Source organism: Calditrichota bacterium (assembly GCA_013152715.1).
Classification (GTDB): Bacteria; Zhuqueibacterota; Zhuqueibacteria; order Thermofontimicrobiales; family Thermofontimicrobiaceae; genus 4484-87.
Map to the genome: position 1 here is coordinate 1 of JAADFU010000163.1, position 52,040 is coordinate 52,040.

The 52,040-nt window shown below is 43.4% G+C and carries 29 protein-coding genes; 23 read left to right on the forward strand and 6 right to left on the reverse strand.

Annotation, left to right across the window (positions count from 1 at the left end):
* Positions 1 to 263 precede the first annotated feature (263 nt).
* The 11 genes from GXO74_12280 (at position 264) to GXO74_12330 (ending at position 24,573) form a co-directional block, all read left to right on the forward strand.
* The gene (locus GXO74_12280; GenBank protein NOZ62445.1) at positions 264 to 3,677 is read left to right on the forward strand and encodes a T9SS type A sorting domain-containing protein; all 3,414 of its coding nucleotides are present in this window, start codon (positions 264 to 266) and stop codon (positions 3,675 to 3,677) included.
* 248 nt (positions 3,678 to 3,925) lie between these two features.
* Entirely contained in the window at positions 3,926 to 10,663 is a 6,738-nt protein-coding gene (locus GXO74_12285; GenBank protein NOZ62446.1) for a hypothetical protein, read from the forward strand.
* 1,706 nt (positions 10,664 to 12,369) lie between these two features.
* Positions 12,370 to 13,719, forward strand: coding sequence for a UDP-glucose/GDP-mannose dehydrogenase family protein (locus tag GXO74_12290; protein NOZ62447.1), 1,350 nt, complete (start codon positions 12,370 to 12,372; stop codon positions 13,717 to 13,719).
* 255 nt (positions 13,720 to 13,974) lie between these two features.
* Complete coding sequence (locus GXO74_12295; protein NOZ62448.1) at positions 13,975 to 14,610, forward strand: carboxypeptidase regulatory-like domain-containing protein; 636 nt, start codon at positions 13,975 to 13,977, stop codon at positions 14,608 to 14,610.
* 28 nt (positions 14,611 to 14,638) lie between these two features.
* Positions 14,639 to 17,251, forward strand: coding sequence for a hypothetical protein (locus tag GXO74_12300; GenBank protein NOZ62449.1), 2,613 nt, complete (start codon positions 14,639 to 14,641; stop codon positions 17,249 to 17,251).
* Between the two features lie 231 nt (positions 17,252 to 17,482).
* The gene (locus tag GXO74_12305) at positions 17,483 to 18,823 is read left to right on the forward strand and encodes a glutamine synthetase (GenBank protein ID NOZ62450.1); all 1,341 of its coding nucleotides are present in this window, start codon (positions 17,483 to 17,485) and stop codon (positions 18,821 to 18,823) included.
* Between the two features lie 240 nt (positions 18,824 to 19,063).
* The gene (locus tag GXO74_12310; protein ID NOZ62451.1) at positions 19,064 to 20,281 is read left to right on the forward strand and encodes a serpin family protein; all 1,218 of its coding nucleotides are present in this window, start codon (positions 19,064 to 19,066) and stop codon (positions 20,279 to 20,281) included.
* A gap of 15 nt (positions 20,282 to 20,296) precedes the next feature.
* Positions 20,297 to 20,728: a hypothetical protein gene (locus tag GXO74_12315; GenBank protein NOZ62452.1), complete on the forward strand. Its 432-nt coding sequence runs from the start codon at positions 20,297 to 20,299 to the stop codon at positions 20,726 to 20,728.
* A 473-nt stretch (positions 20,729 to 21,201) separates the two neighbouring features.
* A complete protein-coding gene (locus GXO74_12320) occupies positions 21,202 to 23,034 on the forward strand; it encodes a hypothetical protein (protein NOZ62453.1) in 1,833 nt (610 codons plus the stop codon).
* 34 nt (positions 23,035 to 23,068) lie between these two features.
* Positions 23,069 to 23,593: a DUF4416 family protein gene (locus GXO74_12325; protein ID NOZ62454.1), complete on the forward strand. Its 525-nt coding sequence runs from the start codon at positions 23,069 to 23,071 to the stop codon at positions 23,591 to 23,593.
* Positions 23,590 to 24,573: a hypothetical protein gene (locus tag GXO74_12330; GenBank protein ID NOZ62455.1), complete on the forward strand. Its 984-nt coding sequence runs from the start codon at positions 23,590 to 23,592 to the stop codon at positions 24,571 to 24,573. Before GXO74_12325 ends, GXO74_12330 begins: the two co-directional genes overlap by 4 nt.
* Before the next feature lie 422 nt (positions 24,574 to 24,995).
* Here the strand turns inward: GXO74_12330 and GXO74_12335 are convergent, their stop codons facing one another.
* From GXO74_12335 to GXO74_12350, 4 genes are all read right to left on the reverse strand, one after another.
* A complete protein-coding gene (locus GXO74_12335) occupies positions 24,996 to 25,409 on the reverse strand; it encodes a hypothetical protein (GenBank protein NOZ62456.1) in 414 nt (137 codons plus the stop codon).
* Positions 25,410 to 25,799: 390 nt separating this feature from the next.
* Positions 25,800 to 26,609: a hypothetical protein gene (locus tag GXO74_12340; protein NOZ62457.1), complete on the reverse strand. Its 810-nt coding sequence runs from the start codon at positions 26,607 to 26,609 to the stop codon at positions 25,800 to 25,802.
* Positions 26,606 to 27,736 (reverse strand): PQQ-binding-like beta-propeller repeat protein, encoded by a 1,131-nt coding sequence (locus tag GXO74_12345; protein NOZ62458.1) that lies wholly within the window; start codon positions 27,734 to 27,736, stop codon positions 26,606 to 26,608. Before GXO74_12345 ends, GXO74_12340 begins: the two co-directional genes overlap by 4 nt.
* Before the next feature lie 37 nt (positions 27,737 to 27,773).
* Entirely contained in the window at positions 27,774 to 30,692 is a 2,919-nt protein-coding gene (locus tag GXO74_12350; protein NOZ62459.1) for a hypothetical protein, read from the reverse strand.
* A 593-nt stretch (positions 30,693 to 31,285) separates the two neighbouring features.
* On the opposite strand from GXO74_12350, the gene GXO74_12355 reads away from it, so the two are divergent.
* From GXO74_12355 to GXO74_12410, 12 genes are all read left to right on the forward strand, one after another.
* A complete protein-coding gene (locus GXO74_12355) occupies positions 31,286 to 33,655 on the forward strand; it encodes a T9SS type A sorting domain-containing protein (protein NOZ62460.1) in 2,370 nt (789 codons plus the stop codon).
* A gap of 112 nt (positions 33,656 to 33,767) precedes the next feature.
* Positions 33,768 to 34,799 carry an L-threonine 3-dehydrogenase gene (gene tdh / locus GXO74_12360; protein NOZ62461.1) on the forward strand — a complete coding sequence of 344 codons (1,032 nt, stop codon included), beginning with the start codon at positions 33,768 to 33,770 and terminating at the stop codon, positions 34,797 to 34,799.
* Between the two features lie 139 nt (positions 34,800 to 34,938).
* Positions 34,939 to 35,325, forward strand: a complete 387-nt coding sequence (locus tag GXO74_12365; GenBank protein ID NOZ62462.1) for a holo-ACP synthase — start codon at positions 34,939 to 34,941, stop codon at positions 35,323 to 35,325.
* A 76-nt stretch (positions 35,326 to 35,401) separates the two neighbouring features.
* Positions 35,402 to 36,598, forward strand: coding sequence for a glycine C-acetyltransferase (gene kbl / locus GXO74_12370; protein NOZ62463.1), 1,197 nt, complete (start codon positions 35,402 to 35,404; stop codon positions 36,596 to 36,598).
* A 40-nt stretch (positions 36,599 to 36,638) separates the two neighbouring features.
* Complete coding sequence (locus GXO74_12375; protein ID NOZ62464.1) at positions 36,639 to 36,818, forward strand: DUF2141 domain-containing protein; 180 nt, start codon at positions 36,639 to 36,641, stop codon at positions 36,816 to 36,818.
* A gap of 47 nt (positions 36,819 to 36,865) precedes the next feature.
* Positions 36,866 to 37,315 (forward strand): hypothetical protein, encoded by a 450-nt coding sequence (locus GXO74_12380; GenBank protein NOZ62465.1) that lies wholly within the window; start codon positions 36,866 to 36,868, stop codon positions 37,313 to 37,315.
* A gap of 163 nt (positions 37,316 to 37,478) precedes the next feature.
* Complete coding sequence (locus GXO74_12385) at positions 37,479 to 38,447, forward strand: ribose-phosphate pyrophosphokinase (GenBank protein ID NOZ62466.1); 969 nt, start codon at positions 37,479 to 37,481, stop codon at positions 38,445 to 38,447.
* Between the two features lie 16 nt (positions 38,448 to 38,463).
* The gene (locus GXO74_12390; protein NOZ62467.1) at positions 38,464 to 40,257 is read left to right on the forward strand and encodes a hypothetical protein; all 1,794 of its coding nucleotides are present in this window, start codon (positions 38,464 to 38,466) and stop codon (positions 40,255 to 40,257) included.
* A gap of 36 nt (positions 40,258 to 40,293) precedes the next feature.
* Positions 40,294 to 41,580, forward strand: coding sequence for a hypothetical protein (locus GXO74_12395; GenBank protein ID NOZ62468.1), 1,287 nt, complete (start codon positions 40,294 to 40,296; stop codon positions 41,578 to 41,580).
* 24 nt (positions 41,581 to 41,604) lie between these two features.
* The gene (locus GXO74_12400; GenBank protein ID NOZ62469.1) at positions 41,605 to 44,667 is read left to right on the forward strand and encodes a hypothetical protein; all 3,063 of its coding nucleotides are present in this window, start codon (positions 41,605 to 41,607) and stop codon (positions 44,665 to 44,667) included.
* Positions 44,668 to 45,164: 497 nt separating this feature from the next.
* Positions 45,165 to 47,153: a hypothetical protein gene (locus GXO74_12405; protein ID NOZ62470.1), complete on the forward strand. Its 1,989-nt coding sequence runs from the start codon at positions 45,165 to 45,167 to the stop codon at positions 47,151 to 47,153.
* A gap of 32 nt (positions 47,154 to 47,185) precedes the next feature.
* Positions 47,186 to 48,460: a hypothetical protein gene (locus GXO74_12410; protein ID NOZ62471.1), complete on the forward strand. Its 1,275-nt coding sequence runs from the start codon at positions 47,186 to 47,188 to the stop codon at positions 48,458 to 48,460.
* A 266-nt stretch (positions 48,461 to 48,726) separates the two neighbouring features.
* On the opposite strand, the gene GXO74_12415 is transcribed toward GXO74_12410, so the two are convergent.
* Positions 48,727 to 49,188, reverse strand: coding sequence for a tetratricopeptide repeat protein (locus GXO74_12415; protein NOZ62472.1), 462 nt, complete (start codon positions 49,186 to 49,188; stop codon positions 48,727 to 48,729).
* 293 nt (positions 49,189 to 49,481) lie between these two features.
* Positions 49,482 to 51,932, reverse strand: coding sequence for a T9SS type A sorting domain-containing protein (locus tag GXO74_12420; GenBank protein NOZ62473.1), 2,451 nt, complete (start codon positions 51,930 to 51,932; stop codon positions 49,482 to 49,484).
* Positions 51,933 to 52,040: the final 108 nt, after the last annotated feature.

Sequence of the window (52,040 nt, forward strand, 5' to 3'; positions counted from 1 at the left end):
CGGAAATAACTTATGGCGAACCCGACCCGTCCGGCTATTTCGATCAGAGCAATGGTATCGTTCCGCCCTTGCTTAATTCTAAAACCTATAACTGGATTATTTTGAATAATTATGGCGGCACACCGAATTTAAGTTCAATTATTCAATCCGGTGTGCAGGGTTTTACCGTAAATATTTCCGTAAATTTGACGCCTCCGGCGTTAATCTCTCCCCCCCAGGGCGCTACGCTTTCAAACGAAGAAATTGAGTTTTCCTGGCAGCCAGTGGCTAATGCCCAATCTTATCAATTTGAACTTTTTGAACAAATTGAGGAAAGGGGATCAACATCGACTTTGCTTGTCTGGCAAGTGATCACTTCAGCAAATAGATTATTTTTTCCTGCTCGCACTGTGCTGAGAAATGGATACTTTGAGTGGCATGTAATTGCTCTGAATGAAGCGGGCAAGGGCGTTGTGAGTGAACGTCGGAATTTTACTTACTCGGTTCCTTCCGGAAAATTAAATGTTCTCACTTTAACAGAGTTTGGAAATAACTTGTCCCGAGTTGCCGTAAAGGTGATTCCAATTCAGGGCAATGGCGAAACTGTAGATTTTTCAACTACCGATTCAGGAACCCTGGAACTGGAATTACAGCCCGGGAGCTATCAGCTTTCCTTTTCCAAATTTGGTTTTCGGGATACGGTACTGACTGCCGAGGTTGAAGTAAACCAATCTTCTGAAGCAAGAATTTATTTAAGACTGCTCACACGTACTGTTACTGGCTCTGTCGTGGATCAAAACAATGAGCCTGTTTCGCATGCCCGCATAGTTGCAATCGATTTGCTGAATTCGCGTCATAAAACAACGATGGTGAGTGATGTCCCAGGACGATTTCAATTTCCGTTATCTGGTTCAATTTATGGCCTTTTTGCTGCAAAATCAGGGTATTTGCCCGCCGATACTGTACAAATTGATCTCACATCGCAATCGGAAATATCTTTAGCAGCGCCATTGAGATTAAAGGAAAACACGAGCCGAATTCTCGGAAAAGTTACCAATCAAAACGGAGTCCCAATCTTTGGAGTGAAGGTCGAAGCTAATAGGGATAAAATTCAGCTATCAACTCTTACAGACATGAATGGCGCTTTTCAATTGGCAATTGGTAGCGGCTCATGGGATGTTGTTGCCCAAAAGCCTGGCTACAGTCAGGAAAATCCGCGAATTATTTCGGTTAATGAAAATCAGACCATCACCTTATCGCCTGATTTAATAATTCATTCAAACGCAGCATCGCTCAGCGGGCTAATTACTGACGGGGATAAAGGAATCGCCGATGTTGAAATTACAGCAATTTCTTCTCAAGGCAATACTTTTAAAACGCAGAGCAATGATAAAGGTCATTTTTCAATTGATTTGATGGCTGACTTGTATCAATTATATTTTCATCATGAGGGGTATATTGATCCTTTGCCGCAACATTTATCACTTGAGCCTGACCAAAATATTAGTGATTTAGTCATAAAAATGTCTCCTGCTTTATCCGAAGTAACCGGAAAGATTCTTTCTCATGGTTTGCCGTTGTTTAACGCAATTGTCACCAACGGAATTGCCTACGACACGTCAAGGATTGACGGATATTATGATTTAAAACTAGCTCCTGGTACACATCAGCTTTTTGTAAAAAAAACTGGTTATTATCAAGATAATTTTCCTCAGATTACATTAAGTCCGGGGCAATCTTTGACGAATTATAATATAGAATTATTGCCCGGAGCAGCGACTATTAAGGGCAGAATTAGTAGTGGCAATCGCCCCATCCCTTTTGCACGGGTCATGGCAATTCAGGGAAATGATTCGCTAAAAGCCTACTCTGACCTCAGCGGCGATTTTTCATTTTCCGTTGCACCAGGTCTCTGGAAATTAGTGGCTGCCAAAGAAGGCTATCTGACCGGCAGTTATCCGGATATTGCTGTGCAAGCAAATCAAGTGCTTCAGGGAATTGAAATCATTCTTGCTGCAAATTACGGAATCGTCAAAGGGCAGATCATCGATTCGCAGAACAACAAAATAAGTCAGGCGCTCATAATTTGTCAACAGCGCAGTCAGCAAGCTATTTCTGATTACAATGGAAATTATACTTTACAGTTGAGCCCCGGCGATTTGGCATTTTCAGTTTATAAAGAGGGTTATGAAAATCAATCCATTAATGCAACAATCAGTCAAAGCCAGACAACAACATTGAACTTTGTTCTGAACAAATATGGTACTGTCACCGGGAAAATAACTGATCCGAACGGAACACCAATAAACCGAGCGACTGTACTTGCCTTTCAGGGAAGCGATACGCTGAAAGATTATTCTGATTATGCCGGAGAGTATCGCCTGAATTTGCCGGACGGAAGTTACCAACTACAAGCAGACAAATTGGGATACGCCGTCGTACAACAGCAGCTTTCATTGCAAAATGCTCAGGTTTTAATCAGAAATATAGAGTTGCCGTTCAAACCTGAAGAAATTGCCGAAATATCAGGTAATGTTTCAGTGGATAATCGTTTCCCTCTGCCCGGCGTATTGGTAAAACTTTTCGGAAAACAAAGCAAAGAAACGCAGACCAATTTGAACGGCAGTTACATGATTCAGCAGCTTGAAACTCAATTCGACTATTCTCTAAAACCTGCTAGGGACTCTTATTTTTTCATACCACCGTATCGCCGCTACGCCCCGCTTACAGAATCGAAAACGACGGAGCAAAATTTTGTCGCGTCATTGTTTGGTGATCTGAGCAATAATCAGGAAGTCAGTTCTTTTGACGGATCATTGGTTTTGCGCATTTCAGCTAGAAAGAATATTACACCCTATTTTACGACCTTTCCCAGGGACTCTCTCGCAGCCGATGTAAGCGGGAACAAAAAGATTAGTTCTTTTGACGCGTCACTCATTTTCCGCTATACTGTTGGTTTGATTAACAGATTCCCGGTTCAGGATTCAATGAAGATCACAAAAGAAAAATCCGCTGGTCGGGAAAAAGCTTTTGTACGATATGAGTTGAAAAAACTGAATAGTGATACAAGACGTCTTATAGTTTTCATTTCTGAATCGCCACAGTTTTATTCATTGGATGCAATCTTGACATATCCTGCCAGTCTGTACGAACCAATTGACATGCATCCGGCTAAAGCGCTCCGGCAAATGCATTACGAATGGAATCATCAAAACGGGAGATTGTTTTTTGCGTTCGCTGCACCAGAAAAAATCAGTTTTTCTGGTGCTGATACATTGTTTAGTGTCGATTTCCATTCTAAAGCTTCTGAAAAGATTAAAAATCCAGATGAATTATTTGACTTACAGCTTGAATTTGACGAAGGCGCATTTCCCATATCCATTGAGAGAAAAACAAATATTCCCGACCGGTTTTATGTATCACAAAATTATCCCAATCCTTTTAATAGCACAACCGTTTTTGAAATTTGGTTACCTAAACTTTCTCATGAAAGGTCATCAAAGTTGCGAGTGGAAATATATAATTTGCTCGGTCAAAAGGTTGGGACAATAGTTGATCGCGAACTTCAACCCGGGTTTTATCGATTCCAATGGCCTGAAAATCCAGCACATAACTATAATTTGTGCAGCGGATTGTATTTTGTCCTTGTCAAGTATGCTCAATATCATGAGTTAAAAAAAATGGTACTTGTACGATAGTGTGAATAAAATATCATGCGATAAATTTAAATTGGAAAATTTAGCGCTTAATGAGTACAATCTCAGCGGTTGACCATCCCGATGCATTTGTCATTACAGGTTTTGCCATTTCGTTAATTGTTGATGTCTAAAATTGATTGGAAGAGAAAAAGATGTTTCACCTCCGTTGCAAATGAAATTTTCAAATAAAATTAAGCAAATTCATTCTAACGGGTATTACGGATTCGAAGGAAATTAGCCTCATCATTATGAAAAAATTAAAAATTACCATTCTATTTTTAGGATTGCTTTTATTTTCGAATAATCTACTGGGTCAAACGTCGACTGTGACGATTCCCGATATCAGCGCGCCGGCGGGCAAAGATGTGAATCTGGATATTCAGGTGAGCGATCTGACGGGCCTAGAGGTTTTCTCGGTTGACTTTGCTTTGGCATTCGACGGCAACTTGTTGCAAGCCTTGGAAGTAAGTAGTGCTGGCGCAATATCTGCGCCGTGGGGAAATCCGACCATCAATATTTCATCAGGAAACGTAATCGTATCATTGGCAGGTATCGACCCCTTATCAGGAGGGGGGAAATTGGTTCGTATTAAATTCCATGTTTCAGAGACTGCTTCTTTTGGTGACAGCACAGAACTCTTGTTTTTAAATTTTAAATTTAATGACGGCCAGCCGCAGGCAATTACGCAAAACGGAAGGTTCACTGTCTCCGGTGATCTTAACCCGCCTACGATCGTAAGCGGCCCGACGATTATCGAAAAAAATTATTTTAATGTCAAAATCCACTTTGAAACGGATGAGCCTTCTTCCGCTGTCGTGCTTTATGGAGAAAATATTTTTTATGGACAGGGTGTCTCAGATACAAATTTCACGTCTTCGCACATATTAAATTTAACGGATTTGCGGGAAACAACAAAATATTATTACCAGATTCAATTGACAGATTCCCTGAATAATGGGCCGTCTGTTTTTTCCGGATATACATTTACATCCAGAGAAGTTTCGCTGACTCTTCCTGATGTGACTGCCGATCCTGGCACTGATGTGATGATTCCGGTTTTCATCCCTGATTTCACCGACTTGAATGTTCAGAAAATAAAAATGGAGATCCTTTTTGATCAAAATCAATTGCAGGTTTTCGGCATTAATATTTCGAACACCGTATTAGCAAACAGGCCTTTGCCGCAGATTACAATACAAACAAATAAGTTGATTTTGTCGGCCGAATACACTACATCTTTGCAAGGGGGAGGTACGCTGTTTTTTATCAGCGGAAAAATTCCGGTTACCGCAGTTTTAAGCCAGCCATCAGAAATTCGTTTCAACAACGTCGCTTTGAACGACGGTCAAATCAGATTAGTTACCAATGACGGCTCGCTTACTGTTGAAGATCGTCTCCCGCCACAGATTGTAAGCGGCCCAGAAATAAATGACATTAGCAGTAATTCCGCTACAATTCGTTGGCAGACAAACGAACCTGCAACCAGTCTCATTCAGTATGGCCTGTCGGGATCTTATTCCTATTCACAGCAAAAACAGACATTTGTCACGAATCATGAAATTACTTTGTATCATTTGAATCCGGGAGTAACTTATCATTTCAGGGTGGGTGGCAAAGATAGCAGCGGCAATGGGCCCAATTGGAGCGATGATGCGATATTTGTGACCTCAGCATCTGATGTCTCAGTCGGATTTCCTGATACAACTGTTCATGCCGGAACGACGATGTGGATTCCTTTGCTAACCTCAAATATCGCCGATTATTCGGTCAAAACCTGGAGCGCGCTCATAGGGTATGACTCGAAAAAAATGAAATTAATGGACATTAAACAGGAAAACACGCTAATTTCGACCTGGAATCCGATTCAGGTAGATTCTACCGCTGGTTACATTTCTATTAATGCTAATGGCTCTTATGCCATTTCTGGAGCAGGAGAATTGATCCTGCTGGAATTTAAAATAAAAGATTCGAATCAAACCAACCAAACAGCGGAAATTGCATTACTCAATTTTCGTTATGATCAGGGGTGGCCCGCAGTAAATGCTTACAATTCTACCATAAATATCATAGGCGCAGCGGACATATTGCCGCCGCAGATCACGTGGGGACCTTATGTCGATAAAATAACCAATAGTTCAGCGCGCATTTACTGGCGCACCGATGAATTATCTTATGCTGAAATTGAATACGGAGCTACGGGAACTTACGGTAACACTAAAATTTCCAGTGAGTTGGATACTCTCCATCAAATTATTTTAACGAATCTGCAACCAAATTTCCAATATCATTATCATGTACGAAACCGAGACCTGGCAGACAATATTTCTCTGTTTTCAGCGGACAGCACTTTTTCAACTCTTTCTGGAAACAGTGTCGCTGTATCGATTCCGATTCGTTCCGCAAATGCCGGTGCTGTAATTGAGATTCCGATTCATACAACAAATCTTACCGGACTGGAAGTCTATTCGTGCGACATCGATATTGATTACGATGAGACAAAATTATCCGCAATATCGGCGAGCAGCGCTGGTTGTCTGACTTCTTCTTGGGGGAATCCGGTTTACACAATATTCCAGGGAGAGCTCATCGTCGCCATGGGAGGTATTCAGGCTTTGCAGAACGAAGGAGATCTTGTCAAATTAAAATTTCAGGTTTCCAACTCTGCCAGGCCAAATGATATTGCAATTATTCGCTTTAACAGTTTTGTTTTCAATGAAGGTACGCCTTTATCTTCGCTAAATTTCGGAACAATAAAAGTAAAAGATAATATTCCGCCAAGATTGCTCGTCGGTCCCGTGGTGATGGACATCCAGCCTAATTCTACCATTATTGCCTGGCAAACAGATGAGCCTGCCAATTCCCGCGTTCTTTGGGGAATTCAGTCCGCGGATGAAAATATTATTTTAAACGAGACCGTACAAAAATATCATGCGGTTCTATTGGATGGCCTTGCGCCGCATACGACTTATAGCTACCGCATTGCTTCAACTGATTCATCCGGTAACGGTTGGATGTCTGATCAAATTTATCAATTTACGACTTCATCGATAAACCAACTTTCCTTTTCAGTAGGAAGAGCAGAAGCAGACCGCAATCAGGATATTTTGATTGCGCTGAGCCAAGCCGGTAGCAGCGCCCGTCCGATTTTTTCATTGGATTTTGATTTGATTTTTAGTGGGGAGGTGTTGGAATTTAAAGACGCTGTGATTACTTCAGCGGAAGCGTCTGCTTGGAGCAAAGAATTTCAGGTAATAAATAATGGGAAAATTCATTTTCATCTTCAGGGATTTCAACCAGTTATGCATGATGGTGAGTTGCTCAAATTTCAATTTCTCAGCAAATCTGCTCCTTTCGGTTCCACAAGTGCAATTGAAATGAGGCACTTATTTGTCAATGGCGATTCGTCTAATATTTCAATTACTAACGGTATTTTTCGGTTAATTGACAGAACCCTTCCTGTTTTTGTGACTGAGCCTATTATCAGTCAAATTCATGCCATGTCAGCGCATATCAACTGGCAAACTGATGAGTTAACCACGGGAGTTATTGTTTATAATAAGGTCGGTTTTAGTCCGGATACAATAAAAATTTTAACTCCTGCAACGGAGACAAACTATACGCTGACAGGGTTATCGCCCATTACAACTTACCAGCTAAAAGTTGGGATCACAGATACCAGCGGAAACGGGCCTGTGTGGGGTAATTTGTTAGAATTTTCAACTACCAGCGGCAATGAGGTTGAAGTCGTATTGCCGGATACAGCTTTTGCCATTGGTGACACAGTTTTGTATCCAATTTTATTAACCACGTCGCCAACAATTCCCATTAATAATTATGAATTCAAATTAGTTTATAATTCAAACTTTTTAGAATTTCTGAACACCAATCAAACCGGCTCATTAACTGAATCCTGGCAAAATCCGACAAAAATTGTGAAGAGGGATTCTCTGATAATTTCTCATTCGGCAGGACAGGCTATTTTGCAAACTGGGATTCTTTTAAAACTTCAATTTGTAATTAAACAGCAGGCTCACCATGAACAGCGGCTTCCGCTTCGTTTTGCATCTTTTGTTTTCAACGATGGCGTGCCACCTGCTTCAGTCCGAAACGGATCAATTCGCTGTCTCGATTTTTCACCTCCGAAGTTTATCGACTCTCCGACTGTGACAGAAATTCATCCAAAATCTGTTGTAATCAAAGTGCAGACTGACGAACCGACAACACTGACTTTAAATTACGGTCAAGATTCTACAATGGGGACAATTCTGACGATTTCTGAAACCGATACGCTGCATTTTATTACAATTGAAAACTTAATCCCAAATCAAACCTATTATTATCAGGTACAGGCATTCGATTCTCTGAATAATGGCCCAACAACCAGCGAGATTCTGACCCTTCACACGGCTGAACAAATTCTTTTTGTGTCTATTCCTGATACTTCAATAGCCATTGGTTCAGATTTTGAGCTTCCTGTTTTTGTTTCTGATGTGACAGATCTTGAAATCAGACAGTATTCTCTGGAAATTCGCTATGATGTTCAAAATCTGATGCCTCTGGGGATTTCCATTGATAGCAGTTTGACGTCGGAGTGGAGCAATGGTACTTTTTCAAGCAATGATCAAAAAATTGTCTATTCTAATTCCGGCTTGAGTGACCTGCAAGGAAGCGGCGTTCTTTTTTGGCTAAAATTTAACCTGGCGTCAGCCGCCATTGTTGGGGACAGTACAGAACTAAACATCACGCAGGCAAACTTCCAGAGCAGCGCGGCATCGGTAGAGACAAAAAATGGCAAGGTTTATTTTGCTAAACAAGATTCCGCTGATATTGAAGTATCTTTGCCGGACACTTCAGTTCTGCCAACGTCTCAGTTCGAAGTCGCTCTCAAAATTTCTGACCCGACGCCAATTGAGATCACTTCTTATTCTTTTGTATTCAGCTTTGACGAAAATATTTTGGGCCTGGATAAAATTGAAACAAAAAACACGCTGACAAAGAATTGGTCGCCGATAACATATTCCGGCAGCGGAGACAGTCTGCAAATATCTCATTCAGGGGCAGAGCCAGTCACAGGAGCCGGGATTCTGCTAAAATTCAATTTTTATGTGAAAGAAGATGCAGCCACGGGTTCGAAATCTGATTTGAAAATAAATGACTTCCGCATCAATAACAACGTACCTGTCGCCAGAGCTGCCAATGGCTCTGTGACTGTTGTTGAGCCGGCAAATAAAATTGTCGGTTATACGAAAAACAAACGATTCCCCGATGAAACGATAAGCGGCGCACAAGTCTATGCATTGGACCTGGAAAATCAAATTGTTTCAGAATCGCAGTCAGATTCATCCGGCTATTTTGAGCTTTCTGATCTGGCGTTTGAAAAACAATATCGGGTTGCCGCCATAAAAGCTGATTTCTCTCCTTCTGATACCCTGAATGGGATTTATCCGAGCTATCAGGAGATAGAGCTGTTTTTAATGGCTCAAGATGGGGAGATTTCAGGATTTGTAAAAGATATTAATCAAGAACCCATCGAACAGGCTGTTTTGTCAGTAAATAATCATCGCGGATTTATAGTATCGGTCAATAGTGACCAAAATGGAGAATTTCAAATCAAATATTTAGACCGCCGTTTTCCGTATCAATTGACGATAACTAAATATGGATTTGACAATAAAACGATGGAGAATATTTTCATCGGAGACAGAGACACAACAATGACGATTGTGTTGGACTGGAAGTATGGAACAATTTCAGGCCTGACGGAAAATCCTCAAAATGAGCCAATTTCCGATGTGACAATAAGTATTTACTACCAAAGTAGCGGACAACTATTCAGGACAACCAGAACAGACATCAATGGTCATTTTCGAGTGGATAGCTTGAAAGCAGATTCCTACTTAGTGGTCGCACAAAAATCAGGTTTTCTGACAACACCCAGACAGATTAATGTCAATTTGGCACCGGACGAAGAGAAAAACATTAAGTTTCAGTTAAAACCTTTTCAATTGGAATCAATCCAAATAACAGGAGAGTCATTTTCCATTCCCAATGGTCATCCGACGCAATTTTCATTTATTGCCTTATCTGACAGCGGCGAAACAATTGATCAGCTTGAAGCCCTGCAGTGGCAATTATTTCCGGAATTGGCAGGGGCTGTCACTGACGGCATAGTCTATCCTGACAGTTCATATTTGGGGCCAGCGTCTTTGATCTTAATCGAGCCTAATTTCGCGATTAGTGATACGGTGAATCTTTTTATTTATGCTGATATAAATCCCAATCAAGCCTATCAATTGCATGACGATGAAGGAATGGAACTAATTTTTCCGGAAGGCGCAGCGCCTTCTTCTTTTCAATTAAAATTTGACATTTCACCTCTGCAATCAATAAAAGGCGCCACGCGTTCCCATATACTCATTGGCAAGGGCTATGATTTTAAGCCTGCGGAAATTGAATTATTGAAGCCGGCGCTTCTGATATTACCGGTTCCGGCAGATTATCAAAATCGACAGTTGAAAATCGGTTCTTGGGATCCGTCTCGCGCCGAATGGCATATTTTATTGGGTAGCCATTTAATAGACTCGGACAGGATCGAAGCAGAAATAGAAAGTTTTGCTCTTTTTGCTCTGCTCTTTCCATCTCAGCCTTTGGGTGCCCATGATATTAAACTAACTCCGAATCCATTTTCGCCGCAAATTGACACTGATGGCGACGGTCAGCCCGGAGTTGCCATTAGTTTTTCCGTGTCGTCTGAGAACATTAGGCAGCCATTTGTAACAATTAAAATTTATTCACTTTACGGAGAATTGGTCAGTGCTCTGGTTACACAAAGGCCTTTGGACAAAGGAAAAATTTATTCCTTTCATTGGGACGGAAAAACGAATCAGGGGCGCATGGCGAGAAACGGGCGCTATCTTATTCAAATTCAAATGAAAGATCAGAAAGAAACGAAAAATTATTTAAAACAGGTCGTATTAATCAAATGAAACAAAAGAACTTTTTTGCTAAAATTTTTATTTTGGCGGTAATGACAATTACTTCTGCCAAAGTCAATGGGCAGGAATTGGCGAATTTTAGTTCATCCTTTGTAGATATTGGTTTTGGCGCTCGTCCCCTGGGCATGGGCAAGGCTTATTCAGCGCTGGTCTCTGATGCCAGTGCTCTTCTCTGGAATCCGGCGGGAATAGCAGAAATTACTGCTTTTGAGGGTACTTTTTCATATACTAAATTGTTCAACATCATTCCTTACAGTTTCGCCGCGCTGGCATTTTCACCGGCAACTAACCATGCTATCGGTGCTGGTGTTATTATTTCAGGGGATCAATTATTAAAGGAGATTTCTTTTATTTCTGGCTATGGAGGGAGGTTTTCTTTTAGACATCGCCGACTAAATGTAGGAATCACTCTCACATTACACTCTGCTTCTTTTGGCAAAAACGAACCCGCTAATGGCGCTGTCAGTGGGGATGCTTTTGGCTTCGGCATTGGAATTGGCTTACAATATTATTTTTCTCAAAATATAGTTTTTGCTGCTCATGTTCAAAATCTGTTAAATAAAATTGAATGGAATAGTTCATCAAGCAGCAAATACGAAGAAGGCCTGCCACGGCGGTTAATTTTCGGTGTCGCTGATAAAAATTCCCATTCCATGAATTTTGAATTGGACTTCCAAAAGTCTCTTTACCGGGAACTCGAAGACAAAATCTATCTCGGAGCTGAACGCGTCTTCTTAAATAAAATTTTTCTCCGTTCAGGTGTCGGAGCATCATTTTCTGATGATCGGCCGCTTTTTTGCACCTTTGGATTTGGCGTTAGTCATTACCTCAAAAAGAGATTTTATTTTCGATTTGACGGCGCATATATCATTCATCCCTTGGAAAATATGATTCGGCTGTCGATGTCATGCAGAATTGAATGACCGTTTGATTTGAGTCATGTTTTTTTTGATTGCGTTTTTAATTTTCCTAAAACAATATTATTATTTGTGTGATCTGTTTTATTGGTTCACCACAATCGGTTCATTCATACATGAATAATTTCTTTGATATTTTTTTGAGGCCGTTCAATTCCCGGAACAATTTTGTTGACAAATTTAAGACCAAATGATCATCTCCAAAAATTGATTTCTTTCATATTGCCTCTTTGTGACTTCAAATTTAAGGAATACCGGTATCTTAAATTAAAAAATCAATGCGACAATTTAGGAACAATATTTGTAGATTCAGCGGTCAATGGTGAAATCGCGGACGCTATCAGTTTTGTCTGTTAGTTTGATTTTTGCGGTTATTGTTTAACTCAATTAAAATTAAGGAATTACATCAACATTGAAAATAGTTAATTATCGTATTCAATGAGCAAGCAAAGGATGATGCATATCATTCTTGAACGGTGTTTTGAGATTGAACATTATATTTTAATTTCAACTAATTGAAACTTTGTAAATTTATGCCGTAGCAGAAATATTCATTTTCCGCAATTTCAGATGCGGAGTTGTAAATAGTACCTGAAACAATTCATTTAAGATTATTCGGAACCTTTTAATTCGTTCTATGTATATTTGAATTGAAAAAAAGACGGGATAAAATGGACGAATTGGATCTTTGCTTGAATATTGGTGGCGATCTGCAAAGCAGTGAATCAGAATATGGAAATTATAATTAGAACTAATCCAAAAGTAAGGTAGGAGGAATCTATGAAAATTACCATCGTTGGCACCGGTTATGTGGGATTGGTCACGGGAACTTGTTTTGCTGAGACGGGCATTGATGTGACATGCGTGGACGTTGATGTTATGAAAATTGAAAAATTGAATCAGGGAGAGATTCCTATTTACGAGCCGGGCTTGGAAGAAATTTTGGAACGTAATGTGGAAAAGGGACGATTGAAATTCACGACAAAAATTCGGGAAAGTCTGGACGCTGCAGAAGTCGCTTTCATCGCGGTAGGCACGCCTCCGGACGAAGACGGCAGCGCAGACCTGAAGCACGTTTTAAATGTCGCTCGCGATATTGGGAAATATATGAAAGACTACATCGTTGTCGTAACGAAAAGCACAGTTCCGGTGGGGACCGCAGAGAAAGTGCGCGCCGCAGTCCAGGAGGAACTGGACAAGCGCAAATCCGATTTGTCTTTTGATGTGGCGTCGAACCCGGAATTTTTGAAAGAGGGCGCTGCTGTTTCCGATTTCCTGAAGCCGGACCGCATTATTATCGGGTTGGATTCGCCGCGAGTGGAAGAAGTCATGAAACGTTTGTACAAACCGTTTCTATTGAATGGCCATCCGATTGTTTTTATGGACATCAAATCCGCTGAAATGACCAAATATGCGGCAAACGCCATGCTGGCGACGAAAATCAGTTTCATGAACGATATTGCCAATTTGTGTGAAATCGTTGGCGCTGACGTCAATCTGGTGCGCAAAGGAATTGGCAGCGATTCTCGCATCGGAAATAAATTTATCTATCCCGGCGCTGGTTACGGAGGCTCGTGTTTTCCGAAAGATGTGAAAGCGTTGATCAAAACGGCGATTGAGCACAATTATAAACTCCGTGTTTTGCAGGCGGTCGAGGCTGTGAACGAAGACCAGAAGGCGACACTTTTCAGAAAAGTGCATCGCTATTTTAACGGCGATGTGAAAGGAAAAACGATTGCGCTGTGGGGTTTGTCCTTCAAGCCGGAGACCGACGATATGCGGGAAGCGCCTTCGTTGGCGATCATCGACAAATTTTTGCAGGCCGGCGGCAAAATCAAGGCCTATGACCCCCAGGCCATGAGCGAAGCCGAACGCCGATTGGGCGATAAAATTACACTGGTGGACGATGCCTATAAGGCGCTGGAAGGCGCTGATTGTCTCGTGATAGCGACCGAATGGCACGAATTCCGCTACCCGAATTTCAAACTGATGTATCAACTCTTGAAGAATAAAGCCATTTTTGACGGACGAAATATTTATGACATTCAAGAGATGAAAGAGTTGGGCTTTGATTATTATTGCATTGGCGTGGACACTCAAAAGAATAATTCGTCCGGCGCAAAAAAATAATTTTTTGTCAAAAAGTGCGCTGCGTCACATCAAATTTTCCATATTGTAGTATATTTTAGATGTCCTTCCGAGATAGATATTTTGCAAAGTGACCAGATATTAACGGGATTATGTCTCCCCCCAGCATAATCTCAGATGTCTGGTCACTTTTTTTGTGTCCTCACGAAAAAAAAATTCCATTTTTTGCCCCGATTAGAACTTTTTTCTTGCTTTTTAATGAAAAAATCATAGATTTAACAAAAACGAGGGGCAACAATGAGAACACGTTTTTTTATCTGGTTCTTGATTTTTTCAGCTTTTTGGATTTCTTGCGGCAGCACGCTTCCTGAAATTGACGAGCCGGTTGAAAATAAATGCCTTATCATTGGATCAGTGATTTTCGATGTGAATGGTTATCACGAAGTCAATACGACTGTTCGCGAAAACATCGAAGTTGCGATCATTGGCAAAGTAATTGACAGCGGCCAGGAGAAACGAGTCGGTTTTTGGGCGGAGACAGATGACAATGGATACTTTGCATTAGCCAATGTTCCCCCAGGGATGTACGCGATAAAAGGTTTCCGAACCAGAACTATGGATTTGGGCGATGTCGCGGTGATTAACGAATTAACCGACCCGCAGCGAAATTATTTTGAATTATCTCGTTCCGACGCGATTCCCATGACCGGAAGTTTGTTGGACGTGGCGTCGAAAAACCGCGTCATTAATTTTAAGCACAATATTTTTTCGCTTCACAGAAACGGAATCATTAGTTTTCAGCGGTCAAATCAAATCCGTGATTTCAAACTTTCCGCCGGCGATGTGATCAACCTGCCGCCGGTTCCGTCATATTTTCTGGAAAAATTTCCGGCCTCTGCCTGGTCCGTTTTTCTGGATATGCAGATGAATTGAACAATTTTTTAATTGATGGAGTTAGTTTATGAATTTGCGAAAACAGTCGTTACTGTTTGTCTTCTTTGTCGCCATCTTTTTTTTTAGTCTGACTTCTCTTTTTTCTCAAAATATCCCGACTCCGGAGTCGATTCTCGAATTCAAAATCGGGGCCGATTATCATCTCGCTGATTACCATCAGGCGATGCAATATTTCAAACAATTGGCAGGCGTCTCTCCGCGCATGAAATTGTTCACTGTCGGCAAAACCTCCCTGGGTCAGGACATGACTTATGCTGTTATTTCTTCGGAAAGCAACATCGAAAATGTGGAGAAATATAAAAATATCGCTCGCAGATTAGCTTTTGCCAAAGGAGTTAACGACAGCGCGGCTGAAAAGCTGGCAGCCGAGGGCAAGGCGATTGTGTACATCGACGGTGGCTTGCACGCTTCAGAATGCGCGCCGGCGCAGCATTTGCTTCAGTTGGCTTACGATTTAACCAGTACCGAGGCGCCCTATTGGAAAAATGTATTGGACAACACAATTCTGGTACTGGTTTTTGCCAATCCTGACGGCATGAATATTTTGGCGGATTGGTACCGTCAAAATTTGGGCACGCCTTACGAGGTGAGTTCGCTTCCCTGGCTTTACCACAAATACGTGGGGCATGACAATAATCGCGATTCCTACATGCTCAACATGATGGAGACGCAAAATCTCAATAAAATTATCAATCATATTTGGTTCCCCCAGATCGTTTACAATCATCATCAGACCGCGCCGTTTCCGGCGAGAATCTGGATTCCGCCAAACGCAGAGCCGACTAATCCCAACGTGCATCCGCTGCTTGTGCGTTGGCAGAATTTGATCGGTTCAGCCATGGGTATGGCATTTGATGAAGAAAATAAAGAAGGCGCAATTTCCAGAATTGTGTTTGACACCTGGTATCCCGGCTACGTGACGCAGGTGAATGATGCGCACAATGTCATTTCTATTCTGACGGAAACCGCGCTCTATCGCTACGCTACGCCGCATTTTTACACAGTGCGCGATTTTCCTGAATCGTATCAGGATTTCACCATCGCCGCTTTTTATCCCAATCCCTGGAAAGGCGGCTGGTGGAGAATCAGCGATGCTGTGGACTATTGCCTGACAGCTTCAAAAGCTGTACTGGCGACCGCAGCTCGCTACAAAGAAAAATTGCTTTTGGATCGCTACCGCATGGCGCGGGATGTGATCAAAAAATTTAAAAAAGAGCCGCCGTTTGGCTGGATCATTCCGGAGAAACAGATTGATCCTGGCTCCATGCAGCGAATGCTCTCCATTTTATCGGATCAGGCGATAGAAATTTATCGCGCGAAAACCTCTTTTACGCAGGACGGCGTGACTTATCCGGCGGGAACATACATCATTCCCACGAGTCAGGCATTCGGTTATTTTGCTAAAAATATGCTGGAAGAGCAGCAATATCCGGATTTGCGGAAATATCCGGAGTTGTGGCAGGGATTGGTTCGCATGCAAAAATTCAAAGGCGCTCCTTTTCGTTCCTACGATATCGCTGGCTGGACTTTGCCGTTGCAGATGAACGTGAAAGCGATTAAAGTAAATTCGCCGCTGAATGTTGAAATGGAGCAAGTTAAAAAGATTGAAGCGACGCCGGGAAAAATTGCCAGTGGTGGCGGTTATGCCTATTTGCTGGATGCGCGGCAAAATCTTTCCTACAAGGCGATCAATCGCATTCTGAAAAAAGACGGCACAGTGTACCGAAACACAAAATCATTCGCCGATTTTCCTGCCGGCATGTTCATCGTGCCGACTTCCAAAATAGTGAAAAATTTGATGAAAGATTTGGCAAAGAATTTGCAACTGCAAATCAAAATTCTAAAGAAAAAGCCGTCAGCGCCCATGTTTCAGGTCAAAAAGCCGCGCATCGGATTGTACAAATCCTGGGTCGCTAATATTGACGAAGGCTGGACGCGCTGGCTTTTTGAGCAATTTGAATTTGATTTTCAAAATATTCACGATGCTGAAATCAAAGCCGGAAATCTGAATCAGCGCTTTGACGTGATTATCATTCCCAGCCAGTGGAAAGACGCCATCATTAACGGCAACAAATTAGGCACGATGCCGCCGGAATACATCGGAGGTCTGGGTTACAACGGCGTGGAAAATTTAAAGACTTTTGCGGAGAACGGCGGCACAATTATTGGAATGAATTCGTCGTGCGATTTTTTGATCGAATCTTTACAATTGCCTGTTTCAAATCTGTTGAAAGACGTCAAAAGCGACAAGTTTGTTTGTAGCGGTTCGATTTTGCGCATGGAATTTGACACGAAAAATCCTATTGCTTATGGCATGGAAGAAATTCAGCCGGCGGTTTTTAATCGCAGTCCGGTTTTTAAATTGCATCCCTCTTTTGAGGACAAGCAGGCGAGCACTGCCGTCGCCAAATATCCGCGCCGGAAATTGCTATTGAGCGGATTCATTTACGGCGAAAAGATGCTACAGGGAAATGTGGCTGTCGCTGATGTACCGGTTAAAAATGGTCGCTGTATTTTATTGGGATTCGCCGTGAAAAATCGCGATCAGGCGCTCGGCACATTTAAGTTGTTATTCAATTCCGTACTTTACGGTTCATCTGAAAAAACAAAAAGCAAGTAACTTTTTCATATTCCTGTTCTTTGAAGCGAAGCCATTCCGACTTTATCAGGGATGGTTTCGCTTTTTTTTTAAGTTTTGAGTTTCGAGTTAAGGATGACATGAAATTTATGCGGGTGGAACTTTAAACCCTAAACTTTGAACGAAAAAGAGATGCCAAATATTGTGGCATAAATTTGATAAAAAGAAGAGCCAAAATACCAATCTAACTAACCGCTTAATTTAAGGAGAAACATGATGGAAGAAATGACGAAGCAGAAAGTCCTTGAAGTGGCAAAGGCGAACAAAGTCCGCTTCGTGAGATTCTGGTTCACGGACATTCTCGGTTTTCTGAAAAGTTTTGCTATCACAATTGATGAACTGGATAGCGCATTGGACGAAGGGCGTGGATTTGACGGCTCCTCGATAGAAGGATTCGCTCGTATCGACGAAAGCGATATGATCGCCATGCCTGATATTAACACGTTCACAATTTTGCCACAGAGATCTGCCGAAGATTCTGTGATGGCTGCCGTGTTTTGCGACATTTACACGCCTGACGGCAAATTTTACGAATGCGATCCGCGCTGGGTGCTGAAAAATAATCTGGAGCGGATGAAAAAAATGGGGTTTGACGACATGTACGTGGGGCCGGAATTGGAATATTTTTATTTCAAATCTGCTACTGGTAAACCCGAGGTACTCGATCAGGGCGGCTATTTTGATTTGACGCCATTGGACGTTGCCAGCGATCTGAGAAAAGAGACCGTACTCATGTTGGAACAGGTGGGTATTCGTGTGGAATATTCGCATCACGAGGTTGGTCCCAGCCAGCACGAAATCGATTTGCGGTACTCCGATGCGCTGCACATGGCTGATTATTCAATGACTTATCGTCTTATTGTAAAAGAAGTCGCTTTGAAATACGGAGTCTATGCCACTTTTATGCCGAAGCCGATATTCGGCCAAAACGGAAGCGGCATGCACACGCATCAGTCGCTGTTCAAAAACGGGAAAAATGCTTTTTTTGATGCAAACAAACCCTATTATCTCTCCGATGATGCGAGAAAATATATCGCGGGACTGCTGCGTCACGCGCCGGAGTTCACTATCGTGACGAATCAGTGGATAAATTCGTACAAGAGATTGGTTCCCGGCTACGAAGCGCCGGTCTATTTGTCCTGGGGAAACAAAAATCGCTCAGACCTCATTCGCGTTCCCGGCTACACTCCGGGCAAGGAAAGCGGCACGCGCGTGGAATTTCGCTCTCCGGATCCTGCCTGTAATCCGTACCTGGCATTTTCTGTGATGCTGGCGGCAGGATTGGAAGGCATCAAAAACAATTATGAACCCGTCGAACCGCTTGATCGCAATGTTTATCAAATGACAGAAAAAGAGCGGATCGAATTAGGAGTCGGTACTTTGCCCAAAGATTTGTACGAAGCCATTCAGATTGCCAAAAAGAGCGAATTTTTGAAAAAAGCACTGGGTGAGAGATTGTTTGAAAAATTTATCGCCAACAAAGAGATCGAATGGGAGAATTATCGCGCGCAAGTGACAAATTATGAATTAAGTCGCTATTTGCCGATCCTGTGATTTTGTGCAACATGAGTTATTGGCGATTTAAATTTTGTAGAAAGACCTAAAAAAATTGCCCCGCCGCGAGTTATTTGATTGTTCGAGAAAAACAAAGCGGCGGGTTTTTTTTAGTGTAAATTTGCCGGAGAAAAAATAGAACTTAATCGTTGATAATTCGTCTAATATTATAGCTTTTTTGGTATTCGGCAAATTTAATCTTGCTTTTTCTTTTCATATTTTCTGCAAAAGGAGGTTGCCATGCGCATCTTCACCAAAACAATTCCCATTGCTTTGTTGACGATCATTTTGCTTTTCGTTTTTAATTGCTCTCAAACGAACAAAAACGTGGAGGCTGCTCCGGTGAAAAATATTTCTCGCGCTACAAACACTTTTGGGGTGCTGTTGCTGCGGAAAATGGTTGCCATGTCCAATGAAGAAAATGTCGTCATTTCTCCGATCAGCATTTCCGCTGCTTTGTCCATGACGCTGAATGGGGCGGACAAAGAAACCTTGCAGACGATGAAAAAAGCGCTGTCTCTGGAGAAGTATTCTTCTGAACAGATCAATCGCTACTATCGTGCTTTGCTGGATAGTCTGCCGGAGCTGGACCGGGAAGTTCAACTCAAAATTGGCAATGCCATTTGGTATCGGGACGAATTTCGCGTGAGGTCAAAATTTAAACGGACTCTGGAAAAATTTTATCATGCTGAAATTAACGAGGCTGATTTCAAAGACAGTCGCGTTGTCGATGAAATCAATGGCTGGGTGCAAAAAAGTACCAATGGCAAAATTTCCAATATCATCGACCGCGTGAATCCCGCGGATGTGATGTATTTGCTGAACGCCGTGTATTTCAAAGGAATGTGGCAGCATCGTTTTGATGAGAGAGCGACCGAAGAAGCGGTGTTTTATCCGGCGTCGGGAAACAAAACAACTTGCCAGATGATGAAAGCTTCGAAAAAATTTGTCTATTTCGAGGATGAAAAGGTGCAGGTAGTTCATCTGCCTTACGGTAGCGGAGAATTTGAAATGGTTGTGATTTTGCCGCAGGAAAATGTCTCGCTGGATTCATTGGTCGAACAGGTCGATACCACTTCTTTTCTGGGCTGGCTCGCTTCCGGAAGCAAAGAAACTGTCGCCCTCTCTTTTCCAAAATTTAAGATAAAATACAAAAAATCCCTGAAATCCGTATTGTCTCAAATGGGCATGCGAAATGCTTTTCAGCCCGGGGCCGATTTTTCAAAAATGGTGAAAGATGAAAAACTAAACATCAGCGATGTGAAACACAAGACTTTCATCGAGGTTAACGAAAAAGGCACAGAAGCGGCCGCGGTCACCGGAGTGACAATGGTCCTCTCGGCCGCGCGTCCATCGAGAATTTATCGTATGGAAGTGAACAGACCCTTTTTATTCGTGATTACTGAAAAAAAATTCAATGACATTCTGTTCATGGGAAAAATCGGAAAGCCGGAATAAATTAGGAGGTGCGCCATGAAACCAAAACGCTATCTGATTTTGGGAGTCATAATTACAGTCTTGATTTTTGTTTTTTGTAAACTTAACCCATTTCAATCTGGCGATGAATCACGTGTGTTCAATTACAGCGCTTTTGATTCCACAGCAGTGAAAGTCGTCCAGGGCTGGATGAAATTGAAGGTGGACGCTAAAAATAAGGTCAGCGGCGAATGGCATTTTGAGAAAATAACTAACGATGCGAATGCCGGACCGCAGAATGGGTCCGGCGAGCTTGTCGGGCAGATCGAGAAAAATGTGTTTTCTCTGAATTTGAATCCGAATATGGTCGATAATAATGTTTTTTTGCGGGCGGACTGGAACGAGGAAAAAATGGAAGGCGTCTGGCAGTTCGTTGGTTTCCCGGGCGTGATCAATCAAGGCAAGTTTATTGCAACGGCTAATCGATAATTTTTTTTATTGCTTAACTTTTGCAAAATTTTTTTTTCATAAATACTGAAGGATAGAAAAACGTACCACAAAAGGTTCTCAAATATCTCGCTTCCATTCAAATATATCTTGATAAAATAATCCGGACGTATTTGTGTGAATGGCAAAATAATTACCGACAAAATAATTTTTGGAACTATGAAATTAAAAAAAGACGTTGATTCTCTCTGAACATAAATTTTTTTTTGTGAACGCCCAATATTTTAAAGTTGTTTTGTCATTTTGCAAATGACAATTGTGCGGGAAAAGTATTTTCAGGATCAATTATTTTGCCCAAAATCATTTTGCCGAAAAATAAAATTGGTTTTAATTCCGACATCGCCTGATATTTTCTGTGTTTTTATTCTTTCAACTATTTTTATCAAAACTCGTTCAACCTCTGGCGGATAACAGTTAAATTCGCAAAAGTTTAGTTAATTGAAAAAGGTGGAAAGATGAGGCCGCGCATATTTTTTCTCTTGATCTTGTTTCAGTTGATGCTGGGCGTTTCCGGCAATTTGTTTGGACAGTACTGGGGGGAGATGGTGCTGGAAAAATCTTTTGAACAGGAGAATTTCTTTTTTACCCCCACGGAGTTGAAACCTTACGGACTGTCAACATACGCCAGTGTCGCGCCCGGACTTTTTTCCGATCCGCTGCTGAATCTCTCGCTCAATCCGAGCTGGGCGTGGCAGGATTCCGGCCAAGATATTTACGTTTATGCGGATTTTCGCTCGATTCACAATTTGCAGGATAATCGATACGGCATTATTCCGGCTTACGATTATGCTGCCTTGCGCGCTGATGCAAATGATTTCTTTCCTTTCTATTATTCTGAACCGCGCCGGGAAACGCTGCCTTTTTTCGCCGGAGCCCTGCTTCTTCGTCCGATAAAAATATGGGGCAGCAAGCCGCTTTTTGGCGTAACTTACCGCATGATTTTTCAGGATGAAGATTATTACGCGATTCCTTTTGATATCTATCGTTCGGCAATTGGCATGGATTACTCCGGCAACCGTTATCTCGACGAAAATTCAATGCCTGTGATCGACCGTTACCGCGGCGAAAACAGGATGAATCAGACAGGGCATTTTTTGTCGCTCTTTTCCGCCGTCGGGCTCACAAAATGGCTAGATCTCGGCTTTCGCGTCAATCGCACGACTTTTAATCGCGACGGAAAAATTGGCTCTCACAATTTCTGGCCAGGCAACAACGAGCCATCGCTGTGGGAAGACTGGGAATGGCGCACGCAAAATTACGACCATTGGGATTTTTCCGGCGCTTTTTCTGTGAAATTGAAAGACGATATTCGCCTCGGTGGCAAAATCGGCTATTTGCAGGGAGATGTCTCGCAGATTCTGGGGACGTCTGACTCCTCGTATTATTCCTGGGGGCAGATCAATCAGGGTGAGAATTGGTCTCTTTACAATCGCTCCGGTGCAAGCAGTAAATCCTGGGCACATGACGGAAAAACTTATTACGGCGGTATTGACTTCCGTTTTCGATTGTCGCCTTCGTTGACATCGGTGTTTTATTTTTTGCATGAACAAGCGGACGGCGATGTTTCTTTGAAAGCGAACATTTCCGATTCCTCTTACAGCAATTACCATTCTGTTTGGGAGCAAAACACCTGGGATAATGTTTACTCATACTCACTCGAGGATCGGCGGACAGGTTCGGGGACGAAAACGCGGGTGCGAAATTTATTTTCCTGGTTTTTTCAATGGCAAATGGACGGCAGTAAAGCGCTGAATTTTGGATTGCAGCTTGAAAATCAGGACCGTCGCACGAAAACGAGCGAGCGCGTATGGGCAGACAGATTTTCTCACAATAGTTATTCCAATACGAACCCGGACTATTCCAACGGCGAATTTTTCAACGCAGTGACTGAAGTCAAGGAACTGGATTGGGATTTTCGCGCCAGACGAACAGATGTGCGTATTCCTGTTATTTTCAACTGGCGCGTGTCGCACGCCGTGGATTTAATTTTCGGCATCAATCGCACCATGTCCAGATGGACGATTGACGATGAAACTCTTGCCAAATTTGATTATCGAGTAACGACAACCGACACGAGTACAGTGAGAAAAGAAAATTTTGCCGAACGCTACCGCGAGCCGCAGGAAAAAAGGACGCAGATTCAAACAACGATGATGGCAGGAATTACTTTCCGACCCAGCGAAAATTTGAGTGTACGTCTGTTGACCGTGCCGCGGTTTGAAAACAGATATAGTGGCTCGGAGCTGAGCCATCTGGAGTGGTGGTTGAGTTTGAATTTTGCGAAATAATTTTTTACATTGAGAAATCAGGAATTTATTAAATATGGAACCACTGCCTCCGCCAATGACCAAATTGATTTGCGGCGTGCTGTTTACAAAAGAAAATTTGCTGGACGACGCGCGCCAACTCATGATCGAAAAATTCGGCGATATTGATTTTGAGAGCGGGATATTCCCCTTTGAGGTGTCCGACTATTACAAGCCGGAGATGGGGTGGCCTATTTTTCGAATTTTCTGGTCATTTGCGCCGCTGATTGCTCCTTCGAAATTAGCAGAAATCAAGCTGACCTGCAACGAATTGGAAAATAGTATTGCCGTAGCAGGAAAACGAAAAGTGAACCTGGATCCGGGCTACCTGGATTACGATAAAATTGTCCTCGCCTCGGCGAAATACAATTGGCAAAAAATTTATCTGGACAAGGGGATTTACGCCGACCCGACGCTGCGTTACGAGAAAGGTCATTATCACCCCTTTCCGTGGAGCTTTCCGGATTTTAAGGACGGACAATACGAAAAAGTATTTTTGCGCATCAGAGAATTGTACAAACAGCAACGGAAACAGAAATGAAAAGTTATCAGATTATTGCGACTCTGGGACCGGCGACAGAAAATAGAATAAGTGACTTAATCGCAGGAGGCGCCACCGGATTTCGTTTGAATTGCGCGCATCTCTCCTGGGAGAAATTATCTCGATATCTGTTGCGTCTGGAAGAAATTTTTCAGCGAATCGGCGATTCCATGCCGGTGTGGCTCGACTTACAGGGCACGAAACTGCGGTTGGGGGTGTTGCAAAAACCGCAGAAAATCGACGCCGGGCAAAAAATCAAGTTCGTTCCGGACTACAACGAAAAAAACGATGCCATCCCTTTCCCTCATTTGCCCATGTTTCGTGAGATCAAACCCGGCGACGCCATGGTGATCGATGACGGGAAAATTGAATTGGAGGTTGAGAAATCCAATTATCAGGAAATTGCCGCCATTGTCCGCCGCGGCGGAGTACTGCAATCATTCAAGGGTGTGACTTTTGTCAATAAAATGCCTTCGTTTCAGGAAGTGACCGGCCGCGACAGAACAATCATCGAACAGACTTCGTCACTGAAATTTTTAGGCTACGCGATTTCCTATTTGCAAAATGCGGAAGAATTGCAATTATTCCGCGATGTTGCTGGTGGTAAGCCGTTAACGGCAAAAATTGAACGCGAGGAGGCGCTACGAAATCTGGTCGAAATTTCTGCAATCGCCAATGTGACCTGGCTCTGCCGCGGCGATCTGGGAGCAAACACCAATGTTTTTGACCTTTACCATTACGAACGCCATTTTGCGAAAATCATGGCCATGAGCGGGAAGCCGTACCTCATCGCCGGGCAGGCGCTGGAACATTTTACTCACAATCCATCTGCCACGCGCGCGGAAATTGCGCATCTGGGATTTTTGGTCGATTTGGGTTTCTCGGGCGTGGTTTTGTCCGATGAGACGGCGATTGGCGATTTCCCCGTCGAGGCTGTGAAATTTTGTCGGGATTTGTTCGAATATTTGCCGGATCAATGAATTTTGCCGGCAATTCCAAACTTCGCTGTAAGCCAAAATTAATTTTCTGAACATCTTTGTTTTCGGGAAAGAAGAGACAAAATAATTCCGGAAATAATTTCCGTTTGTTTACTCCTGATTTTGTCTTGCGCCAGCTTTTTTCTTTTTTTAGAAAAAATCAGATCGATTTCGATGCCGAGAAATTGATGCAAAGGCAGAACGATGTCACGTGTCAATTTAGCGGTCGTATCTCAATTAAACGCTGCGGGCGCATTTTCGCAAATTTCTGATCAACCAATGTGAGAAAATGCGCCATCGGCGTGCCCCCTTTTGACGCGATCTGTCAAATACACGTTGAATGTCCGCCATTTTCGGGGACGATGCTGCGATCAATACTTCATGACCGAAAAACTGGGCAACCTGGCAACGCGGCTGTCACTATTCTATTTTTTTAATTTATAAAAATTTCTCACTTTGGCAATAATTTGGGCTTGGGTCATTTTGTCGGCAGGTTCAACAGCAAGCACTTTGGGCGCCAGCGCGACGATTCCCTGAATTTCATGATTCAATTCCTTTTTTGCTGACCCCGGCCCGAATAAATAAATTTTTGCCGCCTTGGAAATTTGTTTAATCACTTGGTCATAAAATTCTTTAATTTGATGCTGGCGTCGTAGCTTTGATTTTTCCGGGGAGACGCCCCCTTTGCTGTAGGGAGTTCTCGTTCCTACCCCTCCGGTGGATTTAATGAGCGGCTCGACTTCGGACTCGACAATTTTTGTATCGACTTCGCCGTCCGGTTTCAAATTTACGATGAAAGCCCTGCCGTGATCCACCCAGAGACCAACATTGTGATTCATGTCGCTTCTCCTTTCAAGGATTTTTTAGTCATTGAATTAAACAATTCAGTTAAAAAAGCGATGTATCTGCGTTCAGCACGATCGAAAGAAAAAAATTATTTCACAGATGATTTGCTTTGGAAATATTATTAACTTTTAATACGGCTGCATAATAGTTCGCCTTAAGGCTTTGGGGTTTATTTAGACTATTTTGGCCAAAGCCCGATTCGAAAAGGCGCGCGTGTTTATTCACGTGTTGAAGTTTGTGGCGCTGAAATCCATTTTGGCGAGTAACCGCCGCATTCGTTGAATTTTGATCGGTCATCCAGATTGTTAGTGTCTTTTCCCTTGTCAAACTTTTTGATAAGATAATTTCAGGCAAGTCCGTCCTTTGATAATTGTTGCAAAATTCTAATGATAAGATTGGTAAAGCATGTAAAATGAAAGTAGAAAACATCCCTGAAACACGCCGAGCGCAATGTTGGAATCGTTATCGTATTTTAATGAATTGTCAAAGTATCGATTCATTTTATTTAAAGAAGAACTTCCCAGATAATTGTGATAGTTTTTGTTTGCTTGTTGTTTAAAGTAAATGGAACTCAATCCTGAAAACGCCGAAAGCGCCCACAATCCATACGTTGCTTTCCGATAGTGAGATTGTCTTCTTTTTTGCAAATGCAGCATGAGTTGCTGCCGCTGGAATTCTTTTTCATTTCGCGAGAGTTGAATGTTGAAAAACGCCGGATATTTGCCATTGAAGGTCACGGTTTCAGGATAATAATTAGTTTTGCGAATGGTAAACTCAGTTCCCGCAGCGACCTTTTTGATGAAATAAATTGGCGTCTCTCCGATCAATTTGTCATTTGCGTACACTTGTGCGCCATCCGGCTGGCTGCGAAAAACAATGATTTCAACGAATTTGGGGCGCACGGTCAAAGTTTCCGCCGGAGCAACGTAAATTTCACGACGCCAATCAAATTGCCCCCAGAGATAGCGTTGCGGATTCAGCGCTGTCACAGAGTGTTTTCCGACTGTCGCTAAAAAAGGAGGCAGCGGTGTTGTCCCCACCTTTTTGTCGTCAAGCAAGATTTCGACGCTGTCGCGTTCAGTCTGGATGCGGACAAATCCCGTTCGAACGCTCCGCTTCGTCTGCCCGTTTGCCGCGTTTAAGATCAGGGTCGCCGAAATGAAAAAGATTGTCAAAATGGCGCTAAATTTCATTCCATTTCTTTGCTTTGAAAAATGAAAATGTCGTGGTCTTCGGAAGCGCAAATAAGATATTTTCCCCAGATAATCGGATCGGTGCGAATTCTGCCTTTGGTTTGAAATTTCCAGAGTTCCTCTCCGGTTTTTATGTCCAGCGCGTAAAGATAATGGTCCAGAGAGCCAAAAAATACCAGTTGGCCGCAAATCAGCGGCGTCGTGCTAATGACGCTTCCGGCGTGAAAAGTCCAGCGAAGCGTTCCGTTTTCAGGATTTAGACAATAAAGCTTTTCATCTGTTGAACCAAAAATAACTGCTGATTTTACGAGCGCAGGGCTGTTCAGAATTTGTCCGCCGGTTTCAAATTTCCAGCGTAATTTTCCGTCTCTGGCGTCGAGAGCGTAGAAAAAATCATCTGTAGAGCCGATGAAAACCGTGCTGTCGAGCACTGCCCCGGCGCCCTGAACAGCGCCGTTCGTCGCAAATTTCCAAACGATTTCACCGTTATCGTCGTTAATCGCGTAAACCTGATTGTCGTCGCAGCCAAAGAAGATCAATTTTCCGTCCGAGGCCGGCGACGAATGAATCTGCTTGGGAAGGTCTGTCTTCCAGATTCGCTCGCCAGACATAAGTTGATATTTATCAATATGTTTGTAAAGGGCAGTCACGATAATTTCATTGTCAGAAATGAGCGGCTCCGAGTCGATGTCGCCGGCATTAATGTGCCAGAAAATTTTTCCGGCAGTTAAATTGTAACCAAAGAGCGTATCGTCTCCGTAACGTCGGGCAATGATCAAGACAGAATCCTGCACCGCGAGTGTGGAGTGCAGTTCCATGTTTTTGTGACCTGCTTCCTTTTTTTTGATCAAATCGTAAACATAGACGTTACCGTCCAGCGTTGTGAAAAATAAAAGACCGTCCGCCGCCAGTAAAGTTTTTCCCACCGCAGAAGAAGCGCTAACGCGTTCCACAAGTTCCAGCGGCAGAGAAAATTTTCCCGGATAGACATGGGTGCGAGCGCTATTTCCGCCCCATATTGTCCAATTGGGAATGTCGTCAATGACAACAGGCCGCTGTTGAAGTTGAATTTTTGCGCAGTTGAGGAGAATGACGATAATTGACAAAGCCAAGAGACGAATTTTCAAATAGAAGTTCTCCAATTTCTCTTCGGGTGTTATGAAATCAGAAATCCCAACCAAAGAAGAATTGCTTAAAATAGCCGGACTGAATATCAAATTTGTCCGCGTCGAGCAGATGATTGATATCGCTAAAGTTAAACTTTTTTCCGAAATCAAATCGCAACACAAGCACGCCGCCCAATCGAAACCGAACGCCCAAACCCGCGCTTCCGAGCACATTGTCCAGATGGTCGTTCCAGGCGTTTCCCAAATCCACAAAGGCGGCGCCGCGAATAGCGCTGAAAGTCATGCCGCCAAAGGGAAATTTAATCAGAAAACGATCAATGAACGGAAAGCGTAATTCATTATTAATCAGAAATATTTTTTTGCCCCACAGCGACCAGCGACGATAACCGCGCAAATCCCAACTGCCGCCCATGTAAAAGGGGAGCGCTTCTTTGCCGTGATTGTAGCGCGTCATCGCCCGAAAAGCGAATGCCGATTGCCGCGACAGCCGAAAATATTTACGCGCGTCAAAAATAATGGTGTAAAAATTGACGTTTGAGTGCCGCACGTCCGTTGTATTTCCGATGGTCACGTTAATTCGTTCGCCATCCAGCGGGCCTGTCGGTCCCCACAGAGAATTATCTTTGACGTAGCCGATAAAATTGGACAGTAGCAGCGCGCTTCGGCTGTAATTCGTGCCGTACCATTCTTTATAAGACTGGCGGAAATTAATGTTCCCTTCAATGCGCTCAAAAGTTGATAACGGATAACTCACGGAACCGAATCCGCCGTACCATCTTTCGTAGAAAAAGCCGTCGTACCAGTTAAAATATCGCCCGGCGAAATGATAGAGCCCAACGGCGTAATTCGTACGATGAGAAAGGTCGAGTCGGGAAATAGCGACGTTGAAACTTTCCAGAAATTCAGATCGCGTCTGAGCGTTATTAAATACTAAAAAGTGGTACTGATAGTTCCCGAGCATGTCGCTGATTGCTAATTGTGCGCCGCCGGAAGTGCCAAACATCGGGTCTTGCGTGACCGCGCTTTGCGCTACGTCGAGATTAAATTTTGGCTTGTATCTGACCGTCGTGACCGTGCTGTGGGCGATGATTTTGTCGAAATAGGGGGTGGTAATTTTTGTGGCAATGGAATCTTCCATCGCAATTTTACTGCTGTCGTAGCGCGCCGGGATATTGTCCAGAAGCTGAATTTGAAAAGAAAAGTTTTCGAATGCCGTGAAAAGAAGTCTGTTATCATCCGTCCAGTCCGGGTCCTGTGCGCCAGTGGTGAAATTAGTAATTTTTCGAATTTCAGATTTGGAATGAATCAACGAAAATGGCGGCAGCAAATTGCCGGTAACATTTGTATTCCGCGAGGCCAGTAAGGGCTCGCTTTGAGGCAGACCATTTTTGACGACCCAGATGTTCAGCGCGCCGTCTCTGTCCGAGGTGAACGCGAGAAATTTGTTGTCCGGCGAAACAGCGGGAGCGTAGTCATTGTGCGCACCGTAAGTCAAGTGATAAATTTCTCCGGTGGAAACTTGCAAGGCAAACAGGTTGTAATAATTTTTATTTCCGAAAGAAGTTCTGTCAGAGCTAAAAAAAATAAATTCTCCTGTAGCGTCCCAGACCGGATCTCTATCGCTGAAATAGTCGTTTGTCAGTCGCGTCAGTTCGCCGCTTTTCAGATTCAACTGAAAAAGATCGCATTTGCCGGAAAAATCAATGCCGGTGAAAGCGAGAAATTGATTGTCAGGCGACCACGACGGCGAAAACAGGGTCACTATTTTATCGAAGCGGAATTTCTTTTCCTTGCGCCGCGAATTAATGTCATAAATGTACAGCGCATCGGTCGCCCCGCTCTTGGAAACAAAACACAGTTCGCCGCGCGAGTTCACATCAATTTTGCTGTTCAAAATATGAAAAGATTCAAAATCTGCCGTGCGTTCGCCTCTGACAACGATGTCGATATTTTGCTCTTTCTCTCTCGATTGCTTTGAGGGATCAGGGAATGGCATCTGGTAAATATTGGAATAGCCGGAGCGATTGGAAACAAACGCCAGCGCCGGCTCATTGTTATTACGAAAAAAAGCTGGTTTCGTGTTGATGCCATTGAAGGTGATTTTTTGGCTGACCATCTCCGGAAAATCGCGATGGGCCAAGATCGGATAGTACTTTTTTTTCAGATAGTAGAGCCATTCTTTGTCAAATTGCTGATAATTTTTTTGAATGGTCAATTGCAGCACATTGGAAAAATGCTCTTCTTTCCAGGCATTGCGGATGAGTTGAATAATTTTTTCTTCGCCGTATTGATCGGCGATATATTTGAGTATTGCCTGCCCTTCTTTGTACATTAAAAATGTGCCGTAAATTTGATACATCGATTCCAGCGGAACGAGATAATTGTGCAGCACCGCGTCTTTGATGAACATTTCGGCTTTATCGTCCCAGCCGATGGACCAGTATTCTGCCAATCCTTCGACGAACCACAGCGGTAGTGCGGGAAAATGCGTTCTGTGGTGATCTTTCAAAATACGGTAGTGGAGGCTGTGAGTGAAGACATGAACCAACTCGTGCCGGATGACGCGTTTGAATTCGGGAATGGAACCGTTCGCCGGAATGACGACGCGGCCTTTGATGAATTCGAAAAATCCGCCCACGCCCTCGGGCAAAATGGACGGCGTCGTGTTTGTCTGTTGAAAATGAATGTGGTTGGAATAAAAAATCAACGGAATGCGGCGATCAATGCTGTGGTTGAATTTGTCTTCCAGCACGCGGTAAGCTTCTTCTGCCGCAGCCGCGCCAATCTCCGCCAACTCTCTCATCTCAGGGTAGTAGTAAATATCGAAATGCTCGGTTTTCAGGATGTACCAGGTGAAATTGTTGTAAATCACCTTGTTCCTGCCGAAATAATACTGACTGAATCCCTGAGTCGTGATGACTAATAAAAAAATGATTAAAATTCCAAGTCGTCGCATTTTACTCAAAATTCGCTTGGTTGAAATTCTCGGTTTAAATGCAAATAATTAGACGCCGTAAAAGCTATTTCGTTCTAATTTATATGAAAAAAAGATGGAATGCAAGTAATTTTTATTCCAAGTGAAAATTTTGTGTCGTACAATTGGATTCTTTTGCTCATTTTCCGACAACAATCGGTCTCAAATAGTCTGCGATCTAATTTCTTCAAATAATTTCGGATTTAATTCGTAAGGATTTTAGCTTCGTGACTTTCGCAATTGTTATGATTAAAAAGCTCACCTCCAAAACCCGGAGTAAAAAAAATTTCAGCGAGCCTTGAAATACAAAATAGATTGAAAGCAAGCGGGCGGTTTCTCAAAATTTTCTTATGCAAAAATTAATTTTTCCATAACTTTTCCAATTAAAGCTTGACACTAAATGTAATTATTTTTATATTATTATCTTGCTTTTCGGAAATCAAATTGCCTGAACCAGCGTCGAACTAAATTTATGTATGAATGCTTCAAATGCATAACCCCACAATGGACGAGCCGAATGGTGCAGGGACAAAAATCATTCCATTACGGAAAAAAATACAGCGAAAGGAAATTTTTTGAATAAGAATGTCACATTAATAATGTTAGCTGCGGTTTTCTTCACCGGAGCTTTGTTTGCGGATACAATTCCTATTAGCCAGTTACATCAAAATGACAGCGACGGCGTGCCGACTCTGTTGGGCCAGACCGTTTCCATTCGAGGAGAAGTAACAGTTGCAGCACAATTTGGCGTGAGTTCCTACGTAGAAGATGAAACGGGCGGCGTGGCGATTTACGACGATGCCTTTGCAAAAGCGGTGAACGTCGGCGATTTGGTTACTGTAACCGGCACTGTTGATCAGTACAAAGGATTGACGGAATTGAAATCAGTTGTGATCGACGAGCATGTTCCGGGTAGCCCTGCTGTTACGCCAGAAATTGTTACTTGCAAAATGATCGCGGACGAAGGCGCCAATGGTGTCGAGACGCTCGAGGGACGGCTCATTCGCATTAACGGCGTCATTGTTGATACGGATTCCTGGGCGGTTTCCGGTTCCGGCACGAATTACACGCTAACAGATGCCACTGGCAGTTGCGAGATTCGCATTGACAAAGATTGCGCCATAGCCAATACAAATTCTCCGAGCGGCTCCTTTGACGTCATCGGCGTTGTTTCTCAGTATGATTTCTCAGCGCCGTACACCGACGGCTATCAAGTGATGCCGCGCTTTTTGGAAGATATCATTTTTCTGTCCGGCCCTAAAATTATTCAGGGCCCTGAGATAACAAAGATTGAACCTTACGCCCTCGAAATTTCCTGGGGAACAGACGTGGCGGCCAACTCTATTCTGATGTACGGTTTAACAAATCAATTTGAGATTGACACGTTAACTTTTTCGGAAGTAGGAACAGGTCACGCAATTTATTTGAACAATCTCACTCCGGCGACTTTGTACCACATTCGCGTCGGCTCGGCAAATGAGACTGGGGCTAACTATTCCGGCGATCTGTTTGCCATGACTGCCTCAGATCCGTCTTCCACGGGCGAAATTAATGTTTATTTCAACCATTCAGTAGATCATTCGCTGGCAATGTCTGGCAATGAAGCGCAAGGAAATCAAGACCTGGCGCAGAAATTCATTGATCGGGTGAACGCAGCGCAGTATTCCATTGATGTCTGCATTTATTCTTGGGATTTGTACAACGTGGCAAACGCTATTATTGACGCCAAAAATCGCGGTGTGAAAATTCGTTTTATCAATGACGCGGATCATGCCTACCAGACGCAAATTACCAAACTGCGCTCTGCCGGAATTCAGGTGATTGACCAGAGTTTTAGTGAATTGGGCAGTTGGGGAATTCAACACAATAAATTCGCTGTTTTTGACGCTCGCGACAATAGCTCGGCTGCGGATGATTGGGTCTGGACCGGCTCTGTGAATTTTACTGACTATTCGGAATTGGGCGTAAATGCATTTCAGAATGCGCTCGAAATCCGAGATCAATCGTTGGCAAAGGCTTACACGCTGGAGTTTGAAGAAATGTGGGGTTCAAATACCGATACTCCGAACAGCGCAGTTTCCCGCTTTGGCGCCAACAAGACGGACAATTTGCCGCATCATTTCAATATTGGCGGCAGACGCGTGGAATTGTACATGTGCCCGACAGACGGGGCGACGTCGCAAATCATCGAAGAAATTGAACATGCAGATCGGGAAATTTATTTTTCAATTTTAGCGTTCACCAGATACGACGTGCAGGACGCCATGCATGAGCGAGTTTTAGCGCGGCCGACATTTTACCTCCGCGGTGTTTTTGATAGCGGCCAAGATCAGTCCAGCCAATACTATCCCATGAGCGGCTCCGGAGATAATGGCTGGAATCCTGCGGCAGATGTCCGGCTCGATGCCGAATACGGTGTTCTGCATCACAAGTACATGATCATCGACGCCAACCACGCTGAATATGATCCGGTCGTGATTACCGGCTCGCAAAATTGGTCAACGAGCGCTGAAACAAAAAATGATGAAAATACGCTGATCATCCACGATGAAAAAATTGCCAACCAATATTTGCAAGAATTTGCCGCTCGTTATCACGCAGCCGGCGGAAGCGCTTCATTGACGCAAGTCAATGAAAAACAATCTATTGAGTTACCAAAAAAGTTTTGGCTGGAACAAAATTATCCCAATCCGTTTAATAGTCATACCATCGTTCGCTTTCAGATTTCCAAGGAGAGCCGTATTCATTTTATCATTTACAATGTGCAGGGAAAAATTGTGCGCAACGATGATTTGGGAATTCTTCCCGCTGGCAAACATCGTTTGCAATGGGACGCGAAAAATTGGCGCCATCAAACTGTGGCGGCGGGTGTTTATTTTTACATTTTGCGAACAAACGAGACAATGACCTCGACACAAGTCGGAAAAATGATATATTTGCCTTAATTTTTATGCTGAAAATTAAGGCTTTTTTGTTTAGGGACTTTTTAAAATATTTAAATAACTTTCTCAGCAAAATGATGAATAGAGGAGATGAACTATGCCCGGTGGCAGCACGATGAAAGCTATTGTGAAAGCGAAGCCAGGAGTCGGCGCTGAGATGCGAACAGTACCTATTCCGAAACCTGGATTTGGAGAAATTTTAGTAAAAGTAAAAACCGCTTCCATTTGCGGATCAGATATGCATATTTACGAATGGAATTCCTGGGCCGAACAACACGTGAAACCGCCTCAGACCATGGGACATGAATTAGCGGGCGAAGTTGTGGAACTCGGCGAAGGGGTCAATGCCGTAAAAATTGGTGATTTTATTTCTGCAGAGACTCACATTCCCTGCGGCTATTGCAAACCCTGTCGCACCGGAAATCCGCACATTTGCAGTAATTTGAAAATTTTAGGCGTGGACACGAACGGCGCTTTCGCCGAATACATTGTGATCCCGCAAATTGTCGCCTGGAAAAACGATCCTTCCATCCCGCCGGAATTTGCTTCTGTGCAAGAGCCGTTGGGCAATGCGGTGGACACGGTTTTGAGCGAAGATGTCGCCGGCAAAAAAATAGTGATTACCGGCGCTGGCCCCATCGGGATTCTGGCAGTCGGTGTGGCGCGAGCCTCCGGCGCGACGGAAATTTACGTCACAGACATTAATGATTATCGTCTTGGTCTGGCTCAAAAAATGGGCGCCGACGTGACGCTTAACCCGAAGAAGCAAGACGTAGTTGCCGAGATTTTAAATGCCACCAATGGCGAGGGCGTGGACGTGGCGCTGGAAATGTCCGGCAACGAATCAGCGCTGATTCAGGCGTGTCGGACATTGTCGCCGGGCGGAAGGTTGTCGATTCTCGGCGTTTTTAACCATCCTGTGAATTGGGATTTGAATAATTTAATTATTTTCAAAGGGATACGAGTTTACGGCATCACGGGCCGCCGGATGTTTTCGACCTGGTACAAAATCGGCAATTTTCTGAAATCAGGCCGGCTGGATTTAAGCCCGGCGATCACGCATCAGATTAAATTGGATGAATTTCAACAAGGATTTGATTTGATGCAAGCCGGAAAGTGTGGCAAAATTGTGATGCATGTGGAGTGATTTTTCGTTCCGGGTTCGAGTCGTGAGTCTCGGGTTTGTTGTGTTGCATGTTGCAAGTTTTAAAATTTGTTACTAATTTAAACCTGGAGTCTTCGAGCCTTTGTGGCTTAATACTTACAAAATTTGATATGAGACAAGCATGATTATCGGAATTGGTGTGGACATTGTCAATGTTTCGCGCCTCAAAATATCCATCGAGCGTTTCGGAGATCGCTTTTTGAAGCGGGTTTTCACCTCGAAAGAGTTGGAAGACTGTTTGGGAAAAGCGAATCAATTTGAAAAATTAGCGGCTCGGTTCGCGGCAAAAGAAGCGACTGTAAAAGCGATTGGCATCGGTCTGCGTAACGGGATTACCTGGCAGGACATTGAAGTCCGAAACGACGGCATGGGCAAACCGGAGATTCATTCCTACGGAAAATGCAAGCAAATGCTGCATGTGCTCAGCGTGAGCCGGGTGCATGTGTCGCTTTCTCACAGCGACGATTCAGCGATTGCGATGGTTGTTTTGGAGAAGAAAACGCACTGAAAAATTAGTGATTTGAAATTTTGCACTCGAAAAAATAGTTCATCAAAACACAAGATGAAACTGAAAGGATGAGCTTATGTACGGAAAAATTAAACAGGATTTACAAAAAGAGTTAGCCCAAATCCGCGCCGACGGTTTGTTCAAAGACGAACGCATCATCGCCAGCCCCCAGGGTGCGGATATTTCTCTTGTCGACGGTACGAAAGTGCTCAATTTTTGCGCGAATAATTATCTGGGACTTTCCAGCAACCAGAAAATGCTAGATCGCGCCATGAAAATTTTGGACGAGCGCGGCTACGGCATGAGTTCTGTGCGTTTCATCTGCGGCACTCAGGACATTCATCGGGAGCTGGAGGAAAAAATCGCGGAATTTCTGGGCATGGAAGACGCCATTCTTTACAGCTCCTGTTTTGACGCCAACGGCGGGCTTTTTGAAGCGCTGTTTGGAGAACAAGATGCGATAATCAGCGACGCGCTTAATCATGCGTCGATCATCGACGGGGTTCGTCTTTGCAAAGCAAAACGGTTTCGCTTTCAGCACGCGGACATGAATGATTTGGAGACGCAGTTGAAGGAAGCCGACAAACAGAATGTCCGCTACAAAATTATTGCCACGGACGGCGTTTTTTCCATGGACGGAGACATGGCAAAGTTGGACGAAATCTGCGATTTGGCGGATAAATACGATTCTCTCGTCATGGTCGACGATAGTCATGCCACGGGATTCATCGGCAAAACAGGCCGCGGAACACCGGAACATTTCGGCGTCCAGGGACGGATCGATGTGATTACCACGACCTTCGGCAAAGCCCTCGGCGGCGCGTCCGGCGGCTGCACCAGCGCGCGCCAGGAAATTGTGACCATGCTGCGCCAGCGAAGCCGACCCTATCTTTTTTCCAATGCGCTGGCTCCGATGATCGTGGGCGCAACCCTGGGCATTCTGGATGAATTATCCAATACGACGCAATTGCGCGACAAATTAGAGGAAAACACCAAATATTTCCGCGAAAAAATGACTGACGCCGGTTTTGACATTAAGCCGGGCGTCACTCCCATTGTGCCGATCATGCTTTACGACGCCAAGTTGGCGCAGGGGATGGCAAAAGACTTGCTCGATCGCGGTATTTACGTCATTGGATTTTCTTTTCCGGTAGTACCTAAAGGCCTGGCGAGAATTCGCGTGCAAATTTCCGCGGCGCACGAGCGCGAACATCTGGATCGCGCCATTGAAGCATTCACTGAGTCGGGAAAGAAATTCGGCGTTTTAAAATAGCGAAAAAGGATGTCAATGTGGCCCCGATCGGGATTATGCCATCAAAGCTTTTCATGATGAAGACAGCGATAACGAAATTGACGCCAACTTTGTCGAAATCCCTACGGAAAGTTACGGTTTCTCAAGTAACATTAAAGCATTGTTTGGCCCACCAAGTTTTGATAAAGCAAATTTTTTGTTTAACGCTGATAGCATGAAAATAGAGAGCAATTTAAGATAAAATGTGAATTATCAGGGTGACAAATCAAAATTAGGAGGACATAAAAAATGGAAATGGGAAAAGCTATCAAGGCCGGAATAATTTCAGGACTTATCATGGGAATTACTCTTTTCATTGCAGGCGCGATTTTTTCCAGAATAATCTATGGACCGCAGTTTGCTCCTCCAGGTAAATTTGAACCTGAACAGTTGAATGCTTGGTACTTTATTTGGACAAAATTATTAATCGGAATATTTTTTGGCGTTCTATTCACATTTTTTTATGAACGTTTGCCCATCTCCAAAAGAGTGACTGGCGGCTTGTCCGGTTTAAAATATGGATTCTTTTTCTGGCTTGTTATTTCCTTGTGGAATATATCTCATCCGTTAATTTATGGATCCATCGATAACAAAGATCAATTGTTTTGGTTGCTTTATTCTTTGTGTGGGTTTTTGGCTTTTGGATACACATTAGGATATTTTTACAAAAGAAATAACAAGAATCAACAATCGGGTTAACGAAAGGCGCAATGCTGAGCGAAAGATGCATGCCTGGAATTTCGTGTTGTTTGGGCGGGTTTTTGGCTGTGTTTTTCGGCACGGTGATTGCTTGTCTTTAGTTTTGCCGTAAAATTCTATCGGCGAAAAATTGAGCGGCTCATAAATAAAACTTGGAGAGAAAATGGCGGGTGAAATGAAAATATTTTCCGGAAGCGCGAATCCGGAATTAGCTCAAAAAATTTGTAATTTAATGAGCAAGCCGCTGGGGCGCGCTCAAATTTACAAATTTAAAGAAGGCAATGTTTACGTGAAATTACTGGAGACGGTTCGCCGCAAAGAGGTGTTTTTTATCCAATCGGGCATACAACCGGTGAATGATTTGATTATGGAAACACTGTTTTTCATCGACACTTTTCGCCGATCCAGCGCCGCGTCGATTACCGTAGTTTCACCATTTTTTCCTTACACCAAAGGCGACAAAAAAGACGAGCCCCGCGTCTCCATTCGCGCCAAGGTGGTTTCCGAGATTGTCGAAGCGATCGGTGCGGATCGCGTATTGACTGTGGACTTGCAACCTCCGCAAATTCAGGGATTTTTTCATATTCCCGTGGATAATCTTTACGCTATGCCCATTTTTATCGACTATCTGAGTCAGTTTCCGATGAAAGACCTGATAATTGTCGCTCCGGACTTTGGCGCGGCAAAGATGGCGAACAACTTCTCCCGGCAATTAAAGGCGCCGGTTGCATTGGGAAGCAAGTATCGGATGACCGATTCGGATAAGGTGAATTACCATGATCTCATCGGCGACGTCGCCGGCAAAAACATTCTTGTTGTCGATGATATGATCATCACCGGGGAGACAATTTTTACCATTAGTGATTTGCTCAAGGCACGCGGCGCAAACAAAATCGATATTTGCGCGACTCACGGTTTGATCACAGACGCCTTGATCAAAAAACTTGATAAAAGCCCGATTCACAAATTGATCATCACGGACACCATTCCTATTCCCAAAGGCGTCAAACACAAAAAGTTGATTCAATTATCAGTTGCTCCTTTGATAAGCGAGGCAATATCATCTATTTACAATGGCGATCCATTGAGCAAATTGTTTGATCGCATCGAGTGGATTACAAATTTCTCTTAATGAATGAGGCAAAGCGATGATGAATCTTAAATTGCAATGGCGCAAAATTTCTCGATTGGCGTTGTGGATATTTGTGATTTCGCTTGGCGTGGCACTTCGGGCAGCAGCAAATCCTTTTCCGACGATTACCTATTATTTTGAAATCAACGAAACCAACTGGAAGAGCGCTTCGGTGAACATTACCATTGAAAATAATTCCCTCAATCATCTGCTTTGTGTCATGCCCGGCGTCAGCGGAGCGGCGTTTCAGCCCGTCTGCGTTTCGTCGCGCATTTCCAAATTCGAGGTGACTGGCGAAGGAATGAAAGAACCCACATTTCAGAAAGTGAACGACAATTCCTGGCTAATTTACACCAACGGCAACCACACCATCATTGTCTCGTACCGAATTTCCAGATTGCAGAATCCGTTTCTGGGGAAATATGTGAATCGGAGCTATGCACTGATCGATAATCCGGCGGTATTTATGATGATTCGCGAGCTGAAAGATTTCCCGGTCAAGGTCGCCGTGAGCGTGCCTTACGGCTGGAAATTAGCCACGGGTCTCCCATTTGCCGGAGATAATTTTGAATACAGCGCGCTGAATTACGACCAATTGGCGCGCTGTCCTCTATTTTTGGCGCCTTTTGAAGAGGTTTATTTCACCTATTACAACCAAATCCATTTTGTGTTGTTCAATAAGAGCGTTTCCGGTTCTCTGAGCGAGAAGCTCAGTCGATTGAGTCAGAAAATATTTCGTTGTCAGGCGGATTTTTTGCAGGAGATTCCCAGAAATCGCTATTTTTTCATTTTTAATTTTCTAACGAGAAAAAAGACGGTTTCGTCTCAGGCATTCAGCAACGGTTCGATAATGTTTTTGCCTCGTCAACTGAAACCCGAGCTCTACCCGAATGTGCAAAAAGAGATCGGAAGCGCATTTTTTCGCCACTGGTTCCAATCAGTTCGGCCGTCTATTCAATATTCAACTCATAGTGCAAACCATCTGAGAAATCTCTGGTTCTGGCTCGGCGTCGCCGATTATTACAGTTCGCTTTTTCTCGTTCGCACGCAGGAGTGGACAGCGGACTATTTCATTCATCATTACATCGAGCAGATTAATCAATTTTTGAAACTCGAAGATGGAAATAAAACGCCCATTTCGGCCGTGCGATTGTCGGGTACGGGAAACGAATTGTTTTCAAATTTTGCATTATTGCGTTTGAAAGGAGAACTGCTTTGCGCTATTTTGGATTTGAAAATCCGTGCCGTGAGTCAAAATCAGAAATCATTGGACGACATCGTCAAATTCATTGTCAGGTGGTCAATTTCCAATGACAGACAAGCGCTGGATTTGAATTTGTTAGAAATCATCAGCTCGGTTGCCACGATTGATTTTACCACTTTTTTCGATCTTTACGTTGACGGCGTTATTGAGCTTCCCTTTGCCGATGCGCTGGAAAAGGCGGGAATTTTCGTTGAATTTCACCCGGATACCATTCCTGACCTGGGAAATGTTTCCGTTGCGAACAATGTCATTACCGACTTTGATCAATCCGGGCCTCTAGCGCTCGCCGGAATAAAAAAAGGAGACAAAATTCTCGCTGTCAACCAATTTCAGCTCGACGAGATGATTGATCTGAAAACGCTGCGCGACTCCCTTACTGTCGGCAAAGGCAACGAGTTGATGGTTAGCAGAGAAGGGCTTACCTTGTTGCTGAGTCTCAACGTTCCGGGGAGAAAGATTCAGCAGATTCGTCCTGTTTCTACGGAGCCAAAGACGGATTTCCAGTCCGCGATTCGAAAAAGCTGGTTGAGAGAAACGACTAAATAATCCATTCGGAAATAACTACGAGCGGAATTTAAATAGATGGAACAAGAACAGAAAAGAAATCCGCTGATCGGCAGAACCATGTACATCCCGCGCATGAGTTTCAGCGGCGCAAAATTGATGGGAGCCGCATTTCAGTCCGCCGGAGTGAACGCCATTCCGGCGCCGCCTTCCGACGCGCGAACCCTGGAATTGGGCGGAAAATATCTCACCGGCGACGAGTGTTTGCCGGAACGGATCACGCTGGGAAATTTTTTGAAAGTGATTGAGGATTCTGATTTTGATTCAAAGAAAACGGCATTTTTGCTGCCAACCGCCGGCGGACCCTGTCGTTTCGGCCAGTATCAGGCTTTATTTAAAAAAATTTTAAAGGACAAAGGACTGCTGAATCAGGTGTTGGTCATTTCTCCTACCAGCAGCAACGGCTACGAGGGGTTTGGCATCAGCGGCAGCGCTTTGCTGCGAAATTCCTGGTTAGCGATATTGGCCGGCGACATTATTCGCAAACTTCATTTGAGAGTCAGGCCTTACGCGCTCAATAAAAAACTCGCCAATGAACTTTTTCATCGTAGTCTGGAAGAAGCGGCGGCGGTTTTATCCGATCCGCATTTTAAGCACAAAACTCGCCGCCAAAAATTGCGCTCCGTCCTGATCGGTATTCGCGACCGTTATCGGGCGCTGCCGGCGGATTACAGCCAAAAGAAACCCCTGATCGGCATTGTCGGGGAAATTTATTGTCGGCTCAATGAGTACAGCAATGAATATCTGGTGAACAAAATTGAGGAGTTCGGCGGCGAAGTCTGGATGAACGACATATCGGAATGGGCCTGGTACACCACGGACGAACAAATTCAGCGGCTAAAGTATCAGAAAAAGGTTTTTTCCAAAGAGATGCTTGCCGCTCAGATAAAGTCATTTTTGCTCAAAAAAGACGAGCATTCCCTGTTGGCGCCGTTCAAAGATGATTTTCGCGGTTACGAAGAGCCGCGCCATGTCCGCGAGGTATTAAATTACAGCAGCCCTTATTTGCCGCAGCGCGGCGCTTTGGGAGAAATGGTGCTCAATGTGGGTAAGTCGATTTACCTTTACCACAAGGGCGCCGACGGCATTGTCGATATCAGTCCTTTCACCTGCATGAACGGCATTGTGTGTCAGACGGTTTACCCGCAAGTGAGCAGACAGCACGACAATTTTCCCATTCGGATTTTCTATTTCGACGGGGGGCAGACTGATCTTGATCGCGATGTGGGTATTTTCATGGAATTGGCAAGAAATTACATGGGCAAAAAAAAGAAAAAACGAACTTTCCCGCCATGTTTCGGTTAATTTTGAAAAGGAGCGATTTCTGCAGTGGGCTTACCTTTCAAGAAAATTCCATTCTTTTTGATTAATTTTATTCCAATTTTTGCCGCAATCAATTTGACATCGCAAATTCCAAAGGTCGAAATTCCCGATAGCCTTGCCATTTTGGTGAAATCGCATCCATCACGACCGTTTGTTTTTACGGATCGGGCGGCTGCTTTTTTTTACGGTGAAACAGCGCAGTTGAATCACAACGGTCATCAGGGATTTTTCATTGGCGAGAAAAAATATCTGGCGGATTATTTGCTGTTCAAGGGAAACAAGCGAATAATGAGATCCAGCGCGCGAAAAATAATCGTCTTTCCCGACCGAATTGTGCGCGAGTATAGTTGCGGCCTGTCCGAAGAATTGACTTTGCTCGATCTGGAAAATGTTTTGTTGCTTACTTTCAACTCCATTCCGCATCGGGGAATAGAACTTGTTTTTTGGGGCGTCGAAAAGTTGTCTCCGTTGACAGACGAGAAAAATCATTTGTTTCTTTTCATTCCGGATGATGAAGAGTCAAAAGGAAAAATAGTGGCGGTCGGTATTGTCGGGAGGGCTCAATTTTCTGATTATCGCCGAAAGGACGTCAACTTTGGCGTGTCAGACGGAATTCCTCTCGGCACACTGAAATTGCCCGGAACAAAAGCCAGAGCAGCAATTTTTGTCGCCAACGATGTGAAAAGTGCCGGAAGACGGTGGAAAAATTTAAAGAATAACATACCAAACTTGCTAAAGAAACAAAGACTGCGGCTGCGAAGGATGGTCAACAAATGTTATTTTCAAACGAATGATTCTGACTTGAATTTGAGTTTTTACCGGGCGCTGATTTCTCTGGATCAACTCATCATTCATCGGACAGAAGGCCAAAAAGAAACGGTTGGCATTTTTGCGGGTCTGCCCTGGTTCAATAATTACTGGGGCAGAGATACTTTCATTTCTTTGCCCGGAGCGGCGCTGGTGACAGGTCGCTTTTCAGAGGCAAAACAAATTCTCTGCTCATTTGCTGATTACCAAAATCAGGATTCAACTTCTGTTTTTTGGGGGAGAATTCCCAATCGAGTGACGAAACAGGATGTTATTTACAACACAGCGGATGGCACGCCCTGGTTTGTGAAATCGCTGTGGGAATATTATCTTTACTCCGGTGACGAGGATTTTCTGAAAAAAATGTACCCGGCGCTGAAGTTGAGTGTTCTCGGTACGTTTCGTTATCATTGCGATTCGCTCAATTTTTTGACTCACAAAGACGCGGAAACCTGGATGGATGCCAAGGGCGGACAGGGCGCCTGGTCTCCGCGCGGGAATCGCGCCGTGGAAGTGCAGGCGTTATGGTTTCAGCAGTTGCAGATCGCGGTGAAAATTGCCGATCTGGTTGGCGACCAGGAAAACGCGGAACAATGGGAGTCTGCTGCAAATGTCCTGCGAAGCAATTTCCGAAAATATTTTTGGAATGGAAAAAACAAAAAATTGTTCGATCATTTGAATCGAGACGGCACAGCGGACGAAAAAATTCGGCCGAATCAAATTTTCGCTCTAACACTGCCTGAGCCGCCTTTGCTTTCTCCGCACGAGCAAATTTGCGTGCTGCAAGAAGTCGTCACGCGTTTGACCTATCCGTACGGCGTGGCTTCGCTCTCGCAGCACGATCCCGATTTTCATCCCTATCATCAGTTACCGGCTTTTTACCCCAAAGATGCGGCGTACCACAACGGCACCGTCTGGACCTGGCTCGCCGGGCCTGTCATTTCTGCTCTGACGAATTTTGGTTACAACGATCTGGCGTTTTCTTTGCTGAAATCCGAAGCCGGGCAAATTCTGAACGTCGGCGCCGTCGGCAGTTACTCGGAATTATTGAATGCTTTGCCGCGTCCGGGAGAAAAGTTTCCGCGTTGGTCAGGGACAATTTCGCAGGCATGGTCTTTGGCGGAATTCATTCGCAATTGTTACCAGGATTTGCTCGGAGTGAAACCTGACGTCCCTGCCGGAAAAATCGCTATTGCGCCTCATCTGCCAAAATTGATCAACAGCATCGATTTTCGCTTGCCTTTTCCGGGGCAGGATATTTTTATTTCTTTTCGGAGGAATGGCGCAGACACGACGGATTTGAAAATAAATTATGTCACTGGAACACGCAACTGGGAATTTGCCATTTCGTTGCCCGCGGATAAAGAGAAACGTGCTTCGCTGGCACTTCATTTGCAGCCAGGAGAACAGGCGGTTGTCAGAATGATTCAAAGCAAAACAACAAATATCGTGGTTAACAGGAAAGCGGTTGATTTTGATTGGGAGAAATTACCGTTTCCGTCATCGGATTTGCCGACGCTGAAATTTGCCGTTCCCGAAGCGGACAGTCAGGTGCGAGCGTTGCAGCCGCCGCCTTTTCCTTTGCTAAACGGGAAAATAGTGAACAAATTCAACGACCGCGCCGAAAAAATCGTGGAGGCAGTTGATTCTTTGCACGACGATTTTGGACCTAATGGCGCGTACCGATATCCGACAAATGCCAATTTTAAGGCAGGAATTCTGGATTTGCGGAAATTTCAGGTTTTTAGTGACGACGAAAATTATTATTTTGCGCTCGAATTCAGAGACCTGGCGCAACCTAACTGGCATCCGGAGTATGGATTTCAACTGACGTATGCTGCCATTGCCATTGACCAAAAATTGTCCGCTGGCGGTCGAAAACGGATCGGTCGCAACGCAAACTACTCTCTGCCTGACGAGTTTTCCGCGGAGCGGTTCATTTTTGTCGGCGGGGGAATTGAAATCGAGAACGACCGTGGCGAAATAATCACCGCGTTCAGACCCGCTGATGCGGCTTATCCCATCGGCGATGTTGCCCGGAAAAGAATTCGTTTTGCCGTGCCTAAGAAATATCTGGGTTCCGGCGCAGGTCGTTGGAAATGGGCAGTTCTTGTCGGCGCGCAGGATGACCACGGCGGCGCTGGCATCGGCGAATTCCGCTGCGTAGCAAAAAAAGCGAGCGAATGGCAAGGCGGAGGCGCTGAAACAGATTGCCATAGTTGCAATGTTTATGATTTTTTGTTCGTTGGGAATGGAAATTAATCAATTTCGTTTTACAATTTTGGTAAGAGCAATTTTTTGAGTAGCAAAATAATATTTTTCTAAATCAAAAAATTGCTTGACAATTTTCAAAATATTCGTAAATTAAAAGAAGATAATTTTTATTTGTAACTATTCAGGTATGGGTATTCAGGAAGCCGCTGAAGCGGCTACTTCACTTGCAAGGTCTAGTACAATCGGTTTTTTAACGAACACCATGCTTCAGCAGCTTACAAAATGGACTAAAGCCAGTTACTTTTATTTTTTGCAAAAGAAAGCAAAACTAATGAGAGGCAATCTTCTTTGGGGAAAATCTTCGTCGAATTTCCCGCGCTGAATGGTCTCGCTGGTGATGAATTTTTACTTGCACTGCTTTTGCTTTTTGCTGTGGCTATTGTAAAATAACTTTGTGGAAAGTTTATTCAATTTTTGCAAGAATATATCTTGAAGATTTTTCAACTAATCTGACAAAATGTGATCACTATCGAATGGGTGATTTTATGAAAAGAAGCTTGTTGATTTTTGCTTTGCTTATTTTAGGTCTTGTGAGTCGTTGTACGCTTAATTTGCCCGAGGATCCGCGACCACCGAAATGGGACTTACTCGTGGAAGAAATTCCGCTTTTCAGCGCTGATACGCTCCGCGTCGGCGATGAGTTCTCGCGGGATACGTACAATCGTCTGGGACCTGATTCCATTCTTTCCATTAACAAAAATGGCCAAAAGACATTCGGGCTGGCGGACAAACTTCGAATTCAAAGCCAGAACGTGCATGCCTCTGCTCAATTGGGAAATTTTGAAATAAGCGCCACTCAGCAATCGAGCACAGAGATCTATTTCACGGACATTTATCCGGAATTAGCCGGCCATGAGGGACAACAAGCGATTGTGCCCCCGAAAGATTTGACGCCTGTTGAAAAAGAAGTTACTCTCACGGATTTTGATAGCGTCAACGTCGTCACTGGCAGAGTGCGTTTGGAAGTCACCAATCATCTGGGCATGGACTTGAGCGGCGATGTGCGCCTGGCTATTCTGGATCAGGTCCGGGCCAATGCGCCCATTGATACGCTCCAGTTGGGATTGATTCGGGATGGCGAAACCAGATTTTTCTATGTGGACCTGGAAAATGAATTGATTTCTTCGAGTATTCTGGCAGTGCTGTTCGGCAGAATGGACGGCAGCAACGGGCAAACTGTGACTCTCGTTCAGGGCGCTCGCTTGGAACTGTCCGTCTCGCCGGAGGATATCGTCGCTGACGCAGCCTACGGCGCCAACCTGAAAGAGCAGATTTTGGAACTGACAGATTCCATCGACTTAAGCACCGATTCTCTCACCGTGCGCCGCGGCGAAATTGAGTACGGATCCATTTTGCTGGAGATTACCAACCATTTCAATTTTGGCATCGGTCTGGAAATCGATGTTCTCAGTATCACCGATGCCAACGGCGACCCTTTTTCTCTTTCTCTCAATTTGTCCCCTGGTCAAACGGGTTCAGATGTGGTGTATTTGGACAATGGTGTGCTCGATCTGGACGGTGAAAATCTAAAATTCGGGATAAAACTACAAATTTTTCCCAATGCGAGTAACAGATATGACTTGAAATCCAGCGATGAATTAGGCGTAGCTGTGAAGCTCTCCGATATTCAATTCTCGTCGGTGACAGCGGATTTTAATATCGCGACCTCCTTCCCTGAATTTGAAGAAGAGGTTTTTCCCCAAGGAACGGAAAATTTAAAAAACTTCGATTTTCACGATGTCTGGCTGAAAATGCAATTTCTGGACACACCGTTTGATCTCGGTTTAAACCTCACTTTCAACGCGGTTCGCAGCGACACTTCGTATAAAATTGTAATTCAAAAAAATATCCCTGCCAATGGTTCGCTTTTGCTCAACCGTAACGGCGCCAATGAAGACCAGTCGCAGCCGACGATTGTGGATTTGTTTAATATCATTCCTGAAAAGATGCTCGTCAGCGGCTCTGTGCGTGTGATGGGACAAAATGCCACTTTTCACAAAGACGACCAGATGGGCGTCAGATATGATCTCGATTTTCCGCTCATGTTTACTACCAAAAATTCCCACTATTCCAAAACGGACTCTCTGAATATTGACGAGGACGCGCGGCAGAAAATCAGAGATTACACTTATCAAGGATCTATTAATGTTTCGCTCGTGAATAGTTTACCTATTTCCGGATTTTTGTCGTTATTTGTAGGACCTGATTCAAATCACGTTGATTCAGAGATTTTTACCATCGTTTTGCCGAGACCCACTTTGCGCAATGACGGTGTCGTTGCGCAACCTGCCAGTGGATCTTTTGTAATCGAGTTGACTAAACAAAAATTTACTGAAATAGCAGACAGCTATTTCCTTCGCTTCGAGGCGAGTTTGGACGACACGCCGGAAGCCACGCTGACGGCAAATGACTACTTGATCGTAAAAGATGTTTTTATCAACGGCAAGTTTCTCATTGATCCTGATAATCTTTAAAGATAAGTTGGCAAAAGTAACCCGGAGAAGAAATGAAGAAAAAATTAGCCATTTACACGATATTTGCCATTCTTTTCGTGGCGCCGAATTTGTGCTTTTCACAAAACGGACTCAGCTTGGGAATCGGCGGTATGACTGCCATATCTCGCGGCGTGGAATCTGTTCACTGGAATCCGGCCAATCTGGCATTTGCCGATCCCAATAGACCGAATTTTGAAATGATCATCTATTCTTTGAATGCCAGAGGCGGAAACAACTCCTTCAGCTTCGATGACATCAACAAATACATCGGCGACGGCGAAAGTATTTATTTGACGGAAACAGACGTCAAAAATATTTTGAATCTGATCCCTAAATCCGGAATGGTGTTTGATTTTACGGGCAACGTGTCTCTGCTCAGCTTTTCTTACAAGAATTTTGGTTTTGGCATTGAATCCCAGATGTTCGGCCATTTTTCTGTGCCTAAAGATTTGTATGAAAATTTGCTCTATAAAATCGGAAGAGATGTTTACGACTATTCGGTGAACGGAGGGGGACAAGGATTAATCAAATTTAAATTTTCATACGGGAGAAGGCTGATTGATCGCATTATTTTTGATGTGCCCGGATTGAAAAATACTGTATTTAAAGAAATTGCCTGGGGAGCATCGCTGGCGCTCGTGCAGGGTGTCGGTTATGCCAATGTAGAAAAGGGAATGGCAAAACTTTCCATTACGAACAGCGGAATTCTGCCGCGCGCGGAATTTGCCACACGTACTGCCACGTTCGGCAAGGGAATAAGTCTTGATCTTGGTTTGAGCTCGTACACGAATAATGGCTGGCAGATTGGCATGGTTTTAGAAAATTTATTGGGTTCAGTTTTTTGGGACCGAGGCGCACAGTTTTCGCGTGCATCTTTGGACCTGGGAAATGAGCCATTGTTCATTTTTGGCAAGGGACAGCTCGGCGATATCAATGCTGATTCGGTGACAGTGGATACGACTTATTCGATTGACGGTTTCAGCAAAAGGATTCCCCTCAGCTTTCGCGTCGGCATTGCCAAAAATATCAAGCGTTACCTGCTCAACATGGAATTTGACCGCACCGATGGAATTTCTCAATTTTCATTTGGCGGTGGTGTGAAATTTTCTGTTTTTCGCTGCTACGCTTCCGTGGGCAGAAGGCTGAGCAATTTTCAGTGGAGTATCGGCGGTGCCCTGGATTTCAAGCGATTTTATTTTGACCTTGGCGTTTCCAGCCGCGGCGGCATCACCCTCGGGAGTTCCAGAGCGTTGTCCTTGGGGACGAGTATGAAATTCGGCTTTTGAAAAAGCGATCATTTGATTAAAATTTAAAAAGGGAAGCTCGTCTGAATTTTGGCCGGCTTCCTTTTTTGTGTGTTTAAAAATAACGGCTTTTATCTGGGGGGGATAGATGGTGTGCACGATAACAAGTTGCTAACCTGCTCCCAGGATTAAAGCGCACAGTACTTTGAGAATGATTTTAGCTTTTTTTTAACCGACGAAACAATAATATCTGACGTGCCCTGCGCGTCAGGTTGAGCAAAAAATGCTAGCCATTGACTTGTTACTGATTAATTTGAACGATTTTTTAGAGATTCTATCTCTAATCTTATTAACTCGATGCTTTCAGAATCATTATTGTCTTCTGCATATCGGAGTGCTTTGTTGAACGCTTTATTAGCCTGTTTGAGTTTGCCAATTTCACGATAGGCTTTACCCAGCCAGCCATAGGCTTTAAAGTTTTTTACGTTGTTAAGAGCACGATGACGCCGATATTCCCATTTTGCACCAAAACCACGTGATGTAACCGAAGATATCACTTCTCTTTTTATTGCTTTTTTATAGTATTTGATTGCCAATTTATAATCACTAAAATTGAAGTAAATATTAGCAATATCCAAATAGACATCAGGATCCCGAGGTCTTATTTCTATTGCTATTAGAGCATTTTTAATCGCATTTTCCTTGTCTCCCTTTTCGAGATATTCGAAAGCTTTATTAGCGTAGGACGAAGCGTCGTCATTAAAATTCATTTGCTATCTCCTTAAAAAGATAGTCATTATTATATTGGCTCACCATCATTTTGGGTGGGTAATTTGGGAGTCGGTTAGTCCATTTTCGTCCTAATCCCTTCTCACTGATACTGGAAGGACGATGGTGAAATGGACTAACCGAATAAAAAACAATGAGTTGCACAGTTCAAAATGATGTGGCCGCTAATTGGCACCTCGACTAATGATAATAATAATGCTTAAATTTACCCACTCGAAATGGTGGGGAGCCGTTTTTGATTTTGTCGCTTTTTTGCTAAACTACAGTAAAATAATTATTTAATTAATATCATTTTTTTTACATCTTGAAATTCATCCATTTGAATATGATAAAAATAGATACCTGAAGCTAAATTATTTGCTTCAAATATGATTTTATGATTACCTGCGTGCATTTCTTTATTCAAAATTGTAGAAACTATTTCCCCACTGATATTATATACTTTTAGACTTACATGACAACGATTTGAAACATCAAAATGAATTATTGTGCTTGAATTAAATGGATTTGGATAGTTTTGAGAGAGAAAAAAAGTTATTGGATTTCCTATAATTATTTCCCCTGTCATATAATATTTATAATCACCTTTATAATCCATTTGTTTTAGACGATATTGATATGAGCCAATTAATATGTCAGTGTCTATATATACATAGTTATGTTGTATCGTGGAAGTCCCACAACCTTTTACAAAATCAATTTCTTGCCAATTGTGATCACCCATTTTTCTTCTCTCTATATAAAATCCATAGTTATTTGATTGAGGGGCTGTTGTCCATTGCAAATGAACATTATTTTCAATAATGGTAGCTGTGAATGATATTAATTCCACTGGTACTGATGTTGTCATTAAATTTTCATACCAAGCAATCTTATTATCTTTGCCTGAAGCGGAAATTATATCTATATCACCATCACCGTCAAGGTCGGTTGCATATACGGACTTTGCCCAATCTGCATCGGTTGAAATTACTTTTTGGCTACTGAAACTGCCGGAACCATAGTTTTCATACCAAGCAATTTTGTCATCATCCATTGATGCTGATAGTACATCAATATCGCCATCGCCATCAAGATCTTTTGCATGAACACAATGCGCACCAAGAGCATTAGTTGTAATAATGCATTGGCTACCGAAGCTGCCTGAACCATTATTTTCATACCAAGCAATTTTGTTGTCATCCTCAGAGGCAGAGAGCAAATCTAGATCACCATCACCATCAAGATCGGCAGTTGCTAGACAACGGACGCCTTTTGCCTTGGTTGTTATTTCTTGTAGACTGCTGAAACTAGCTGAACCATCGTTCTCATACCAACCAATCTGGCTGATCCAATTGGTGGTTACGGCTGCTAGCACGTCCATATCCCCATCACCATCAAGGTCTGCTGCATAGACAGTATTAGCTGCATTTAAATCTGTGTCGATCGCATTTTCACTGCTAAAACTACCCGAACCATTATTTTCGTACCATGCGATTTTGTCATGCCATTGGGATACGGAGAGAACATCTACGTCATTGTCACCATCGAGATCTGCCGCAAACACAGACCTCGCTCCATCTGCCTCTGTTGATATTATCTTTTCGCTGCTAAAATTGCCTGAACCGTCATTCTCATACCATGCAATTTTATCATCATCATATGACGCAGAGAGCACATCGATGTCGCCATCGCGGTCCAAATCAGCATAGTAAATGGAACGGACGTTATTTGCCTCGATGGTAATCAAATTCGGATGACCGAAACTTCCTGCTCCGTTGTTCCTATACCAAGCAATTTTATCATCTTGTCTAGATGAGGAAAGCACATCCATGTCACCATCCCCATCAAAATCTGCGGCTAAAACATTATTTGCATTATATGCATTCCAGCTGAATACATACTGGCTAATAAAATTACCTGAACCGTCATTTTCATACCAAGCAACCTTGTCGTCGTATATAGATGCATTAAGCACATCCATATCGCCGTCGTTATCCAAGTCTGCAGCATAAAATGATGAGGGTCTTTTTACATTACTATTGATATCAAACGTATTGTTGAACCTTCCTGAACCGTCATTTTCATGCCAAACGATTTTCTGCAATTTATTTGTATGAACTGCAGCAGATAGTACATCCAAATCACCATCCCCGTCGATATCCGTCACAAAAAAAGTGCTCAGTTCAGCGTTTGTGCTGGAGAAAATCTCTCTTTCATACATAAATCCAAGTGAACCTACGTTTTCATACCAACAAACAGCGTTCCAATATATTGATGTATAAATTACATCCAAGTCACCATCCCCGTCAATATCAGCAGCGCTAACCGAACTTGCTTCATCTGCCACTGTTGATATTATCTTTTCGCTGCTAAAATTGCCTGAACCGTCATTTTCATACCAAGCAATTTTATCATCATCTTTTGATGCTGAGAGTATATCAATGTCGCCATCGCTGTCAATATCTGCTGCGTATATTGACTGGGCCCCTGCTGCGTCAGTCGTTATCACGTTCTGAGTACTGAAACCAGCAGTACCTTGATTTTCATACCAAGATATTTTATTATCATTCTGTGAGGCAACAATCACATCGAGTTTTCCATCACTATTGAGATCAGTGCTGTAAATCGAAGTGGGTGAATCTACTTTCGGAACAATAATTCTTTGATCACTAAATTGTTGTTGAGACAAGGTGGGAGGAATGTAATAAGAAGATATAATCAAAATTATTAAAATAGTTTTCATGATTCTCTCCAGTAAATTAAATTTCTGGTATAACCCATAAACCTCGCAGTTAGAGTTATGCGCAATGAGAAATTATCAAAAAAATAGTTGAAGCATGGGGAATCCATA

Bases quoted from the DNA above. Each gene is read 5' to 3' on its own strand.
- GXO74_12285 (NOZ62446.1), top strand. From the start codon at position 3,926: ATGAAAAAATTAAAAATTACCATTCTATTTTTAGGATTGCTTTTATTT.
- GXO74_12290 (NOZ62447.1), top strand. From the start codon at position 12,370: ATGAAAATTACCATCGTTGGCACCGGTTATGTGGGATTGGTCACGGGA.
- GXO74_12295 (NOZ62448.1), top strand. From the start codon at position 13,975: ATGAGAACACGTTTTTTTATCTGGTTCTTGATTTTTTCAGCTTTTTGG.
- GXO74_12300 (NOZ62449.1), top strand. From the start codon at position 14,639: ATGAATTTGCGAAAACAGTCGTTACTGTTTGTCTTCTTTGTCGCCATC.
- GXO74_12305 (NOZ62450.1), top strand. From the start codon at position 17,483: ATGATGGAAGAAATGACGAAGCAGAAAGTCCTTGAAGTGGCAAAGGCG.
- GXO74_12310 (NOZ62451.1), top strand. From the start codon at position 19,064: ATGCGCATCTTCACCAAAACAATTCCCATTGCTTTGTTGACGATCATT.
- GXO74_12315 (NOZ62452.1), top strand. From the start codon at position 20,297: ATGAAACCAAAACGCTATCTGATTTTGGGAGTCATAATTACAGTCTTG.
- GXO74_12320 (NOZ62453.1), top strand. From the start codon at position 21,202: ATGAGGCCGCGCATATTTTTTCTCTTGATCTTGTTTCAGTTGATGCTG.
- GXO74_12325 (NOZ62454.1), top strand. From the start codon at position 23,069: ATGGAACCACTGCCTCCGCCAATGACCAAATTGATTTGCGGCGTGCTG.
- GXO74_12330 (NOZ62455.1), top strand. From the start codon at position 23,590: ATGAAAAGTTATCAGATTATTGCGACTCTGGGACCGGCGACAGAAAAT.
- GXO74_12335 (NOZ62456.1), bottom strand. From the start codon at position 25,409: ATGAATCACAATGTTGGTCTCTGGGTGGATCACGGCAGGGCTTTCATC.
- GXO74_12340 (NOZ62457.1), bottom strand. From the start codon at position 26,609: ATGAAATTTAGCGCCATTTTGACAATCTTTTTCATTTCGGCGACCCTG.
- GXO74_12350 (NOZ62459.1), bottom strand. From the start codon at position 30,692: ATGCGACGACTTGGAATTTTAATCATTTTTTTATTAGTCATCACGACT.
- tdh (NOZ62461.1), top strand. From the start codon at position 33,768: ATGAAAGCTATTGTGAAAGCGAAGCCAGGAGTCGGCGCTGAGATGCGA.
- GXO74_12365 (NOZ62462.1), top strand. From the start codon at position 34,939: ATGATTATCGGAATTGGTGTGGACATTGTCAATGTTTCGCGCCTCAAA.
- kbl (NOZ62463.1), top strand. From the start codon at position 35,402: ATGTACGGAAAAATTAAACAGGATTTACAAAAAGAGTTAGCCCAAATC.
- GXO74_12380 (NOZ62465.1), top strand. From the start codon at position 36,866: ATGGAAATGGGAAAAGCTATCAAGGCCGGAATAATTTCAGGACTTATC.
- GXO74_12385 (NOZ62466.1), top strand. From the start codon at position 37,479: ATGGCGGGTGAAATGAAAATATTTTCCGGAAGCGCGAATCCGGAATTA.
- GXO74_12390 (NOZ62467.1), top strand. From the start codon at position 38,464: ATGATGAATCTTAAATTGCAATGGCGCAAAATTTCTCGATTGGCGTTG.
- GXO74_12395 (NOZ62468.1), top strand. From the start codon at position 40,294: ATGGAACAAGAACAGAAAAGAAATCCGCTGATCGGCAGAACCATGTAC.
- GXO74_12405 (NOZ62470.1), top strand. From the start codon at position 45,165: ATGAAAAGAAGCTTGTTGATTTTTGCTTTGCTTATTTTAGGTCTTGTG.
- GXO74_12410 (NOZ62471.1), top strand. From the start codon at position 47,186: ATGAAGAAAAAATTAGCCATTTACACGATATTTGCCATTCTTTTCGTG.
- GXO74_12415 (NOZ62472.1), bottom strand. From the start codon at position 49,188: ATGAATTTTAATGACGACGCTTCGTCCTACGCTAATAAAGCTTTCGAA.
- GXO74_12420 (NOZ62473.1), bottom strand. From the start codon at position 51,932: ATGAAAACTATTTTAATAATTTTGATTATATCTTCTTATTACATTCCT.